Origin of the sequence: Mesorhizobium sp. M0037, from assembly GCF_040323635.1 — a bacterium.
Lineage (GTDB): Bacteria > Pseudomonadota > Alphaproteobacteria > Rhizobiales > Rhizobiaceae > Mesorhizobium.
Genome location: NZ_JAMYVB010000029.1, coordinates 1 through 50,027 on the forward strand (window position 1 = coordinate 1; position 50,027 = coordinate 50,027).

The 50,027-nt window shown below is 63.7% G+C and carries 41 protein-coding genes; 26 read left to right on the forward strand and 15 right to left on the reverse strand.

The annotated features are described in order from the left end of the window. Nucleotides 1–201: 201 nt before the first annotated feature. Complete coding sequence (locus NKJ78_RS28930) at nucleotides 202–1,392, reverse strand: M24 family metallopeptidase (protein ID WP_286440122.1); 1,191 nt, start codon at nucleotides 1,390–1,392, stop codon at nucleotides 202–204. A gap of 362 nt (nucleotides 1,393–1,754) precedes the next feature. Between NKJ78_RS28930 and NKJ78_RS28935 the strand changes: the two genes are divergently transcribed. The 6 genes from NKJ78_RS28935 (at nucleotide 1,755) to NKJ78_RS28960 (ending at nucleotide 7,729) form a co-directional block, all read left to right on the forward strand. Further along, entirely contained in the window at nucleotides 1,755–3,359 is a 1,605-nt protein-coding gene (locus tag NKJ78_RS28935; RefSeq protein ID WP_502901635.1) for an ABC transporter substrate-binding protein, read from the forward strand. A gap of 270 nt (nucleotides 3,360–3,629) precedes the next feature. Beyond that, nucleotides 3,630–4,616 (forward strand): ABC transporter permease, encoded by a 987-nt coding sequence (locus tag NKJ78_RS28940; RefSeq protein ID WP_352459788.1) that lies wholly within the window; start codon nucleotides 3,630–3,632, stop codon nucleotides 4,614–4,616. Continuing rightward, entirely contained in the window at nucleotides 4,613–5,443 is an 831-nt protein-coding gene (locus NKJ78_RS28945) for an ABC transporter permease (protein ID WP_023735154.1), read from the forward strand. Before NKJ78_RS28940 ends, NKJ78_RS28945 begins: the two co-directional genes overlap by 4 nt. Further along, nucleotides 5,440–6,441: an ABC transporter ATP-binding protein gene (locus tag NKJ78_RS28950; protein WP_023804580.1), complete on the forward strand. Its 1,002-nt coding sequence runs from the start codon at nucleotides 5,440–5,442 to the stop codon at nucleotides 6,439–6,441. The genes NKJ78_RS28945 and NKJ78_RS28950 overlap by 4 nt, the downstream gene beginning before the upstream one ends. Beyond that, a complete protein-coding gene (locus tag NKJ78_RS28955) occupies nucleotides 6,438–7,223 on the forward strand; it encodes an ATP-binding cassette domain-containing protein (protein WP_023704256.1) in 786 nt (261 codons plus the stop codon). The genes NKJ78_RS28950 and NKJ78_RS28955 overlap by 4 nt, the downstream gene beginning before the upstream one ends. After that, nucleotides 7,220–7,729 carry an L-2-amino-thiazoline-4-carboxylic acid hydrolase gene (locus tag NKJ78_RS28960; RefSeq protein ID WP_023704257.1) on the forward strand — a complete coding sequence of 170 codons (510 nt, stop codon included), beginning with the start codon at nucleotides 7,220–7,222 and terminating at the stop codon, nucleotides 7,727–7,729. The genes NKJ78_RS28955 and NKJ78_RS28960 overlap by 4 nt, the downstream gene beginning before the upstream one ends. 10 nt (nucleotides 7,730–7,739) lie before the next feature. Here the strand turns inward: NKJ78_RS28960 and NKJ78_RS28965 are convergent, their stop codons facing one another. Genes NKJ78_RS28965 through NKJ78_RS28985 form a run of 5 tightly spaced genes read right to left on the reverse strand, consistent with a single transcriptional unit; the run spans nucleotide 7,740 to nucleotide 12,777 of the window. Beyond that, nucleotides 7,740–8,522 carry a DeoR/GlpR family DNA-binding transcription regulator gene (locus NKJ78_RS28965; RefSeq protein WP_023686645.1) on the reverse strand — a complete coding sequence of 261 codons (783 nt, stop codon included), beginning with the start codon at nucleotides 8,520–8,522 and terminating at the stop codon, nucleotides 7,740–7,742. A gap of 2 nt (nucleotides 8,523–8,524) precedes the next feature. Then, on the reverse strand, nucleotides 8,525–9,328 hold the full coding sequence (locus NKJ78_RS28970; RefSeq protein ID WP_023692036.1) for an HAD-IIB family hydrolase: 804 nt from the start codon (nucleotides 9,326–9,328) through the stop codon (nucleotides 8,525–8,527). A gap of 7 nt (nucleotides 9,329–9,335) precedes the next feature. Beyond that, entirely contained in the window at nucleotides 9,336–10,628 is a 1,293-nt protein-coding gene (locus tag NKJ78_RS28975; protein ID WP_352459787.1) for an iron-containing alcohol dehydrogenase, read from the reverse strand. A 14-nt stretch (nucleotides 10,629–10,642) separates the two neighbouring features. Beyond that, entirely contained in the window at nucleotides 10,643–12,100 is a 1,458-nt protein-coding gene (locus NKJ78_RS28980) for a xylulokinase (protein WP_352459786.1), read from the reverse strand. Next, on the reverse strand, nucleotides 12,100–12,777 hold the full coding sequence (locus tag NKJ78_RS28985; protein WP_023737496.1) for a beta/alpha barrel domain-containing protein: 678 nt from the start codon (nucleotides 12,775–12,777) through the stop codon (nucleotides 12,100–12,102). Before NKJ78_RS28985 ends, NKJ78_RS28980 begins: the two co-directional genes overlap by 1 nt. A 237-nt stretch (nucleotides 12,778–13,014) precedes the next feature. Here NKJ78_RS28985 and NKJ78_RS28990 point away from each other — a divergent pair, with 237 nt between their 5' ends. The 5 genes from NKJ78_RS28990 to NKJ78_RS29010 all read left to right on the forward strand — a co-directional run bounded on the left by NKJ78_RS28990 (nucleotide 13,015) and on the right by NKJ78_RS29010 (nucleotide 17,397). Beyond that, nucleotides 13,015–14,328: an ABC transporter substrate-binding protein gene (locus tag NKJ78_RS28990; protein WP_023746998.1), complete on the forward strand. Its 1,314-nt coding sequence runs from the start codon at nucleotides 13,015–13,017 to the stop codon at nucleotides 14,326–14,328. Nucleotides 14,329–14,395: 67 nt separating this feature from the next. Continuing rightward, on the forward strand, nucleotides 14,396–15,325 hold the full coding sequence (locus NKJ78_RS28995; RefSeq protein ID WP_156932370.1) for a carbohydrate ABC transporter permease: 930 nt from the start codon (nucleotides 14,396–14,398) through the stop codon (nucleotides 15,323–15,325). A gap of 10 nt (nucleotides 15,326–15,335) precedes the next feature. Continuing rightward, entirely contained in the window at nucleotides 15,336–16,169 is an 834-nt protein-coding gene (locus tag NKJ78_RS29000; RefSeq protein WP_023737493.1) for a carbohydrate ABC transporter permease, read from the forward strand. Between the two features lie 11 nt (nucleotides 16,170–16,180). Continuing rightward, entirely contained in the window at nucleotides 16,181–17,236 is a 1,056-nt protein-coding gene (locus NKJ78_RS29005; protein ID WP_352459785.1) for an ABC transporter ATP-binding protein, read from the forward strand. Continuing rightward, nucleotides 17,233–17,397: a hypothetical protein gene (locus NKJ78_RS29010; protein WP_023685717.1), complete on the forward strand. Its 165-nt coding sequence runs from the start codon at nucleotides 17,233–17,235 to the stop codon at nucleotides 17,395–17,397. The genes NKJ78_RS29005 and NKJ78_RS29010 overlap by 4 nt, the downstream gene beginning before the upstream one ends. A 22-nt stretch (nucleotides 17,398–17,419) precedes the next feature. On the opposite strand, the gene ggt is transcribed toward NKJ78_RS29010, so the two are convergent. The 5 genes from ggt to NKJ78_RS29035 are packed head-to-tail and all read right to left on the reverse strand — an operon-like array spanning nucleotide 17,420 to nucleotide 23,972. After that, nucleotides 17,420–19,006 (reverse strand): gamma-glutamyltransferase, encoded by a 1,587-nt coding sequence (gene ggt / locus NKJ78_RS29015; RefSeq protein WP_352459784.1) that lies wholly within the window; start codon nucleotides 19,004–19,006, stop codon nucleotides 17,420–17,422. 40 nt (nucleotides 19,007–19,046) lie between these two features. Then, on the reverse strand, nucleotides 19,047–20,348 hold the full coding sequence (locus NKJ78_RS29020; RefSeq protein WP_352459783.1) for an NAD(P)/FAD-dependent oxidoreductase: 1,302 nt from the start codon (nucleotides 20,346–20,348) through the stop codon (nucleotides 19,047–19,049). Between the two features lie 2 nt (nucleotides 20,349–20,350). Then, nucleotides 20,351–21,733, reverse strand: a complete 1,383-nt coding sequence (locus NKJ78_RS29025; RefSeq protein ID WP_352459782.1) for a glutamine synthetase family protein — start codon at nucleotides 21,731–21,733, stop codon at nucleotides 20,351–20,353. 6 nt (nucleotides 21,734–21,739) lie between these two features. Further along, nucleotides 21,740–23,023: a glycosyltransferase gene (locus NKJ78_RS29030; RefSeq protein ID WP_352459781.1), complete on the reverse strand. Its 1,284-nt coding sequence runs from the start codon at nucleotides 23,021–23,023 to the stop codon at nucleotides 21,740–21,742. 10 nt (nucleotides 23,024–23,033) lie between these two features. Continuing rightward, entirely contained in the window at nucleotides 23,034–23,972 is a 939-nt protein-coding gene (locus tag NKJ78_RS29035; RefSeq protein WP_023685712.1) for a GntR family transcriptional regulator, read from the reverse strand. 235 nt (nucleotides 23,973–24,207) lie between these two features. Between NKJ78_RS29035 and NKJ78_RS29040 the strand changes: the two genes are divergently transcribed. The 9 genes from NKJ78_RS29040 (at nucleotide 24,208) to NKJ78_RS29080 (ending at nucleotide 32,289) form a co-directional block, all read left to right on the forward strand. Beyond that, nucleotides 24,208–25,272 carry a polyamine ABC transporter substrate-binding protein gene (locus tag NKJ78_RS29040; RefSeq protein WP_352459780.1) on the forward strand — a complete coding sequence of 355 codons (1,065 nt, stop codon included), beginning with the start codon at nucleotides 24,208–24,210 and terminating at the stop codon, nucleotides 25,270–25,272. 235 nt (nucleotides 25,273–25,507) lie between these two features. Further along, nucleotides 25,508–26,350: an ABC transporter permease gene (locus NKJ78_RS29045; RefSeq protein ID WP_352459794.1), complete on the forward strand. Its 843-nt coding sequence runs from the start codon at nucleotides 25,508–25,510 to the stop codon at nucleotides 26,348–26,350. 186 nt (nucleotides 26,351–26,536) lie between these two features. Beyond that, nucleotides 26,537–27,328, forward strand: a complete 792-nt coding sequence (locus NKJ78_RS29050; RefSeq protein ID WP_352459779.1) for an ABC transporter permease — start codon at nucleotides 26,537–26,539, stop codon at nucleotides 27,326–27,328. Next, nucleotides 27,325–28,398 carry an ABC transporter ATP-binding protein gene (locus NKJ78_RS29055; RefSeq protein WP_352459778.1) on the forward strand — a complete coding sequence of 358 codons (1,074 nt, stop codon included), beginning with the start codon at nucleotides 27,325–27,327 and terminating at the stop codon, nucleotides 28,396–28,398. The genes NKJ78_RS29050 and NKJ78_RS29055 overlap by 4 nt, the downstream gene beginning before the upstream one ends. Nucleotides 28,399–28,407: 9 nt before the next feature. After that, nucleotides 28,408–29,682: a glycosyltransferase gene (locus NKJ78_RS29060; RefSeq protein WP_352459777.1), complete on the forward strand. Its 1,275-nt coding sequence runs from the start codon at nucleotides 28,408–28,410 to the stop codon at nucleotides 29,680–29,682. Then, on the forward strand, nucleotides 29,679–30,029 hold the full coding sequence (locus tag NKJ78_RS29065) for a cupin domain-containing protein (RefSeq protein ID WP_352459776.1): 351 nt from the start codon (nucleotides 29,679–29,681) through the stop codon (nucleotides 30,027–30,029). Before NKJ78_RS29060 ends, NKJ78_RS29065 begins: the two co-directional genes overlap by 4 nt. A gap of 21 nt (nucleotides 30,030–30,050) precedes the next feature. Beyond that, on the forward strand, nucleotides 30,051–30,392 hold the full coding sequence (locus tag NKJ78_RS29070; RefSeq protein WP_352459775.1) for a cupin domain-containing protein: 342 nt from the start codon (nucleotides 30,051–30,053) through the stop codon (nucleotides 30,390–30,392). Between the two features lie 23 nt (nucleotides 30,393–30,415). After that, a complete protein-coding gene (locus tag NKJ78_RS29075; RefSeq protein ID WP_027059488.1) occupies nucleotides 30,416–30,760 on the forward strand; it encodes a cupin domain-containing protein in 345 nt (114 codons plus the stop codon). A gap of 20 nt (nucleotides 30,761–30,780) precedes the next feature. Then, a complete protein-coding gene (locus NKJ78_RS29080) occupies nucleotides 30,781–32,289 on the forward strand; it encodes an aldehyde dehydrogenase family protein (protein WP_352562764.1) in 1,509 nt (502 codons plus the stop codon). 55 nt (nucleotides 32,290–32,344) lie between these two features. Here the strand turns inward: NKJ78_RS29080 and NKJ78_RS29085 are convergent, their stop codons facing one another. Next, a complete protein-coding gene (locus tag NKJ78_RS29085) occupies nucleotides 32,345–32,884 on the reverse strand; it encodes an invasion associated locus B family protein (RefSeq protein WP_502901636.1) in 540 nt (179 codons plus the stop codon). Nucleotides 32,885–33,154: 270 nt separating this feature from the next. Between NKJ78_RS29085 and NKJ78_RS29090 the strand changes: the two genes are divergently transcribed. The 5 genes from NKJ78_RS29090 (at nucleotide 33,155) to NKJ78_RS29110 (ending at nucleotide 47,709) form a co-directional block, all read left to right on the forward strand. Continuing rightward, nucleotides 33,155–45,475 carry an inverse autotransporter beta domain-containing protein gene (locus tag NKJ78_RS29090; RefSeq protein ID WP_352459772.1) on the forward strand — a complete coding sequence of 4,107 codons (12,321 nt, stop codon included), beginning with the start codon at nucleotides 33,155–33,157 and terminating at the stop codon, nucleotides 45,473–45,475. A 118-nt stretch (nucleotides 45,476–45,593) separates the two neighbouring features. After that, on the forward strand, nucleotides 45,594–46,100 hold the full coding sequence (locus NKJ78_RS29095) for a phage tail protein (protein ID WP_023672955.1): 507 nt from the start codon (nucleotides 45,594–45,596) through the stop codon (nucleotides 46,098–46,100). Between the two features lie 12 nt (nucleotides 46,101–46,112). After that, on the forward strand, nucleotides 46,113–46,634 hold the full coding sequence (locus NKJ78_RS29100; protein WP_023672956.1) for a phage tail protein: 522 nt from the start codon (nucleotides 46,113–46,115) through the stop codon (nucleotides 46,632–46,634). A 9-nt stretch (nucleotides 46,635–46,643) separates the two neighbouring features. Next, nucleotides 46,644–47,171, forward strand: coding sequence for a phage tail protein (locus tag NKJ78_RS29105; protein ID WP_023672957.1), 528 nt, complete (start codon nucleotides 46,644–46,646; stop codon nucleotides 47,169–47,171). 10 nt (nucleotides 47,172–47,181) lie between these two features. Beyond that, complete coding sequence (locus tag NKJ78_RS29110; RefSeq protein ID WP_352459771.1) at nucleotides 47,182–47,709, forward strand: GNAT family N-acetyltransferase; 528 nt, start codon at nucleotides 47,182–47,184, stop codon at nucleotides 47,707–47,709. Nucleotides 47,710–47,724: 15 nt separating this feature from the next. Here NKJ78_RS29110 and NKJ78_RS29115 read toward each other — a convergent pair whose 3' ends face one another. Beyond that, nucleotides 47,725–48,303: a 2OG-Fe(II) oxygenase gene (locus NKJ78_RS29115; RefSeq protein ID WP_352459770.1), complete on the reverse strand. Its 579-nt coding sequence runs from the start codon at nucleotides 48,301–48,303 to the stop codon at nucleotides 47,725–47,727. A 72-nt stretch (nucleotides 48,304–48,375) separates the two neighbouring features. Beyond that, nucleotides 48,376–48,645 (reverse strand): DUF6916 family protein, encoded by a 270-nt coding sequence (locus NKJ78_RS29120; protein ID WP_023672960.1) that lies wholly within the window; start codon nucleotides 48,643–48,645, stop codon nucleotides 48,376–48,378. 237 nt (nucleotides 48,646–48,882) lie between these two features. Here NKJ78_RS29120 and NKJ78_RS29125 point away from each other — a divergent pair, with 237 nt between their 5' ends. After that, nucleotides 48,883–49,677 carry a SapC family protein gene (locus NKJ78_RS29125; RefSeq protein WP_352459769.1) on the forward strand — a complete coding sequence of 265 codons (795 nt, stop codon included), beginning with the start codon at nucleotides 48,883–48,885 and terminating at the stop codon, nucleotides 49,675–49,677. 72 nt (nucleotides 49,678–49,749) lie between these two features. Here the strand turns inward: NKJ78_RS29125 and NKJ78_RS29130 are convergent. Next, on the reverse strand, nucleotides 49,750–50,027 hold a 278-nt coding region (locus NKJ78_RS29130), incomplete at its 5' end, for a hypothetical protein (RefSeq protein WP_352562766.1).

Here is a 50,027-nt window from a genome sequence, read left to right on the forward strand (position 1 = left end):
GCGCCAACCAATCCGCTTGGCGCTGCGGCGGACGCATAGGGGGAGAGAAGTGTCACCTATGTATCCGGTTCAAAGTGTTACCCATGTATCGGCTGGACACTTTCATCGGCGATTTCGCCAATCGCCCGAGCTGCCTTCTTCTCCCCGTTCTACGGGGAGAAGGTGCCGGCAGGCGGATGAGGGGCGGCGCCGGCCTTCGTTCTATAAAGCCCCACCTCTATTCCAGCCCCGCGCCCGATCCCCAAACATCACATATCCCGTATCCGTCACCGCCAACGTGTCCTCCAACTTGATGAACCCCCGCGTCGGGTGAAGCATGGTCGTCTCCACCGACAGCACCATGTTTGTCTCGAGCGGCTTGGCGGCATAGGTGCCTTCATAGGTCACCGGATGGTTGGTCATCAGGAACGGAGCCTCATGCGTGATCAGCCCCATGCCGTGGGCGAAGAAATCCGTGTAGGGCGCGACCTTGGAGGCCTTCAGCACGCCCTCGGCATGCGAAATCATATCGCCGCCGACGGTGCCTGCGCTCACCTTCGAGAACGCCGCCTGCTGCACTGTCTCGACCTCGGCCAACAGATCTTCCAGTTCGGCATCCGGTTCGCCCAGAATGCCCATGCGGCAGAGATCGCCAATATAGCCGTGATAATTGCCGCCGGAATCGATCGACAGCACTTCGCCCTTTTTCCAAGCCTGCAGTGACGCCGCGCGGTTGTGGCTGGCGCCCAACGTCAGCAGGCAATATTCGAAATGCGCGCCGCGATTGGTTTCCTCACGCCGCAGCTGCTCGATGATCTCCGCCTTGGTCGTGCCTTCATGCGCCCACTGGATGGTCGCCAGCATGGAATCCGTGATTAGCTCGGAGGCAATACGCAGCTTTTCCAGCTCGGCGTCCGTCTTGATGGCGCGCATGCTCTCCAGCATGCCGGTCGCGTCGATCAGCCTGGCATCCGGTAACGCCCTGCGGATCAGCGCATAGGCGTCCGACGGCAGGAAGGCCGGCTCGATGCCGATGCGGGCGCCTGCCTTGCCGATCTTGCTGATGTGCTCAACCGCAAGATTGGCAGCATCGAGCGTGCCCCAGCAGGCGGCATGCAGCGTCGGCGTCCAGAATGGGTTGTTCTGGTGCTCGGCGCCTTCCATGCGGTTGCCGATATAGGCGGCATGATCGGGCCCGCCCTTTTCATAGAGGACGATAGGCAGGTAACGGCTATGGCCGATCGCATCCATGGCGGCAAAGAAGATGAACTTGTAGCCGCCAAGCAGATACTGCGTGTTGTGCTTGGACGTCGCGAGCAGAACATCGATGCCGGCCTCTTCCATCAGCCGGTCGACCCTCGCCTGGTCGAACGGGATATTGCTGACGGCGCTCTTGCCCGGGGCAATGTTCATCTTTCTCTCCCTGATATCAGTGGGATCGCCGGCCGTACTGCGTCCAATCCCTTGGCTTCGATCAAATCTGCACCATTTCGTCCACTCTGGTCTAGCCAGAAACAGGTTAGATGGTTCGGCAGGCTGTCACCAAGTCGTCATTGCTGCACATTTAGGCAATCTGGTCCTACCAGAATATCAGAATGAAAGGGCTACCTCTAAACTGGTCCAGCGGACGAAAATTTCAAAGCCAAGCAAGGATGCGCCAATTCCGTCTCTGGCGAAACCCTTGGCAAGGGCCATAATCGCCGTGAGGATGCTGGCGGGTGCCGCCAGCTCCGAGGGGTGCGCCCATCTGGTCGCGGAGAGGACGGAGTTTGATCATGTCGGATATTTCCAGACGCACGCTGCTAGGCGGCTCAGCTTTGCTGCTGGCCTCCACCGCCATGCCCACATTCAGCTGGGCGCAGACGCCGAAGAAGGGCGGGCGGCTGGTGCTCGCCGCCGATTCCGAACCGCGCAATCTCAATCCTGCGATCGTCGCCTCCAACGGCGTCTTCTTCATCTCCAGCAAGATCGTCGAAACGCTGGCCGAGGCCTCCTTCGACGGCAAGGACGGGCTCCAGCCGCGGCTGGCACTCAGCTGGGAGGGCGCGGCCGACGGCCTGTCGGTGACGTTCAAACTACGCGAGGGCGTCAAATGGCATGACGGCAAGCCGTTCACCTCGGCCGACGTCGCCTTCTCGGCGCTGCAGATCTGGAAACCGCTGCAAAATCTCGGCCGCACCGTGTTCAAGGATCTGGCCAGCGTCGACACCCCTGACGATCTGACCGCCGTGTTCAAATTCGCCAAGCCGACGCCGTTCCAGCTGATCCGCAACGCCTTGCCGGCGCTGTCAAGCGTGGTTCCGAAGCACATCTACGAGGTCGGCAAGATCGAGGAAAACCCGGCCAACAATGCACCCATCGGCACCGGGCCGTTCAAGTTCGGCGAATACAAGGCCGGCCAGTATTACAAGCTGACCAGGAATGCGGATTACTGGGCCAAGGACGAGCCGTATCTCGACGAGATCATCTACCAGGTGCTACCCGACCGCACGTCGGCTGCAGCGGCGCTCGAGGCGGAAGAGATCCAGCTCGCCGCCTTCTCCGCCGTGCCGCTGGCCGACCTCGACCGCATCTCCAAGGTGCCGGGCCTGAAGGTGATCTCCAAGGGCTATGAGGGGCTGACCTATCAGCTCGTCGTCGAGATCAACCATCGCCGCAAGGAACTGGCCGACGTGAAGGTCCGCCAGGCGATCGCGCATGCCATCGACAAGGACTTCGTCGTCAAGACGGTGTTCCTCGGCTATGCCGCCACCGCCACCGGCCCGGTGCCGAAGAACGATCCGCAATTCTACACTGCCGACGTGCCGATCTATCCATTCGACGTCGCCAAGGCCAACACCTTGCTCGACGACGCGGGGTACAAGCGCGCCGATGACGGCAAGCGTTTTGCGCTGAAACTCCTGCCGGCACCCTATTTCAACGAGACCAAGCAGTTCGGCGACTATCTGCGCCAGGCGCTGGCGGCAATCGGCATCGACGCCGTGATCATCAACAACGACTCGGCCGCGCACATCAAGGCCGTCTACACCGACCACGCCTTCGACCTCGCCGTCGGCCCGCCGGTGTTCCGCGGCGACCCGGCGATCTCGACCACCATCCTGGTCCAGAGCGGCATTCCCGACGGCGTGCCGTTCTCCAACCAGGGCGGCTACAAGAACGCCGCGCTCGACGCGCTGATCGCCAAGGCTTCGGAGACGCTGGATACGTCAGCGCGCACCGACCTCTACAAGGAATTCCAGAAACAGGTCGCGGCGGACCTGCCGCTGATCAACGTCGCCGAATGGAGCTTCATCAGCGTCGCGCGCGATACCGTGGGCAACATCGCCAACAACCCGCGATGGGCGGTGTCGAACTGGGCGGACACCTATCTGGAATCGTGACACATTTGCGCGGATGAAAGTTCGCAAAGAAATTGGTGTGAAGGCATGGCGTAGGGCCTCGTTTCGTCACACCCCCCTCTGTCCTGCCGGACATCTCCCCCGCAAGGGGGGAGATCAGCAGCTTCGCTGTCGCGTACATTCGGCATCGAAGATTGGCGAAGGCAGAGGCGACATCCAATCTCCCCCCTTGCGGGGGAGATGTCCGGCAGGACAGAGGGGGGTGCCTAGACACCGCACCTCTCCCGACTGGCGCGCCGCCATGCGTCCCCCATGACCCGCGCCCTCACCCTCACCCGCCGTCGCCTCGCCGGCAGCATCTTCGTGCTGCTGATCGTCATCATCGGCACATTCCTCCTCCTGGAAGCCGCCCCCGGTGACGCGGTCGACGCCTACATCGTCTCGACCGGCGGCGACGCCGGCATGATCGAATTGCTGCGTCATCGCTGGGGCCTCGACCAGTCCGAGCTGACACGGCTCGCGAACTATCTCTGGGCGCTACTGCATTTCGACCTCGGCCAGTCCGTTACCTTCTCGCGGCCAACTCGCGATGTCATCCTGGAACGCCTGCCGACGACACTGCTCCTGATGGTGACCGCCACCGCGCTCTCCTTCGGTTTGGGCTCGGCGCTCGGCATCTACGCCGGCGCCAGACCCGGCAGCTTTCGCGACCGCTTCCTGTCGATCGGCTCGCTGGCGCTTTATGCCGTGCCGGGTTTCTGGCTTGGCCTGGTGCTGATCGTCGTCTTTGCCGTTGACCTGCGCTGGCTGCCGATCGGCGGCATCGAGAGCCTGGCCTCGGACAAGACCGGTTTTGACCGCGCCACCGACATCGCCGTCCACCTCGTCCTGCCGGTTTCCGCGCTCGGCTTCATCTATCTCGCGCTCTATCTGCGCATGATGCGCGCCGGCATGGCCGAGGCGTGGCGACAGGATTTTGTACTCGCCGCCCGCGCCAGGGGGCTGTCACGCCGCCGCATCGTGCTCGCCCATGTCGCCCGCAACGCGCTCTTGCCGCTGGTCACCATGCTCGGCCTGCAATCGGCGCAGATGCTGGGCGGCAGCGTCGTCATCGAAAGCGTCTTTGCCGTGCCCGGGCTCGGCCGGCTGGCGCAGGAAGCGGTCGCTTCGCGCGACACGCCGCTGCTGCTCGGCATCATCCTCACCAGCGCCGTCCTCGTCATTGCCATCAACCTTGCAGTCGACATCGCCTACGCCTTCCTCGACCCGCGCGTCGGCGCCGGCGAGGCCAGCGCGTGAGCGCGCTGCCGCGGTTCCTGCGCCGGCCGGAAGCGGTCGCCGGCGCGATCATCCTGGCGCTTCTGTTCGCCATGGCGCTGTTTGCGTCGCTGCTCTTCCCCGGCGACCCGCAGGCCATTGCCGGACCAGCACTGCTGCCGCCCTTCCAGGACTGGTCGCTGCCGCTCGGCACCGACCGGCTCGGCCGTGACGTGCTGGCCGAACTGTTCCACGGCGCCCGCACCTCGCTGGCGGTCGGCCTGGCGGCGGCAGCGGCGGCACTCTTCATCGGCGCGGTCGTCGGCACGCTGGCCGGCTTTGCCGGCGGCCTTGTGGACGAGGGGCTGATGCGCATCACCGATGCCTTCCAGACGGTGCCGAGTTTTCTCCTGGCGCTGGCCTTCGTCAGCGTCGTCGGGCCGTCGCTCGGCGTCGTCGTCACGGCAATAGCGCTTGGCGCCTGGACCGGACCGGCGCGTGTAGCGCGCGCCGAAGTGCTGTCGATCCGCGAGCGCGATTACGTCGCCGGCGCTCGCGTCATCGGCATGCATCCGCTTGAGATCGCTTTTCGCGAGGTGTTGCCCAACGCGTTGCCGCCGGTGCTGGCCTTGTCCTCGGTGATCGTGGCCGCCGCGATCCTCACCGAGGCAGCGCTGTCCTTCCTCGGTCTCGGCGACCCCAATCGCGTCACTTGGGGCGGCATGATCGCCGAGGGCCGCACTGTGCTGCGCACCGCGCCCTTTCTGTCGATCGTTCCGGGCATCGCCTTGGTGCTGACCGTGCTTGGCGTCTATCTCACCGGCGAAGGCGTGGTCGAAACGACGGCGGTGCGGAGGAGCCTGTCGTGACCGCACTGGCTGAGATACGCGATCTGTCAGTGCGCTATCGGCGAGATGGCAGCGAGGTGACGGCGCTGAAGGGGGTCAGCCTGGATGTTATTGCCGGCGAGCGGCTGGCGATCATTGGCGAAAGCGGTTCGGGCAAGAGCACGCTGGCGCTGGCGGTGGCTGGACTGCTGCCGGCGAGCGCCAAGATTGAAGGGCATGTCAAGTGGCAATTTCAGGCGCCGCGATCCTTCCCACCCCCCTCTGTCCTGCCGGACATCTCCCCCGCAAGGGGGGAGATCAGCAGCTTTGCCGACGGCTTCCCTTCTGCAACGTTCGTGGTTGGCGAAGGCGGAGATGAGAGAGCAATCTCCCCCCTTGCGGGGGAGATGTCCGGCAGGACAGAGGGGGGTGTGACGGAACGCCGACCTCTCAAATTAACCGAGCCCAGCACGCTCCCCCTTCCCGGTCGCGACATTGGTTTCGTCTTCCAGGACCCCTCCGCCAGCCTCGACCCCGTCATGACCGTCGGCAAACAGATCGCCGAAGTCGCCCGCACCCACCTCGGCCTCGACTGGCCACAAGCTTACGCCAAAGCCAAAACCCTGCTCCAACGTGTCCGGCTGCCCGACCCACAAACCGCCATGCGTGCTTTCCCGCACCAGCTCTCCGGCGGCCAGAAGCAGCGCGTTGCTGTTGCCGCGGCCATTGCAGCCGGTCCGAAACTGCTGATCGCCGATGAGGCGACCAGCGCGCTGGACACCATTGTGCAAGCCGAAATCGTCAGCCTCATTCGGCAACTGGTGGCGGAGGACGGCATGACGCTGCTGTTCATCAGCCACGACATCGCGCTGGCCGCCGAACTCGCAGAGCGTATCGCTGTATTCCGGAACGCCGAACTGATCGAACTCGGCCCGACGGAGCAAATCATAAACGCCCCGCGCCATGCCTATACGCGAACGCTGCTCAACGCCCATCTCGGCCTCGACGCCGATCCGCTGCTACGACGGGCGCCGGCATGAACTTGCTCACCGTCTCCGGTCTTACCAAGCGATACCGTCGTGGCGGCAAGGCCATCGCGGCCGTCGACGGTGTCTCCTTCGCCATCGAACCCGGCGAGACGCTGGCGCTGGCCGGGCCCTCCGGCAGCGGCAAGTCGACGATCGCGCGGCTGGTGCTTAGGTTGATCGAGCCCGACGCCGGCACCGTCCAATTCGAAGGCGATGACTTTCTGCTCTTGAAGGGTGCGGCCCTGCGCACCAAGCGCGCGCGCCTGCAAATGGTGTTCCAGGATCCGCTCGCCGCGTTCAACCCGCGCGCCACGGTGGCTCGCGTGCTTGACGATCCCTTGCGCATCCATGCCATCGCTTCCCGCGCCGAGAGGCCGGCCCGCATTGCTGCCTTGCTGGATCGCGTCGGGCTGGCAGCCGATCTCGCCCCGCGCGCCATTCACGAAATCTCCGGCGGCCAGCGCCAGCGCGTCGCCATCGCCCGAGCCATCGCGACCAAACCGTCGCTGATCGTGCTCGACGAGGCGGTGTCGGCGCTCGACGTTTCGGTCCGCGGACAGATCCTTGAGTTGCTGCTCGACCTGCAAGCCAGGGAACGGATCGCCTATCTCTTCATTTCGCATGATCTCGGCGTCGTACGGGCCATCGCCCACCGCGTCGTTCTTCTCAACGCCGGGCGGATCGCCGAGAGCGGCGACCCCCGCAACGTAGTCGACGCGCCGCAATCGGCAATCGGCAAGGCGCTGGTTGCGGCGGCGCCAAGATTGGACAGAAGCAGCAGGCAAGTACCATGACCGAACCAGAAGCCAGAGCCGAAAAACTCTCGCGCGAACTCGATTCCGCCTTCCGCAACCGCGCCGATCTCTACCGTCTGTTTCTCGACGAGCTGACCGGCGAACTCGGCGCGGAAAAGGCCGAGGCGATCATGATCCGCACCATCGAGCAGCGCGGCAAGGAGGTGGCGGCGGCCGCCTTCGCCCGTTTCGGACCTAACGACGCGCCGGCCATCGGCGAGGCATTTTTGGCCGTCAGCCCGGATGGCGGCCTGATGTATCCGACCGATGTCGAGCGCGGGCCGGACCACATCGCCTTCAAGGTGAAGCGTTGTCCGCTGAAGGACGCCTGGGTCGAGGCCGGTGTCGGTGATGAAAAACTCGCCACGCTCTGCCGCATCGCCGGCGCTTTCGACCGTGGTCTGTTCGAGGCAACGGGCGTGCGCTTCGACAATGTCACCTGGACGCCGGGCCACGGCCCCGGCTGCTGCCACATCGCGCTGACCAACAGGGATGCCGCCGGATAGCCAATGCTGATCAGTCGGCGGCAAACACATGCAGCTCCGTGCCCGCCTGTTCGGCAGCAGTGCGCAGGTCGGCCTTCGGTTCGCTGTCGGTGACGATATCGGCAATGTCATCGAGCCCGCAGATGCGTTCCAGACTGCTGCGGCCAAACTTGTCGTGGGTCACCACCAGCACCGTCGACAGTGAACGCGATATCATTGCGCGTTTAACGGCTGCGGCGCCCGAGATCATGTCGCTCGGACCATCGGCGCTTATCCCCGATGCCCCGATAATGGCGACGTCGGCATTGTAGCGGCGCAGGAACTCGACGGTGTCTTCGCCAAGCACGCTGCCTTCGCGGCTGTCATAGGTCCCGGGGCAAAGCAGCACGCGGAAGGTCGGATTGGCGCCGGCCACCGAGGCCACGCCGGTGGAATTGGTGATGATGGTCAGGTCGCGCTTCAGCTGCGAAAGGTTGCGCGCCACCTCATAAGTGGTCGAACCGCCATCGATCATCACGATCTGGCCCTTCTGGACCAGGCCCGCTGCGCCGCGGCCGATGCGGGCGCGCTCCTCGACCAGGGTCAGGCCGCGCTCCGAAATCACCGGCTCTGATGTCACCAGCGAGATCGTCGCACCGCCATAGGTGCGGTTGATCAGCCCGGCATCGCCGAGTTCGATGAGATCGCGGCGGATGGTCTCGCCGGCGACGCCGATGCGCCGTGCAAGTTTGGAGATGCGGATGGACGCCGACCGGCGCACTTCCGAAAGGATAAGCGCGTGCCGCTCCTTCTTCGTCAGTCGGCCCTGATCCATGATTATTCCATTCCCTTTGCAGCAATCAGTGCGTCGGCAAGCTCGGCAAACCCTTGCGCGCCGCGCCCGCTTGTGACGAAGGCAGGAGATGCCGGAAGTTCGCCGGCGAAGTCCAGCACATTAGCGACACCGACGCTGTTGGGGAAGAAGCCGAACATTGGCGCATCGTTTGGACTATCGCCGACGAAGACAATGCTGTCCTTGTCGTGGTCTATGTCTATACCAAAACAGTCGCGCAAGAATAGCCGGCTTGTTGACAGTTTGTCGTATTTGCCGAACCAGCCATTGACATGGATGGACGAGATTTTCGCCGCCGCTCCATAGCGCTGAAAGATAGCGACGATCTTCAGCACTTCAGATTTGGGCAGCGGCGCGACATCCTCGCGAAAATCGATCGCCAAATCGGCTTCGCGATAGGCCTGGTCAGCGGCGACCGCCGCACCCGGAATTTCCGCGAGCACGGCGCGTTCGATCTCGCGCAGGCGCGCCGCGTCAGCCTGCCTTTCCCCGGCACTCCTGGCATAGTGACGAACGATGCGCTTGGCAGTGCCGTCATAGCGGAAATAGAAAGCGCCGTTCTCGCCGATCACGCCATCGACCGGCCATTGCCGCGCGATCAGGTCGCACCAGCCGGCAGGGCGGCCGGTCACCGGCGCGACAAGGAAGCCGGCCTGCTTCAGCCGCTCGAGCGCCGCATAGGCTTTTGCCGGCAGCCGTCCCTTGTCGGTCAAGGTGTCGTCGATATCGGTCAGAACGACGGCGATGTTGCGCCGGTCTAGCGCGGTGAAGTCGGCAAGCGGACGCAGCACCCGCTCAGGCTCCCGCCGCAACCGTTTCGAGCGAGGCAGCCGCGACGTCGAGCATGGTGAACCTGTCGCGGATCAGCCGCGCATTGGCGACCGCCTCGTCGTAGAAGCCAGCCGGTATGGCAACCTCCTGCGGCGTGGTCGGCGCGCCGGCGGCGCGCAGTGCTGCCGCGATCTCGCGCGCCGGGCGTGCCACCCGCACCAGCCTTTCACGATGCGAGCGCCATTGCCTGGCCAGCATGGTGTTGATGGCGTTTGCCCGTTCGCGGTCCAGCAGCTTGGGCTTGAATGCCGCCCAGCAGGAACGTCCGAGCGTTTCGCCGAAGATCTCGATGAAGCGTTCTGGCGTATCCGCGGACGGCGCGAGCTGCAGCTCCGGCAGTGCCAGCACGCGCTCCTGCAGCCGCGCCATCGTCAACGTCGTCACCGCTACGTGTTCGCCGTGATGCGCCTCAGGCAATCCCTGGCCCCGCATGTCGATATAGTGGGCGATCAGATGTTCGCCCTGGCTGGCCGGATAAGAGCCGCCGCACAGTGTCATGCCGAGACCGGACATGACCAGCGTGCGCACCAGCACTTCCATCGCCTCAAGGTCGCCGGTCCCGAGTTCGCCGGCCTTGGCGATGAGCGCCTTCTCGTCCTCGGCCAGAAGCATGAACGGCGCCTGCCTGTAGGGCGTGCCGAGCAACAGATGCGCCATCAGCCAATCGGTCTGCGCGGTCGGCCGCGCCATCGAATCGCCGAAGCCGGCAGCGATCAGCCGGTGCGGCGCCCGCGCCATGACATCGAGATCGAGGAAGACGCCGACCGGCAGGCTGGCCGTCAGCGATTTCTTCAGGCCGTCCTCGGTGATTGCCGCCGACACCGAGGTGTAGCCGTTCATCGATGGCGCGGTGCCGAACACCGCATAAGGTTTTTGGGTGAGATGGGCAGCATATTTGGTGATGTCGTTGATCGAGCCAGATCCGACCGCGACCAGGCCGCTGGCGTCTTTCGTGCGTGCGATCACCGATCGCACCGCGTCCATGTCCGGATGCGGATGGCGCGGCAGGATGATCTTGTCGACATCGCTGCTGCCACGCAGTCCGATCGACACCCTCTCACCCAGCGCCAGCCTTGTGTCGGGATCCATGACCACGGCGAGCTTGCGGCCGAGCGGCAGCGGCTTGACCAGCGCATCGGCCTCGTCGCCGAGACCGCGCCCTATGACGATGGTCTTCAGCGGCACCGACAGCATTCCCTGGCTATCCGGGTCAGGCAGCGTGCCGGCAATAAGGCGATCGAGCATTTGTCTGGACATAGGATGCAGTCCGGTCAGTCAGCATGAAGCGGGGTCAGGGCATCGAATAAGGTGCGATACCGGCGGTAACTTCTGTCGTAGGCGGCCTTGGCGGAAGGATCAGGGTCGATCGTCTCGATGTGGCCGGCCAGCCTTTCAGCCGCCTGCTGCACTGAGGAGGTAAGGCCGATGGCCGCGGCGGCAAGGATTGCCGCACCGATCGGCGAGGCATCGGCCGCACCTGCGATCTCGACCGGCCTGCCGCTGACATCGGCACGGATTTGCGCCCATACCCGGCTGCGCGCGCCACCGCCTGAGAGCCGGATGCGATCCGTCGCGATATCGAGATCGTCCAGCCGGTCGACCACGTCGCGCATGGCAAAGGCACAGCCCTCCAGCACGGCACGGGCACAAGCGGCTTTGCCGTGGAAGGATGTCAGGCCGTAGAAAGCGGCACGCGCTTCGGCGATCCAGCGCGGCGCCATGGCACCGGACAACGCGGGCAAGAACAGCAAATCGTCGCTGCCGGCAACCACCGTCGCCGCCAGTTCCGACATCGCCGCCGGCGAATCGACGCCGAAGGTTGTTAGAAACCACGTCACCGCCCCGCCCGAGAGCCATCCGGGATTGGAGATGAAATAGCCGTCGCCGAGAAAGCCATGGGTCTCGACCAGGCCGCCGGGGTCGAGGCGAAGCGTGCCGGACACCGCGCCGACCACTTCGGCCGTGCCGAGATTGCAGGCGACGACACCGGGCACGACAACCCCGGCGCCTATGGCGGCCGAAAAATCATCGCCGGTGCCGACCGCCAGCGGCGTGCCCACAGGAAGACCGGTGAGCTCGGCGCCGGCGTGGGTCAAGGCGCCGGCGATCTCAGATGCATCGTCGATGCCGGGCAATTTATCTGCATCGATGTCGAAGGCCGCCAGCAGATCGCCGGCATAATTGTGCTCCTTCAGCCCATAGAGCATGGTCGTCGAGGCCAGCGCGTGATCGATGACGGCACGACCGCACAACGCTGCGACCACGAATGATACAGGTTGATGCCAGAGCGCCACTCGGCGCGCTTCGGGCAGGTTGCGCGCGGCCCAGCGGATTTTCGCCGCCATATGGGTGGCGTCCAGAACGAGACCGGTGCGCTCACGGATGAAGTCCGGGTCGATGCCGGCGATCTCTCCTGCCGCCCGCCGGTCCATCCAGATGATGCACGAAGCCAGCGCCTCACCATTGCGATCGACCGCGACGCAGCCGTCGAGCTGGCCGGCAATGGCAATACCCTTGATGTCGGACGGCGCAAGCCCAGCCTTGTCGAGCGCGCCGGCAATGGCCGGCTTGAGCGCCGCCAGCCACAGCGCCGGGTTCTGTTCGGCCCAGCCGGGCGCCGGGAAGGCCGGCTGGTACAACACAGCGGCCTCGCCACGCAGCCGCAATTCGTCATCGACAACGATCGCCTTTAGGCTTTGTGTGCCGAGATCGATGCCGATGACTGGCATTAGACACGCTCGCAATCCGCGAGGACATCCCGCAGTTGCGAGAGGATAGAACCTTTCGTCGGCGAATAGGAGCCATCGAAAACCGCTGTGCCAATGGTAAAAGCGTTGGCGCCGGCCAGCTTGATTGCCTTGATGCGATCGGCTGATGCCACAGCGCCGGCGACGATCAGATGCCGCGACGGACCAAGCCCGCGCCGGGCTGCGCGCACCAGTTCGGCCGGGTCGGCCTCGGTGGCGCGATAGGCGAGGATGTCGCATCCCGCACAACCCTTCTCGGCAAAGGCGCGGCAGTCGGCCTCGACATCCTCAGCCGAACCGCCGAGCTTGGTCGGATGGCCGACCGGCCGCCCGGGAAAAGGGTAGTATTCGGTGCCGCTCCCCTCCAGCAACGCCATGATCTCGTCGACCTGGGTACCACCGAGCAGGCGCTGGATGCCGAGATCCCTGGCGATGCGCGCGGAATTAAGGCAGGCCTCAGCCGTCGTCGAGACAACTTCCATGTAAGTGGTGGCGCCTGTCCGGCCAATGGCGACAGCGAGCTTGCGCAGCACATCCGGCGCGACGCCAATATCCTTGAAGCCGACATGCTTCAGGCCGACCGGCTCAATCAAACCGACCAGGTCGAGACAGTCCTCGACCGTGCGATCGTTGCGCGTCAGCATGAAGATGAAGTCCATCCGAAAGGTCCCTCGCCTGGTCGGGAAAGCCGGTTTGCTGCCGTTCTGTTAACACCTCCCAACCATTTGTTGCAAGGTGCCACATTTTGATTTGCAGTACCACACATTTTATGACAAAACGGGCGCCGGCCCGCCAGGCACGACTTCTAGGGAGAGGGAAGAATGCTCAAGCCGCTGAGACGTACCGCGTCCAGACTGCTCGTCGCAGTCGTATTTGTGTGGCCCCTGACGTGGCAAGTGACACAAGCGGCCGCGTGGGATCTGAAAGAGGCGTCGAAACGCTATAGCGGCCAGACCATCCGCATGGTCGGCGAGGCGCTGCCGCCGCTCGAAGCGCTGAAGAAGATGGCGCCGGAGTTTGAAAAACAGACCGGCATCCATGTCGAAGTCGAGATGTACGAGCACTCGGAAGCCGTCAACAAGGTGCAGCTCGATCTCAACTCGCACCGCGGCCGCTACGACGTCATCATCCAGCCGCATCGCGAACTCGGCAAGTTCGCCACCAACAACCATCTGGTCGAAATCGCCAAGATGATGGCCGACCCGGCTTTGCGCGATCCGAGCTTCGAGCCGGAGAAGCAGCTCTACCAGACCGCCTGGCACGAAATCTCCTGGTATGACGGCAAGGAGTACGGCTTCCCCTTCACAGTGCTCAACATGTTCATGTGGTATCGCTCGGACCTGCTCGCCGATCCCAAGGAGCAGGCAGGCTTCAAGGCCAAGTATGGCTACGACCTCGCTCCCGCCAAGGACTGGAAGCAATACCGCGATATCGCCGAATGGTTCTATCGCCCCGACCAGGGTTTTTACGGCACCGCCCTGCAGGGCAAGCGCCATGAGGCACTGTGGTATGAGTGGCTCAATTTCCTTTATTCCTTCGGCGGCGACGTGCTCGACGTGAAGAGCGGCTCGGCCTGCGGCCCGGTCATCGTCAACAGCCCCAAGGCCGTCGCCTCGCTCGAATATTACAAGAGCCTGCTGCAATTCTCGCCGCCGGACAGCCTCAACTATTTCTGGGATGATGTCATGGCGCTGATGCAGCAAGCCAAGGTCGCCGAGCTGATCATGTGGAACGACGCAACCTATGCCGTGTCGGTCGACACCACGGCCTCCACCGTGGTCGGCAAGGTTGGCTTCGATCTCGTGCCGCAAGGCGACGGCGGGAAGATCGGCCAGGTCGAGGGCTGGACCTATCTGATCCCGGTCTATTCGAAGAACCAGCAGGCCGCCTTCCTCTTCGTCCAGTGGATGATGGGCTATGACCGCCAGCTCGAACAGCATCTCAATGGCGGCGCTTCAGGTCGGCCGGATGTCTATGCCTCCGCCGAGGTGCAGAAGCTGCCCTATGCCAAGGCTTCGATGGAGGCCAACGAGCATGCGGTGCCGAAGGCGACGCTGCCGCAATCGGCCGAGATGACCGACATACTAGTGCGCGAACTGTCATCCTACCTCGCCGGCGAAAAGGAGGCGCAGGCCGCCCTTGACACCGCCGCCACTGACATCTCGACACTGCTCGGTTCTTGCGCACCCATGACCTATCCGGCACGATAGGCCTTGAGATGTCGCGCAGAGGCTACCCGCACAAGCGGGTAGCCGTTCTTGTCCGCAGGAAACGCCCGTGACGAACCGCACTCCATCGCCGCGCGGAATGCCGCTTCTCGACCGTGGGGTGGGGCCGCTCTTGATGCTGCCGGCGACCCTGCTCGTCGTCGTCTTCCTGGTCGGCCCGTTCTACTACATGGTCTACACCGCGCTGACCGACCTCAGCTTCGCCGACGCCAGCCATGCCGGCGCCTTCGTCGGTTTCGACAATTTCCGCAAGCTGATGCGCAACGACCCATTCTTCTGGGCATCGTTCCTGTTGACGCTGAAATTCGTCGTCATCGCCGTCGGCCTTGAGTTCCTGCTCGGCTTTGCGCTGGCCTTCCTGATCTTCCGCTTCGTCGCCAGCCAGCGGCTTCTCACCACACTGCTGCTCATCCCGATGATGATCGCGCCGGTCGCCGTCGGGCTGATCTGGCGGCTGCTGTTGCAGGGCGATTTCGGCATGCTCACCTTCTACATGCGCAAGGTCGGTCTGCTGGCGCAGAATTCGGCGGTGCTTTCGGCACCCGACCTGGTGTTTCCGACCATCGTCGCCATCGATGTCTGGCAGTGGACGCCTTTCGTCACCCTGATCATGCTCGCCGGCATGATGAGCCTGCCGCGCGCGCCGTTCGAGGCGGCAATGATGGATGGCGCCAAACCGTTCCAGATTTTCCGAGACGTCATGCTGCCGCTGCTGCGGCCGGTCATCGCGCTCGTGCTGCTGCTGCGCGGCATCGACGCCTTCAAGGAGTTCGACAAGGTTTTCCTGATGACCGGCGGCGGTCCGGGAACGCTGACCGAGCTGGTCTCGATCTACGCCTACCGCGTCAATTTCCGTAACTGGGACCTCGGCTACGGCGCCGCGGTCGCCTTCATGATCTACCTCGTCGTGCTGATCCTGTGCTCGGTCTTCTACAAGGCCGTCTACTGGTCGAGCCGCAAGCAGGCGGCGGCGTTTTGAGGGCGCGGCGATGATCGATCAATCCACCAACCGCGCCTGGAAAAGCTTTGCCTGGGCGGTGTTGCTCGTCGCCGTCGTGGTGTCGCTGACGCCTTATGTCTGGATGGTGCTGGCGTCGTTCAAGAACCGCGTCGATCTTCTGTCTTCTGTGCCGAAATGGATTTTTTCGCCGACGCTTGCCAACTATCCCGCCGTCTTCATCGACAAGGGATACTGGCCGCTGGCGATCAATTCGGTGCTGATCTCGGTGTCGTCGACCATACTCTGCATCGTCATCGGCGCGCCAGCGGCCTATGGCTTTGCCCGCTCGGATTTTCCCGGCAAGGAAGACCTGTTCTTCTTCTTCCTGACCACGCGCATGGCGCCGCCGATCTCAATCGCCGTCCCGCTGTTCCTGTTCTTCACCTCGCTGGGCCTGATCGACACCATCTACGCCGTTGTGATCGCCCACACCTCCTTCAACCTGTCGCTCGTCGTCTGGATGATGCGCGGCTTCTTCGCCGAAATCCCCAGGGAGATCGACGAGGCCGCGATGATGGACGGCCGCTCGCGGCTCGGCGCATTCTTTTTCGTCGTCGCGCCGCTGGCCGCGCCCGGCATCGGCGCAACGGCCGTGCTCTGCTTCATCCTGTCGTGGAACGAGTTCCTCTATGCCTTCATCCTCGTCGCTTTCGACGGGCGGCCGCTGACCGTCGGCATACCGGGGCTGGTGACGCCGCATGGCACGCTCTGGGGACAGGTCGCGGCAGTCGCGATCGTGGCAACGCTGCCGATCGTGCTTTTCACGTTCCTTGTCCAGAAACAGCTCGTCCGCGGCCTCACCTTCGGCGCGGTCAAGGGTTGAAGGGATCTTGTATGGCAATTGTTTTCGACGGCGTCACCAAGGCCTTCCCGGACGGGACGGTGGCGCTGCAGGCGCTCGATCTTGCTTTCGAGCCCGGCGAATTCCTGGTTCTGCTCGGCCCGTCCGGTTCCGGCAAGACGACAGCCTGCCGGCTGCTCGCCGGGCTGGAGCGGCCGACCGCCGGGCGCATCATGGTCGAGGGCCTCAATGTCACCGACCTGCCGCCGCGCCTGCGCGGCATGGGCATGGTGTTCCAGAACTATGCGCTCTACAGCCATAAGAGCGTCTACGAGAACATCGCCTATCCCTTGCGCATCCGAAAGATGCCGGCCGCCGAGCTTGACCGCTGCGTCCGCGCCATGGCCGAGCTGCTCGAAATCACCCGTTACCTCGACCGCCGCCCTTCGCAATTGTCGGGCGGCCAAGCGCAGCGCGTGGCTGTGGCCCGCGCACTCGTCTGGCAGCCGAGCCTCTGTCTGATGGACGAGCCGCTGTCCAATCTCGACGCCTTGTTGCGGCTCCACATGCGCACCGAGCTGAAGCGTCTGCATCGCGAGCTGAAAAAGACCTTCGTCTTCGTCACCCACGACCAGGAAGAGGCGATGACGCTGGCGACCAGGGTCGCGGTGTTGCGCGAAGGCGCACTGATCCAGTACGACGACCCGCGCGAGATCTATCGGCGGCCTGCCAATCGCTTCATCGCCGAATTCATCGGCCGTCCAGCGATGAACACGTTCGATGGCGATGTCCGCGCCGGCGTCTTCCACGCCAGCGGTTTCACTTGCCCGCTTCCGGGAAAGCCTGATGGTCCCATCGTGCTCGGCATTCGCCCGGAACAGATCCAGCTTGTCGACGCGACTGCCGGCGACGCCATCCTGTTTGCCGTCGACGTCGTCGAACCGGTCGAGCCGGACGTGCTGATCTTCGCCAATAGCGAGGCCAACGCGCTGATCGTCAGGACTGTGAATGACGATCGCGCTTTCGATCCCGGCCAGCCGCTTTATCTACGCTTTCCGCCGGCAGCGCTGCACACATTCGATGCTGTGTCGGGAGCGCGGCTGCCGTGAGCACGCTGCTCGCTTTGGTGCCGCTGGCCGCCGCAGCCTTGGTCTGGTGGCTGTTCTACAGCTTCAACCGGTCGCGGCGCTGGTTCTCGACAGGCGAACTCATCTTCTGGGACGCCATTGCACTGGTAATCCTGCAGCTTGTCTGGCTGATCTGGTTCTGAATGCGCATTCCAGCAACGCAGATCAGTAGCCCAGCGCACAACCGTCCTTGCGCGGATCGGAGGCACCGGTGAGCGTGCCCTTTTCCCAATCGATCAGCACCAACTGGCCGCCGCCATGCGGCTCCTCGGCGATCGAAACCTGATGGCCGCGCTGACGCAGGCCGGCGATCGCCTCAGCCGGAATCCCGCGCTCGGCCAGCACGGCATTGTCCTTGTAGAACACCCGTGGCGCATCCAGTGCCTGCTGCGGGTCCATCCCGAAATCGATCATGTTGGTCAGCAGATGGACATGGCCGAACGGCTGGTAGCCGCCGCCCATCACCCCGAACGGCATCACCACCTTACCCCCTCGCGTCGCCATGCCAGGCATGATGGTGTGCATCGGTCGCTTTCGCGGCGCGATACGATTTGGATGGCCTTCCGTGAGGCGAAAACTGCTGCCGCGATTCTGCAGCACGACGCCTGTCTTGGGACCGACGACGCCGCTGCCGAAGGAACCGAAGGTCGAGTTGATGAAGCTGACTGCATTGCGGTCGCGGTCGACCACGGAGATATAGACGGTGTCGCTGCGCGGCAGCTCAAGCCGCGGCAGATGCGTCATGGCGAGGGCCGGATCGATGGCGGCGCGCAGCCGCTCCGCATAGGCTGCCGACAGCAGTTGTTCGACGGGGACCTGGACGAAATCCTGGTCGCCGATGAAAGTATCGCGATCCTGGTAGGCAAGCCGGCCGGCTTCGATCTCGAGATGCAGCCGCTCGGCGCTGTTCGGCTCCAATGACCCGAGCGCAACGCCGGAAAGCACGTTCAGCATGATCAACGCCGTCACGCCCTGATTGTTTGGCGGCATCTGACGGATGTCGTAGCCGCGATAGGACGTGTTCACCGCCTTGACGTAGTCGCCCTTGGTTGCAGCGAAATCGTCCAGCGCATGCAGCCCGCCCAGCGCGCCGAGACGCGCCACCAGATCGCCGGCGACCTCGCCCTCATAGAAGCCGGCGCGACCTTGCTTCGAGATTATGCGCAAGGTTTCCGCGAGTTCCGGCTGCCGATGCACATCACCGGCCTGTGGTGCCCGGCCGTTCGGCAGGAAGATCCGCGCCGCATGTTCGTCGGCGGCGAGCAGGGCGACCTCGTCAGCCCAATCGAAGGCGACGCGATCATGAACGACATAGCCTTGTTCGGCATAGCGAATGGCCGGAGCCAGCGCGGCGTCGATGCCCTTCCTGCCGTGATCTTCAAGCAGCCGGCACCACGCGTCGATGGCGCCCGGAACGGTGACGGCATGCGGTCCGGTTCCAGGCAGTTCGCCATGGCCCCGCTCCAGAAACCAATCGGCATTTGCAGCAGCAGGCGATCGCCCCGAGCCGTTGAAGGCCAGCACCTCGCCCTCGCCTTTGGGGCTGTAGAGCACAAAACAGTCGCCGCCGATGCCGGTCGATTGCGGCTCGACGACGCCTTGCACCGCCGCAGCGCACACAGCGGCATCCATGGCATTGCCGCCGGCGCGCAGCATGTCGATGGCGGCCAGCGTCGCCAGCGGATGCGATGTCGCCGCCATCGCTTCTGTCGCGCGAACTGGCGAGCGTCCGGGGAACTGAAAATCACGCATGCAATCGCCTCCAATGATTTCGCGCCCGCCGGCCGCAGCCTCAATGCTTGATGCGGTCGCGCATGGCGTACCACAACATCCCCAGCACATAGAGCGGGGCCCGCAGCGCCGTACCGCCCGGGAACGGCATCGGCGTCAGCGTCGAGAACAGGTCCAGCCGCGAGGCGTCGCCCGTAATCGCTTCGGCCAAGAGCTTGCCCGACAGCGTTGACAGGATGACGCCCTTGCCGGAATAGCCATGCGCGAAATAGACCTCGCCATAGTGCCCGACATGCGGCAGCCGCGACGTGGTCACCGACACCAGGCCGCCCCAGGCATGATCGATGCGGCAGCCCTTCAGTTGCGGGAAGGTGGCCTCCATGTGCGGCCGCACGAAGCCGGCGATGTCGGCCGGCGGCGATGGCGTGTAGCGCTCGCCGCCGCCGAACAGCAGCCGACCGTCCGCCGACATGCGGTAGTAGTTGACGACGAAGCGTGTATCGGACACCGCCACATTGGCCGGGATCACATTGCGCTTGCCCTCCAGCGGCTCGGTGGCGACGATATAGTTGCCGACCGGCATGATGCGGCTGTTGACGCGCGGCTCCAGCCCATGCAGCAGCGCGTCGCCGGCCAGCACGACATGTTTGGCCCTTACCGACCCCTTCGCCGTCGAGACCCGGATCGAAGGCTCGCGCTCCAGCTTTACCGCGACGGAAGTTTCATGGATGACGACACCGGCCGCCACGGCGGCACGGGCAAGGCCGAGCGTGTAGTTCAGCGGATGCATATGGCCGCCAAGCGGCTCATACATCGCGCCATGATAGGGCGTGTCCACCTTGCCGCGTGCCCGCGCCGCAGACAGGATCTCGACGTCGCGGAACTTCATCACGCTCTCGAGGCATTTGGCCTCGTCTTCGAGATCCCTGAGGTCGGAGCCATTAACGGCACCGACGAGATGGCCGGTCAGCCGCAGATCGCAGTCGATGGCGTGGCGCTCGATGATGTCGAGCACCAGGCCCCGCGCCTCGAAGGCTAGGTCGAACAGCGCCTTCGCCCGCTCGGGGCCGTAGAGCTTGACCAGCCCCTTGGCGCCTTTGCGTAGGCCGGGGATCATCTGGCCGCCATTGCGGCCCGACGCGCCCCAGCCGATCTTGCCGCCTTCGAGCAGCACCACCTTCAGGCCGCGCTCGGCGGCATGAAGGGCGGCCGACAGGCCGGTGCAGCCGCCACCGACCACCACCAGGTCGGCGTCCACATCGCCCACCAGCGCCGGATGGTCCGGCGCCGGATTGGCGGTGGCGACATAATAGGATTTGCCGATATCGAGACCGGAATTGAAACCCGTTGAACTGGCGGCCATGATCACACCTTCAGCAGCAGGTGATCGCGTTCCCAGCTCGTCACCACGCTCTGGAACAGGTCGAGCTCGACGCTCTTGACGCGCAGATAGGTCTGGAAGAAATCCTCGCCGAGCAATGCCCGCACCGGCTCGCAAGCGGTGAAACGATCAAGCGCCTCCTCCATGGTTTTCGGCAGCGTGCTTTTGATCTTGTAGGCATTGCCTGAGGCCTCGGCCGAGCGCGCGAGTTTCTGCTCGACGCCGAGATAGCCGGCAAGCAGCGAACCGGCGATCGCCAGATAGGGATTGCAATCCGCTCCCGGCAAGCGGTTCTCTACCCGCCGGGCGGCGCGGCCACCTGCCGGCACGCGCAGGCCACAAGAGCGGTTGTCATGCGACCATTCGATGTTGGCCGGTGCGCTGTGGTTCGGCCGGATGCGGCGGAACGAGTTCACGTTGGGTGCGAACAGCGGCATGATCTCGGGCACATATCTCTGCAGGCCGCCGATGAAATGGCCGAACATTTCGGTGTCTGCATCATCTCTGTCGGCAAACAGCGCGGCGCCTGTCGTTTCATCGACGACAGACATGTGCAGATGCATCGAACTGCCGGCCTGCGCGGCGATCGGCTTGGCCATGAAGGTGGCGTGCATGCCGCTCTGCTGCGCCGCTTGGCGAGTCAGCCGCTTGAACAGCAGCACCTGATCGGCGAGTGGCACCGCGTCGCCGTGCAGCAGATTGATCTCCAGCTGCGCGGTGCCCGATTCATGGATCAGCGTGTCGAGCGGCAGGCCGGCGGCTGCGGCATAATCATAGACGCGCCTTATCACCGGCTCGAATTCTTCCAGCGCCACCATGTCGTAGGGATGCTGCGAGCCCTCGGCGCGGCCATTGGCGCCAACCGGTGCCGTCAGCGGCTGGTCGGGATTCGGATTGGGCGCGGTCAGGTAGAATTCGACTTCCGGCGCCACCACCGCGCGCCAACCGCGCTTCCGGTAGAGATCGAGCACGGCGCGCAGCACATGTCGTGGCGAGGCCATCCAGGGCTTGCCTTCCATGTGGAAGGCGTCGGCGAAGACATAGGCTTTGCCAGCGCCACCGCCCGACGCCAGGCACAGCGTCGACATATCAGGCACCATGCGCATATCCGGGTCTTGATAGGCAAAGCCTTCGTCGATCGAACCGGAGTAGCGACCATCGATGCTGACCAGGAAAGCGCTGCTCGGCAGGTAGAGTGCGCGGTCTTCCAGCGCCTTGAGGAATTTTGCTGTCGGCAGCGCCTTGCCGCGCAGCACGCCATTCATGTCGGGCACCAGGCACTCGACCTCCGTGATGCCATGCTGGGCGAGCCAGACCTTGGGATCGTTGCCGGTGAAGAGAGCGGTGTTGGTATCTTTGTCCTGCATTTTGGTTCACGTACCTATGAGAGAGAGTATGGCTTGCGCGGCCACATCCGTTCCAGGGGTCAGCGCCATCTTGGCAGCATTGTCCCTGAGGCGGGCGCGCATCGCATCGTCGGCCAGCAGGCCGAGAATGGCTCTCTCCAATCCCCCTTCCGTCCAGGCGTCGCGGCCGATATGGTCGCCGACACCCGTCTCTCCCGCGCGTTGCGCATTGTCATGTCCGTCCCAGCAATAGGGCATGATCAGCGACGGCACGCCGAAGCGCAGCGCCTCGCAAAAACTGTTGTTTCCTCCGTGATGAATAAACAGGTCCGACTTCGCCACCACCGAAGGCTGCGGAAACCAGGCGTCGAGATAGACATTGTCCGGCACCGCGCGGTAGGCGTCGCGCAGGCCGCCGGCATTGACGATGAAGCGCGCCGGCAGCCGGTCGAAGACGGCGAACATGCGTTCGATCAGCCCGACATCCATCGCGCCGAGACTGCCGAAGCTGACATAGACCAGCGGGCCGCCATTGCGCGGAAACACCGGCACCTCGAATGGCCCTTCCGAACGCACGCAGCCTTCGAGATAGACAAAGCGTTTGGGGTCGAGCGGCTCGGCCCGCTCACGCCGTACGATCGCTGGCGTCAGCAGCAGATTGAGGTCGGGTGATGTCTCGAGGAACAGGCCCTTGGGCAACGGCGCCAAGCCGGCATCCGCACGAAAACGGTTGAAGCGCTCATGCGCGGGTGCGGAGGCCGCGAGATAGCGCGCTTCGAACGCCGCACGTTGCGGGTCGTCGGCACCCATCCCCGAGAGATAGGGCGGCACCTCGGCATCCGGCAGTTCCGTCTCGGCACAGGAGACGACGCGCACCCACGGGCAGCCGGCGGCGGCGATCGCCGGGAACATGATGACGTTGTCGAGCACCACCGCGTCCGGCTTCAGCCGCGCCAGCAATTGGCGCAGCGGCGCCTCGGCGTTGACGGCGGTGTCGACGATCGCTTGCCAGGTCGGCGCGACATAGGTCTCGAGCTGGTCGATCGGGCTCAGCCGGAAATGCGGCAGGTGCCGGCGCACGAAGGCCTGCCAATAGCTCTGGCGGTCGCTGTCGCTCAGCGGCTCATCTGTCGGCAGATGGTATTCCTGGAAGCCATAGTCGGTAAAGACGCCGGAGAAGCCGGCATGGCAGATGAAGACGGGGCGAGCGCCCCGTGCGCGCAATGCCTGTGCGATACCGACGCAATTCAACGCGGCGCCGAAACTGGCTTCGGGAAACAGCGCGATGGTCGGGCTGGCTTTACGCGTCAATTATTCCTCTTCAATCCGGCCGGCTGATCATGCCGAACAGTGCGGGAGCTCCGCGGCTGGCTGCTTGCGGTCGCTGGCTGCGGGAGAGCCGCAGGTGGATGCGAAGCAGATCGGCAGCCACCTCATACTGCCGGCTTTCAAGATAGTCGAGTATGCCCGAGTGTTCGCGCAACGATTGCCGCAGCCGAAACACGTTGACGCCGGAATAGATGCCCGGCAGCCGGCGCAGGCGGAGATGATCGGCCAATGCATCCGACACAAAACGGTTGGCGCAGCCCTCGGCGATCATGCCATGAAAATCCATGTCCAGCCGCTGGAACTCGCGCGTGTCGAATGTCTCGTCCGGCAGCGCTGCAAGCGCTTCCATGCCTTGCCGCAACATTGCTGCCCGCGCCCCGTCCAGCCGAAAGCCTGGCGTCAGGATGGCCGCCGGCTCCAGCACCAGGCGGAACTCGTAGCTTTCGCCTTGCGCCTCCGGATCGTCCGGCGCGCGGCGAAACAACCAGGATTGCCCAGGCGCACGATCCAGAAGATTCTCGTCGGTCAGTTTGTTAAGTGCTTTTAGTACCGTCTTGCGATCAGCGTCGTAGCGTCGCATCAGCCCCGCGATGGTCACCGTCTGGTCCAACCGTCGCGCCGAGCGGTCGCGCAGGATGGCTTCGGCGAGCTCGTCTTCCTCCGCACTGGGTAGTTCGGCGGCAATGGCGGGCTGGGCGGCGAGGTCGACCGTCAGATGATAACCGCTGTCGGCCTCCCAGCGCACCACGCCCCGTTCCGCGAGCAGGCCGAGTGCCGCGCGTACGGGCGTGCGCGAGACATTGCACAGCGAGGCGATCTGCTGTTCGGGCAGGCGGGCGCCAGGCTCGAAGCCACGCTGCCGCGCCACATCCAGGATGCGTTGCGCCAGATCGAGATGGTTGGTGCGAGGTCGTCTGGCTACGGCTTGCATGACTTTTCTCGAATGCGAATGTGGCGCATTGGTCTGGCTGATCGCCGGAACAGGGACAATCGGCCAAATTCGTCCGTCGGTTGACAGATTATGGATTGACGTACTTTTTTCTGCAATAGTACTGTCGGCACAATCGGCGAGAAAAGACCGAGGGAACAGGATCGAGGCAGGCGCGCGCGTCGCCGGCCCTGGTCCGGCAAATGATTTCGACGATCAAACCGAATGGGAGACTGCCATGACCGCTACCAGCCTGCGGCGCCGTGCGCTCAATACATCCTCAATCGCTCTCGGTCTCGCCCTGACGCTCTCGGTGCCGGCCGCCGCAGCCGACCTCGTTATTTCGAACTGGGATGGGTACATGGCACCCGACGCCATGGCCGCTTTCAAGACCGCCACCGGCGTTGCCGGCGAAGTGGTGGTGCACGCCACCAATGAAGAGATCATGGGCAAGCTGATTGCCGCCGGCGGCAAGGGCTATGACGTGGTCTTCGTCTCCTCGCCCTTCGCCGAAGTATTAAACAAGCTTGGCCTGACCGAGCCGATCGATCATGCCAATATCCCCAACCTCGCCAACCTCTATCCCGAAGCGACCAAGCTGCCGCACGATGTCGGCAACGCTTTCTCCGTGCCTTACACCTGGGGCACGACGGGCCTCTGCTACCGCTCTGACCTGGTCAAGACGGCGCCCACGAGCTGGAGCGACCTGCTCGCCCCTTCCGACGAGATGAAGGGCAAGACCACCATGCTGGCGACCGACCGCTGGCTGCTGGCCGCCGGGCAGCTGGACAAGGGCTATTCGGTCAACGAGACCGATCCGGCCAAGATGGCCGAGGTCAAGGACCTGCTGATCTCGGCCAAGAAGACCCTGCTCGCCTATGACGACACCACCTTCTATTCCAAGCTGGTGTCCGGCGAGGCCCTGATGGTGCAGGCATGGGACGGCTGGTGCAATTACGGCATCGCCGACAAGCCCGAGATCAAATACGTCATCCCAAAAGAGGGCTCGGATCTCTGGGTCGACACGATGGTGGTGATGAAGGCGTCCGAGCACAAGGACGACGCCTTCAAGTTCATCAACTTCATGCTCGACGCCAAGAACCACGCCTGGGCGGCGCAGAACATCGACTACAAGGTGCCGAACAAGCCGGCGATGGAAAGCCTGCCGGCCGACTTCCTGGCCAAATTCCCCAACATGGCGATGCCGGTGGCCGATCTCGTCAAGTTCGAGCAGTTGCGTGACGTCGGCGAAGCCCAGCGCGACTATTCCAAGATCGTCAGCGAGATCAAGGCCGCGCAGTAAGCGGCCTGCCACTTCGATTGCTGGAAGCAAGCTTGCGTTCCTTCACGCCCCCCTCTGGCCTGCCGGTCATCTCCCCCTCAAGGGGGGAGATCGGCTGTGGCGTCGCTTTCGCCGATCTTCGACGTTTGAAAGCAAGCGAGAGGTTGGAACTGCTAATCTCCCCCCTTGAGGGGGAGATGCCCGGCAGGGCAGAGGGGGGTGCGGCGTGACGCGGACCTCCCGTTCCTTTCTGCTGATGGCCCCGGCGCTGGTCTGGCTGACCGCGCTGATGGTGGTGCCATGCGCGCTGGTGCTGGCGCTCGCCTTCTTCCGGCGCGGCGTCTATGGCGGCATCGACTACACCTTCACGCTGGGGAATTTCGGGCTGGTCTTCGACCCACTCTATGCCGGCATCTTCCTCAACTCAGCACGTATCGCCGGTACCGCGACGCTCATCGCAGTCGTGATCGGCTATGCCGCGGCCTATGCAATTGCCGCCGCACCACGCCGGTGGCAGCCGGTGTTCCTGTTTTTCGCCGTGCTGCCGTTCTGGTCCAACTACCTGATCCGCACCTATGCCTGGATCGTGCTGCTGAACCGCGAAGGGCTGATCACCCAGCTCTTGCGCTGGTTCGGCTACACCGGCGAACCGCCCTCGATGCTCTATACCGAAGGCTCGGTCATCGCAGGCCTCGTCTACAACTATCTGCCCTTCGTCATCCTCGCCTGCTACGCGCCGCTGTCGCGCCTCAACCCGGAACTGGCCGAAGCATCGCGCGATCTCGGCGCTTCGGCCGCCACCACCTTCCGACGTGTCATCCTGCCGCTGACCGTGCCCGGCATCGCTGCGGGCGCCGTCTTCGTCTTCGTGCTGTCGATTGGCAATTTCGTCACCCCGGCGCTGCTTGGCGGCGGCCGCTTCCAGATGATCGGCAACCTCGTCTACGACCAGTTCCTGACCGCCAATGACTGGCCGTTTGGCGCGGCATTGGCGATGGCGCTGATCGCCATCATGCTTCTGGTGCTGATGGCGCAGGCGCTCGCCGCCGACCGCGCCGCGGGGCGTGCGGCTGAGGCAAAGGGTGACGCCGATGGCTGAGCGCTGCGCAATTCTTGCCTTCTCCCCGTTCACCGGGAGAAGGTGCCCCGAAGGGGCGGATGAGGGGCGGCGTCAACCTTTGCGACGCTCAGCGCTGCCCCTCATCTGCCTGCCGGTATCTTCTCCCCGTGAACGGGGAGAAGGACTCTGGTCGTTCGCTTGCCTTCCAATTGTCGGAGGCCGGCGATGACCCATTCCTTCACCCGTACGCTCGGCATGCGGACGATTCTCACCCTCGTCTTCGCCTTCCTCTACATCCCGATCGCCGTGCTGGTGGCGCTGTCCTTCAACGAAGGCGGATTGCCGACGGCATGGTCGGGCTTCTCGCTGAAATGGTACATTTCGCTAGCTTCGAACAGCGCCATCCTGTCTGCAGCGCTCAACACGCTGATCGTGGCGCTGGTCTCGACCGCAATCGCCACATTGCTCGGCACGCTGCTGGCGATCGGCGTCGAGATGCGCCGGCAATATGGCAGAGGCCTCGAAGCCCTGATCTTCGCGCCGATGATCATCCCCGACATCGTGCTGGCGATTGCGCTTCTCTCGTTCTTTTCGATGCTCAACCTCACCATGGGCCTGCACACCATCATCCTCGCCCATGTCGTCTTCAACCTCGCTTTCGTCTGCTCGGTGGTGCGCGCAAGGCTGAAGAGTTTCGACTGGTCGATCGTCGAGGCCTCCGCCGACCTCGGCGCCTCGGCTCTGACCACCTTCCGGCGTGTGACATTGCCGGTCATCGCGCCGGCAGTGATTGCCGGCGCTCTGCTTGCCTTCACGCTCTCGGTCGACGAGTTCATCATCGCCTTCTTCACCGCCGGTGCCGGCCGCGCCTCGACGACGCTGCCGATGCAGATCTATGCCATGATCCGCTTCGGCATCACGCCGGAGATCAACGCGCTGGCGACCATCGTCATGGCGGTATCGATCACCGCGCTGACCCTGTCGCAGCGGATCAACCGTGGGATCATCGGCCAATGAGCGAACCGCGCACGCTGCTGGCCATTGATAACGTTTCGAAGAAGTTCGGCCGGGTCACCGCCGTCGACGGCATCTCGCTCGACATCCGCGAAAACGAGTTCTTCGCGCTGCTTGGACCCTCCGGCTGCGGCAAGACCACGCTGCTGCGCATGCTGGCCGGCTTCGAGACGCCAACCGACGGCCGCATACTGCTCGATGGCAAGGACATCGCCCGGACCCCGCCCAACAAGCGGCCGGTCAATCTGATGTTCCAGTCCTACGCGCTGTTCCCGCATATGAGCGTGCGCGCCAATGTCTCCTACGGGCTGGAGATGGAGCGCTTGCCGAAAGCTGAAATCCGTTCCCGCGTCGACGCCATTCTGGCCACCACCGAGCTTGTCCCCTTCGCCGACCGTAAGCCTGAGCAATTGTCGGGTGGCCAGAAGCAGCGCGTCGCGCTCGCCCGCGCGCTGGTCAAACGGCCTCGGTTGCTGCTGCTCGACGAACCGCTCGGGGCGCTCGACAAGAAACTGCGCGGCGCCATGCAGTTGGAGCTGAAGCGCCTGCAGCACGAAGTCGGCATCACCTTCGTCATCGTCACCCACGACCAGGAAGAGTCACTCGTCATGGCCGACCGCATGGCGGTGCTCAAGGACGGCCAGTTGCTGCAATGCGACGCGCCGCATGCGATCTACGAGCATCCCGCCGACCGTTTCGTCGCCGACTTCATCGGCGTGATGAATTTCGTACCGGGCAAGGTGTCTGCGGATGGCGTGATCGCCGCGAACGGCGCGCGCATTGCCGGCAAGGTTCCCGCCGCGCTTTCACCCGGCGCTTCCGCCGTGGCCTCGGTGCGACCCGAACGCATCCGGCTGTTCCCGTCACCCGAGACCGCCAACCGCACCGCCGGCATGGTCGAGGCGCTGGCCTATCACGGGCTGGACCTGCAGTTGCATATCCGCACGCCTCTGTCGCCAAAACCATTTCTGGTGCGCGTCACCGCCGATGCCGCCGACCGCCGGCCGGTCTCGTCGGGCGATCAGGTCGAACTCGGCTGGGACGCCGCCGATGTCAGAATTTTTCAGGAATAGGAGAGCTTGATGGCGCAGAAGACGATCGCGTTTTTTCCCGAAGCGGCCTACGGCCCGGCGCTCAATTCGGTCGGCATCGCGCAAGCCGTCGAGGCGCGCGGCCATAAGGCAGTGTTCCTGTCCGACCCCGGCTTTGTCGATGTCTACAAGGGTTACGGCTTCGAAGCGCATCCGGTGAACCTGTCGGAGCCGATGCCGCCCGAGCAGATGGCGAAATTCTGGGAAGACTTCATCAACGGCCACATCCCGAACTTCCGCAAATCGCCCTACGATCAGGTCGACAATTACGTGAAGGATTGCTGGACCGCGATTGTCGACAGCGCCAAATGGGCGCAGAAGGATTTGCCGCGAGTCCTGGCCGCCATCAAGCCTGATGTCATTTGCGTCGACAATGTCATCCTGTTTCCGGCCATCAAACAGTTCGGCAAGCCTTGGGTGCGCGTCATCTCCTGCTCGGAAAACGAGATCGAGGATGAGGACATCCCGCCGCATCTCTCGGGCTGCGGCGAGAACGACGATGTCGGCCACCAGCGCTACCGCGATCATTTCAACGCGGTGATCAAGCCGATCCACGACGACTTCAACGCCTTCCTCACCGCAAACAATGAAGCGCCCTACCCGGTCGGCCAGTTCTTCGAGGCCTCGCCCTATCTCAATCTGCTGCTCTATCCCGAAGCGGCAAAGTTCAAGCGCCGCCATCCGCTCGACCCGGCAAAGTTCCAGTATCTGGAAGGCTGCGTGCGGCAGGAAAAGCCCTATACCGTGCCGACCTTCGCCGAGAACAATGACGGGCCGCTGCTCTATGTCTCCTTCGGCAGCCTCGGCGCCGGCGATGTCGATTTGTTGAAGCGCATCATCACAACACTGGGCAAGACCCGTTACCGCGCGCTGGTCAATGTCGGCGGCTACAAGGAACTGTACACGGATGTGCCGGACAACGTCATCGTCGAGAGCTGGTTCCCGCAGCCTTCAGTCATCCCGCAGGTCGATGCCGTAATCCACCATGGCGGCAACAACTCGTTCACCGAGTGCCTCTATTTCGGCAAGCCGGCCATCATCATGCCCTATGTCTGGGACGGTCACGACAACGCCACCCGCGTCCAGGAAACCGGCCACGGCTTCGGCATGCCGCGCTACGACTGGAGCGACGCCCAGCTGGTCAGCAGGATCGAGGCTTGCCTGACCGACCCGAAGATGAAGGGCAAGCTGGCGAAGACCTCGTCGCAGATGCGGGCACAGAACGGGCCGGAAAAGGCCGCAGGGTTGCTGGAGAAGTTGCTGTGACCTCCTCCGCCCCGCACCTTTACCAAGCCTCCACCCGCACCGACTTCGTCGACTGGGGCGCCCAGTCCGACGCGCTGGACGGCGCGTCGCACTCGACCGGCAGGCTTGTCCACAAAGGACCCAACAACCAGCCGGAATCCGGCATCTGGGTGTGCACGCCCGGCCGCTGGCGGCTCTCGATTCCGCGCGACGAATTGTGCCATTTCGTCACCGGCCGCGCGACGTACCGGTCGGATGTCGGTGAGGTGATAGAAGTCGCAGCCGGGACCGTGGTCATGTTCCCTGCCGGCTGGACAGGCGAATGCACCGTGCATGAGACCATGCGCAACGTCTACATGCTGGCTTGAACAGCAACGGAGCTTCGCAATATGCCGACACCGCCCTGGCCAAAGGCCTCGACCGTGAAACTGGAGGGCTGGGGCGCCGGCAGCAACACGCTTGCCGGTGCACCGCGTGCCTCGGGCAGGATCCTGTCACAGAACCTGGACGGATCGAGCGAATGCGGCCTGTGGTCGTGCACGCCGGGTAGCCGCAAGGTCACCTTTGCCGCCGACGAGTTCTGCCATTTCCTGTCGGGCCGCGGGACCTATGTCCGCGAGAATGGCGAAGAGATCCCGGTCGAGGCCGGCATGCTGGTGTTCTTCCCCGCCGGCTGGGCCGGCACCTCCACCATCACGCAAACACTGACCAAGGCCTTCATGTGCCGCTGAGCACTTTTTTAAAGGAAATCGCCATGACCACGCCCATCATGCAATCCCCGCTTGCCATCACCGACCTCGTCGACTGGGGCGTCATCCCGACCATGATCGAGGGCGAGTCCCACACCTCGGGCAAGCTGCTCTACAAGGGGCCGGAGGGCCGTTCGGAATGCGGCCTGTGGGTCTGCACTCCCGGCAAATGGCACTGCCATGTCACCCGCGACGAGTTCTGCCACTTCCTCGAGGGCCGCTGCACCTATGTGCACGAATCGGGCGAGGTCATCGAGATCGAGCCGGACACGGCGGCGTTCTTCCCGCAGGACTGGAAAGGCGTCTGCACCGTCCATGAGACCATCAAGAAGGTCTACATGATCCGCTGAGCGGACCTGAAAGGACGACCATGCAATTCTCCGCTGACCGGCCGGCTTTCTTCGTCAATCCGGACTACCGGCCGATGACCGGCACGGCAAAACCGGTGATCGATCCGGCGACGCTGGAGACCGTCGGCTCGATCTCCGCCGCAACGGACGGTGAGATCGATGCGGTGCTGTGTGCCGCAACCACGGCACAAGCCGCCTGGAAGAAGCTCGATGCCAAGAGCAGGGCCAAACACCTGCACGCCGTCGCCAACGCTATCGAGGCGGCAGACTTCACCCGCTGCGCAGAGCTGATGGTGCGCGAGATGGGCAAGCCTTATCCCGAAGCGATCGGCGAGATCGCCAATTGCGCACCGATCTTCCGCTACTACGCCGAGATGGCGCGCGACGATGCCGGCAAGATCGCCGGCACGACCCAGGCCGGTTCGTTCCAGTATGCGCGCTACGAGCCGTATGGCGTCTCCGTCCACATCATGCCCTACAACTTCCCGATCCTGCTGATGTGCTGGACCGTTGCGGCCTCGCTTGCCGCCGGCAATGGCTGCATCATGAAGCCGGCCGAAGCCACGACGCTGCCGACACTCGATTACATGACCGTGTTCCGCTCGCTGCCCGAAGGGCTGGTCTCCTGCCTGCCCGGCACGGCCGCCACCGCGCAGGCGCTGATCGCCTCCGAGCGCACCCACGCTGTCGCCTTCACCGGCTCGTTCGCCGCCGGCAAAGCCGTGGCAGTCGCCTGCGCCGAGCGCATGAAGCCTTGCGTCATCGAAGCCGGCGGCAGCGATCCGCTGATCATCAGCGAGCACGCGCCGCTCGACGTGGCGGCAGCCGGCAGCGTCACCGCCGCCTTCCACCTGACCGGCCAGGTCTGCACCTCGGCCGAGCGCTTCTTTGTCGTCGACTCGGTTCACGATCGCTTCGTCGAGCTGTTCGCCGAGAAGACGCGGGCGCTGCGCATCGGCAATGGCATGGACAAGACCGAGATCGGCCCGCTGGTCAGCGAAGCCGCCCGGGCGAAAGTGATGCGGCTGGTCGATGATGCTATCAGCAACGGCGCTATAGCCGTTGCCGGCGGGCGCATTCCGCCGGCGCACAACACTGGCTGGTTCTACGAGCCAACGATCCTGACCGGGGTTACACCCAATATGGCGATCGTGCGCGAAGAGTGTTTCGGGCCGGTCGCAGCGATCTGCCGCGTAAAGGATTTCGACGAAGCGATCCGGCTTGCAAATGACAGCCCGTTCGGGCTCGGCGCCTCGGTCTTCACCACCGACCTCGCCGAGGCGCATGAGGCGGCCGAGCGGCTCGAGGCCGGCATGGTCTGGGTCAACAACCCGCTGATCGACAATGACGCCCTGCCCTTCGGCGGCTGGAAGGCATCAGGCCTTGGCCGCGAGTTGGGACGCCAGGGACTCGACGCCTTCCGACGCTCCAAGATGGTCATCATCGACCACAGACCGGCGATCCAGGACTGGTGGTACCCCTACCCCGACAGCTGGTTCCGCGAGACAGGTGGCCGCAAGCACGTGTGAGCCCGGCCAGTCCATAACGTAAGCTGACGTTTACGCATCTGCCGAGATAGGCCGGCTATTTCAACGCTTGAAGCTTGTCGATCGCGGCAGTGAATCCGGCAAGCGAGACCGGAATGGTCACCGGCTTGCGCGTCACCGACTCCATGCCGATGTTCAGGTTGGTTCCCGATTTCATCGCCTTGACGAGGTCCGCCGACAAAGGGGTCGCGGCATAGGCGCCGTTCTGGTCGCTGGTCTGGATGACAATGGTCGTCTTCTGCCCCTGGTCGATCTGGTACGAGGCGCCGGAAGGCAGGAACAGCCCGTGTGGCAAGGCCAGCAGCATCGCGAGGTTGCCATTGCCATTGTCGCGGCGAACCGTGACGGTAAGAACGCGCTGCCCGGTCTTGGCCTCGGTGAGGTTTTGCGAAACCTGGCATTGAAGCTCGGTTCCGGTTGATCCGCTAGAGCAGTTTAGCGCCCACGGATTGCCTTCTGCAGGCTTTGTCTCGGCAGATTTGGTTGACTTCGGCTCTTCGGCAAGCGCCGACCGTGCCGACACGACCAGCCATAGCGCGCCGACCCAGGCGGCCCGCCCACAAACGGTTCTCAGCAATGAAGCCACCCGATCCTCGTCGTGTCAGGGTTTCGCCGAGCGCGTTGATACAACAGCCGAGCCTGGCGGGGAAGCCAATACGGTACATGAGCGCCGGCTAAATTACTGTTGCTGGATTACCACAATAAACAACTTTGAAATCTTGTATGTGTAAAGCAAACAATCATGCTCGCTATACACTGGGATTCGGATAGTATTATCGACGGAACGTGTACTCGTTGAGGTTCGCAAGGGATGGAGACGACCGAGAAAACTCGGCAGATCAATGACATGGCGACGCACGGAAGAAGGTTCCGGGCGAATACCAAGTATCGCCGGTCAGGTTTTTCCAGGCATCTCTGGAAGACGACCGCGCTGTCCACTCTGGCACTTGCCCTTTCCGGCATAGCCGCCCATGCCGGCGACACCGGACTGTGGCAGCCGCAGGTCCGCGCCATCATCGGCGCCAACAACAATGGCGGCAACACGGCGATCGAGGGTTTCCTGCCGCTGAAGCAGAACCTCGAATCCGTTCTCTTTCTCGATGTGCGCTCGAAATACGATTTCGACGACGGCTTCGGCCAGGACGTCGGCCTCGGCGTTCGCCGCATCGTCAATCCGGATCTGATGATCGGCGGCTACGCCTATCTCAACATCCAGAACCAGGACAGTCACCAGTTCGTCGCCTCGACGCTCGGCCTCGAGGCGATCACCTCAAAATACGATGCGCACGTAAACGTCTATCTGCCGATCAGCGGCGACCGCAGCACGGCCGGGCAAGAGTCGAGCCTGTCGCTGGTCGGGCATCAGCTGATCGAGCAGATATCGGCCATCGCCCACCGCGATTACGCGGCCTGGGGCATCGAGGGCGAGGTCGGCGTTCAGGTGCCGCTCAACCTGCCCGAGAACCATTCACTGCGTTTCGATGTCGGCGCCTACCATTTCGGCGATCCCGACGGCGACGACGGCAGCATCACCGGCGCCAAGGCCGGCCTGGAATATTCGATCGGCGACGTCATCGGCAAAGGCACGTCGCTGGCCTTCACCGGCGAGGTGCGCAACGACAACCGCGATGACACCCAGTTCGCCGGCAGCATCCGGCTGACAGTGCCGCTCAACGCTTTCGACAAGGGCTCGTCTTCGGCCGATGACGGCGCCGAGCTGGTCTATCCGGTCAGCCCCGGCCTGCGCAAACGCGTCAACGAGCGCGTACGCGGCGACATCGGCGTTCGCATCGAGAGCCAGGACAAAGTTACCGGCACGTCGACGCGGGTGGCGATCAATGCCGCCACCAACACGGCATTCGGCCAGTTCTTCTTCGCCGATGGTGACAACGACGCGCTCGGCCTCGGCACGATCGGCGACCCGACCACGCTCGACAATGCAGTCGCCGGCGCCGGCGCTAACGGCGTCGTCGTCGCGCTAGGCGGCAAGGGCAACATTACGACAGCCGGCGTGACGCTCGCCAACGGGCAGACCGTTATCGGCGGTGGCGGCGGTGTCCAGGCGCGGCTCGCCGACGGCAGCATCGGCACCTACAATTTCGGCGGCTCCAACGGCACCATCCAGGGCACCAACCCTGCCAACAACGTCCTGACGCTCGCCAATGGCAACACGCTGAGCGGTATCACCATCACCGGCGGCAAGGACGGCATCTTCGGCAACAACATTACCGGCGCCACGTTGACCAACGTCACGGTCACCGGCGCCGGCGGCCACGGCGCCGACTTCACCGGTACATCGACCGGCGTCAATGGCTCGAACTTCACCGCGACCGGCAACGGCCTCGACGGACTGCACATCGAAGGCGACGGCACCTATAACTTCACCGGCACGACTCTGCTGCAGGGCAATGGCGACGACGGCCTGGATATAACCGGCCACGGCACCTACACTTTCGCCACCCTCAACGCGCTCGACAACAACGATGCCGGCATTACCGTGAAGGGCACCGGGGTCGCCGGCTCGATCACCATCACCGGCGGCCAGGTGTCGGGCAACAAGGCGCTCGGCGACGACGGCGTCGGTGTCTTCATCGATCCGATCACCGCCCATATCGTGCTGGATTCGATCACCCAGACCGGCGGCACATCGGGCGTCGTGCTCGAGAATCTTTCGGGCAGCCTCACCGTCAACGGCGCGACGACGATCTCGAACACGACCGGGCCGGCCATCGCGATCACGGATTCGCCGGCCGCGATCCGCTTCGGCGACATCAACATCACCAATCCCGGCACCGACGGCATGGTGTTTGCGGGCGCCAACACATCGATAATTGCCGGCAACATCGTCATTGCTGGCCTCGGCTCCGGCGTCGGCCTCGATTTCTCCGGCAGCCAGACCAATTTCAGGGCGCAGTCGCTCAACATCACTGGCACAGGCGCCGCCGGCTCGATCGGCATCGATCTGTCTTCGCCGAGCGCGGGCGGGGCGACGATCGTCATCACCGATGGCGGCGCGATCGCCAATGTCGATACCGGCGTGCGCTTCGGCATTTCCGGCTCGCTGGCCAATTCGGCCAATGCCCAATTCAGTTTCGGCGGCGGCTCGATTGCCGGCATCACCGCCTCGCTCGACGCGCGGGGGCTCAACCAGACGCTCGGGCTCTATGCTTTCGGCTCGACGACCTTCAGCGGTCCGCAGCTGTTCGACCAGCAGAATGTGATTTTCGTCGGCGGCGTCGGATCATTGGGTGACGGCTCTTCCACGTCTAGTCTGCTTGCGATTAACCAGGCTGACCTTATCACCAACGGCACCGCGATCTTCGTGCTGGTCAATGACGGGACGCCCATCGACGCCTCTGGCGGCTTCTCGCTGAGTGCCGGACAGACAATGGCTTCGTTCGGCAATGGGCGTACTTTCTCGCTCGGCGGCATTCCCGTCAACGTCACCGGTGACAACGTCAAGCATGACCAGGTCGTCTCGGATCCAGGCGGCGCAGCCACGCTGACCAATACCGGCACCGGCGACGCCGTGACGCTGGCCAACAACACGTCGCTGCTCGACTTCAACATCGCCGGTGTGGCGAACGGCAATGGCGTGCATGGCAGCGGAGTCAGCAATGTCACGATGTCGGGGCTGAATGTTTCAGGCGCCAGCCTGAACGGCGTGCTGTTCGATGGCGCCATCAACAATGTTTCCGCCGACAATTTGAACTCAAGCGGCAATACCGGCAGCGGCCTGCTCATCGACAATGGTGGCGGAACTTACAGTTTCACCGGCACGACGACACTCTCGAACAATACCGGCCACGGCCTGTTCATCGTCAGCGGCGGAAACTATGGATTCGAGACGCTCGATGCAAAGGACAATGGCGGCTTAGGCATCTTCGTCAACTCGACGGGCGGCGGAAGCCTGACGACGACCGGCGGCACGGTTTCGGGCAACGGCCTCCAGGCCGTCTATGTCGTCACTTTCGGGCTAATCAACCCGATGGCGCTCAATGTCACGCTGGACACGGTGAGCCAGTCCGGCGGACAGAGTGGAATCGGCCTGGGCAACGTCGGCGGCAATTTCTCCGTTACCGGCACCACGACGACCTCCAACACCCTTTTCGACGGCATTTTCATCACAAACAGCGCCGCCACGGTTGATTTCGGCGGCGCGGCCACCATCACCCAGCCATCGCGCGACGGCATCTCGATCAACAACAGTTCCGGCGCCACCACGTTCGGCACGGTGACGATCAACCAGGCCGGCGTGAACGGGATCCTCCTCAATGGCAATTCCGGCGCGGTAACGTTCGGCGACGCCAGCATCGGCCAGCCGACCCAGAGCGGCATCGACGTCCAGGGCGCCAACGGCACGATCAGCTTCGCCAACATCGACATCACCGGCCTGCCCACAGGCAAGACCGGGCTCGACCTGTCGGGCAGCCAGTCGACCTTCACCGCCACGTCGCTCGACATTGCCGGAGCTGGCACTTCCACGGGCATCGACCTTTCCGGCGCCACCGGCGGCTCGGTGACGATCGGCACCGGTGTGATCTCCGCCGGCACCGGCGTCCAGATGGGCACCAACGGCGCGGCAGGCACCAGCGCAAACACGACCTTCTCGTTCGGCGCCGGTGTCGGCACCAGTTCGATCACCGGGACGACCGCCTCGCTCGACATGCGCGGCCTGCTAGCCGGCAACGGCACCTATGCTTTCAACGCCACCCATTTGGTCGGCCCGCAGCTGTTCGACACTGCCAACGTCATCTTCGTCGGCGCAGCAAACACCGGGACCGGCTCCGGCGCGAGCGTTGGCGACCTTATCAACGCCGACGCCGCCGACGGTCTGACGACCGACGCCAACACCATCTTCGTCCTTGTCAACAGCGGCGCTGGAACCATCAACACCGATGCCGACGGCTTCACGCTTGCCGACGGCCAGCAGATCGTCTCCTTCGCCAACGGCAACACCGTCGCTCTCGGCGGGCCGCCGGCCAACGTCACCGGCGCCGAGGTGGTTACTTCGGGCACCCAGGTCGATCCGTTCGGCAATGGCGCCGCCACCCTCAACAACTCGGCCGGCAGCACCATCGATCTCGCCAACGGCAACCGCGTCGCCGACCTCAGCGTCAGCAATGCGGGTTTGGGCTCGGCGATCAACGGATCGAATGTAAACGCGGCCACCATCACCGGGGTGACGATCAGCAGCGCCGTAACCGGCATCGACCTGACCGGCGCAACGGGTGCGATCAACATCACCAACACGACGATGGGCGGCGTCAGCGGCACTGGCCTGCTGGCCAGCAACTTCGGCGGCACCGGCACCTTCAACAATTTGGACATCACCGGCGCCGGTATCGGCGTCAGCGTCACGGGCGGTTCCACGGGCACGCTGACCTTCGACAATGCGAGTTCGATCGCCGGCACGACGGGCACGGCGCTCAGCATTCTTGGAGCAACGCCTAACCTCACCTACAACGGCACCATCAATCAGACGAGTGCCGCGAGCGCGGTCATGATCAGCGGCATGACCGGCGGCTCGGCCACCTTCGACGGCCAAATCACCGCCAGCACCGGCGCGGCCAACGCCATCGACCTGACCGGCAATGCCGGCGGCACGATCAATTTCACCGGCGGGCTCGACCTCACCACCGATGGCGGCCTTGCCTTCAGCGCAATCAATGGCGGCACGCTCACCGTCACCGGCACTAACACGACCGCATCTGGGCTCGGCCCTGTCGAAAACGGCATCCATCTCGGTGGCGCCGGCGGTTTGACCATCGGCGCAGGCGGCGTCATTTTCGACAGCGTCACCGTCGACGGCTCAGGCGGCGCCGTGCAGACCGGCATCCTCATCGAAAACACCAGCGGCGGCAGCGTCACCTTCGGCGCTGTCGACATCAATCGCGTCAATGGCGACGCCATCCGCCTCACCAACGTGGCCAACGCCGTTACCTTCAATGGCACGACGACGATCGACACGGTTGTTGGCGGTGGCCCCGGCTTCGTGGTGCAAGGCAGCGCCGCGACGGTCAATGTCAACAATCTGGTGACGACGCTGGTTTCGGGCGACGACGTCAGCCTGACCAACAACACCGGCACGATCAACATCGGCGGCACCATCACCAATTCCGGCACCGGCAACGGCGTAGTGGTTTTTGGCGGCAGCGCCGCGATCACGGTCTCGGCCAACGTCTCCAGCTCGGCAACAGCACCAGGCACGGCGGTCAAGATCGACGGCACTATCGGCGGCTCGGCCCAGTTCAGCGGCAGCGTCACGTCGACCGGCACCGGAAATCTGTTCGCCATCGGCTCGACATTGCCCCCGGCAGGCGGTGCGTTCAGCTTCACCGGCCCGACCCTGTCGGCGAGCGGTGGCGGCGGCGCGGTGGTCGGTGGCCTGATCGGCACCGCAACGTTGAATGTTACCACCCCGCTATCGATCACCAATGCCTTGGGCACCGGCCTGTCCGTCTCCGGTGTCGCGAGCACCGCATCGGCAACCTTCGGGGCGGTGACCGTGACGGGCGCCGGCGGCATCGGCATCAACATTGTCGGCAATGCCGGCCCGGTGACCTTCGGCACGACCCAGGTCACGCTGGGCACCACGAGCGGCACTGCCGGCATCAACTTCGCCGGCACCAACAACGATGTCAGCTTCGGCACGACCACCATCGACGATGTCGGCGCCAATCAGAACGGCATCGACTTCAGCGGCTCCTCAACGACGGCCGATTTCGGCCTGACGACGATCACCGGCCTGGGCGACCTGACCTCGCGCGGCATCGACCTGTCGTCGACCACCGGCAACAAGGTCATCACCTTCCTGCAGGGTTCCAAGATCGACAATGTCGGCATCGGCGTCGAATTGTCGTCCGGCCAGACCACGGCGACCTCCGCCAATGCCAACTTCACCTTCGGCGACGGCGATTCGACCGACGGGCTGGAATCCTTCATCGTCGCCGCCGCCGGCGGCTTCACCGTCAACACGGTCGGTCTCGATCCGACGCTCGGCAACTACGATTTCGACGACGTGTTCTTCACCGGCAGCGCCAACCTCGCCACCGCGCCCGGTTCGATCACGCTGGTCTCGCAGTCGGGCGGCTTCATCGCCGCCGGCACGACCGGCAATCTCAGCATGGGCGTCAACACCATTTCGCTCGCCGCCGCCGATGCGCTGACCGGCATGCAGAACTTCGCCTTCGTCGGCACGATCAATCTCGGCGCCACCGCCTTCACGCTCGATTCCGGCCAGACGATCACCGGCTTCGGCAACAGCAATGTGGTTTCGACCGGCACGATCCAGCCGGCCAACGTCCAGGGCAATCTCGGCGCCACCGGCGGCAACATCACCGGCGACGAGGCCGTCGTCAGCGGAACGACGAACCTGATGCAGCTGCTCGGCGACAATGCCGTGCGCCACACCGCATTCGACTTCAGCAGCGCGGCCGGTGCTGCCTTCCTGATCGACCAGAGCGCGGTCGGCTTCAGCAATGCCAGCGGCATCACCATCGAAGGCGTGACGATCTCGAATGTCGCGGCGGGCCAGACCGCCATCCAGGTTACCGGCCTCAATGGCAATCTGTCGGTCATCAACAACAACATCAACGTTGCCGGCTCACTGCTCAATGCAATCGGCGGCACCGGCACCATCTCGGTGTCGCGCGGCTTCCTGCCCAATGGCGGGCCGGCCGGAACGCTGACCGGTGGCGGCATCAACATCGCCAACCGCACCGGCGGCGCGGTGACCTTCACCGACCAGGTGGCCATCACCGGCGGCAATGGCGTCTCGATTTCGGGCGGCACCGCCGGCGGCGCCGTCAATTTCAATGGCGGCCTCGACATCACGACGTCCCTCGCCACTGGCCTCAGCCTCTCGGGGCTGAATGTCCTGACCGTCGCGAATGCCGGCTCGACGACGATCAACGCCACGGGCCAGACCGCGCTGTCGCTGCAAGGCACACTCGGCGCCGGCGGCGTCAATTTCGACAGCATCACCTCGAGCGGCGGCACAAGCGGCATCATCCTCAACGGCGTCACCGGGGCGGTGAATGTCTCCGGCGCGACCAGCATCACCGGCACCAGCAGCTTCGGCATAGACGGCACCGGCGCCAACACCGGCACGTTCACCTTCGGCGCGGTGACGGTCAACAACACCGCCACGGCCGGCGGCGGCATCCATGTGGTATCAGGCACGGTCAACGTCACCGGCCTCGCCAACATCGATACGACGAGCGGCGTCGGCCTGTCGCAGAGCGGCGGCACGACAAGCTTCACCGGCGGTGTGACCATCGACACCACGACCGGCACGGCCATCGTGGGCACCGGCGGCACGATGGGCATCACCGCCACCGGCGGTGCCGAGACGGTAAACTCGACCCTCGGCCAGGCGATCAGCCTCTCCGGCGTCGCCGCCAGCATTGCGCTCGACTCGACCTCGTCGGGCGGCGGCACCAACAATGTTGGCCTGGCCAATGTCACCGGAACAGTCAGCCTCGGATCCGGCGCATTGAGCGGCGCTTCGGGCGTCGCATTCCTGGTCACCGGCGGTGCTGCGACCGTCAGCTATGGCGGCACGGTCACCAAGACCACCGCCGGCAAGATCGTCGACATCTCCGGCGTCACCGGCGGCACGGTCACGCTGTCCGGCGCGCTCAGCGCCACCGGCGGTTTCGACAATGGTGTTTATGTCCACGGCAACTCCGGCGGGACCATCACTCTCAGCGGTGGCACAAAGACGCTGACCACTGGCGCCAATACGGCGGTCGACTTGACGACCAACACCGGCGCGACGATCAACTTCGATACGGGTGGCCTGGTGATCACCACCACCTCCGGCACGGGCTTCAACGCCAGCGGCGGTGGCACGGTCAGCGTCGGCGCGCTCCTCAGCGACAACAGCATCACCACGACGGCCGGCGGCACCGCGTTGAACCTCAATGGCGTTACGATTGGCGCTGCGGGCATGAATTTCGACAGTGTCTCGGCCACTGCCGCCGCAACCGGCATCTCGCTGACCAATATCGCCTCGTCCGGCGGCGGCGCCATCATTCTCGGCACGGTCAACCTGCAAGGCATCACCACGCGTGGTGTCGATGTTTCCGGCACGCTTGGCGCGGCGCTGTCCTTCAACGATCTCGACATCGGCCTGAACAGCACCACGGGCGTGGCCTTCGACCTCAACGGTGCCACCATCAATGCGGCGGTGACGGCCAATGACTTCGATGTCACCAATGCCGCCGCCGCCGGCACCTCGATAGGCGTCGACCTGCGCGGCGCCATCGGCGGCCAGACGGTGCGCCTCGGTGATGCCGTGGTCGGCGGCGCCAGTTCGAGCATAGCCGGGGTCAACACCGGCGTGTTCCTCAACAGCGCCACCAACCTCGCTTTCACCTATGGCGACGGCGAATCGGCGACCGACCAGCTTTCGACCATCGGCGCCAATGTAGGCATCGACGCCTCCAGTGCGCCGGTTGCTGGCACCTACAACTTCCAGGACGTGAACTTCCAGTCGACCCCGGGCTTGGGCTTCGGTGTCGGCAAGGTCTATTTCGTCGGCGCTTCCGCGACCGGCGACGGCAGCGGCCGCGACCAGAACAATCTGGCGACGCTGACCACCGCCGAAGCGGCAGCAGTCTCGACGGACATTCTCGTCCTCGTCAACGATGGCGGCGTCATCACCGCGGCAGGCAGCAATGGCAACGATACGCTGGCGCTCGCCATCGGCGAGCAGGTGCGCGGCTTCGGCAACGGCAACATCAACCTGGCGCTGACGGTGCCCTCCACCATCCAGCTCGCCAGCAACAACATCTCGATCATCGACCAGACGCCCAACGGCGCCGCGACGCTGACCACGAGTGCCGGCAACAATGTCATCACGCTCGGCGCCGGCGGCAACATCATCGACGGCTTCATCCTGAATGGCAGCCCGGCGGGTGCCGCGCGCGGCATCAAGGACAATGGCGCTGGCGCTGCGAATACCGTCATCAGCAACATGACTATCAGCAATTTTGCCACGCAGGGTATCGAGATCACGCCGTCAAACAGCACGACGATCAACAACGTTACCTTCTCCGGCAACGCCAGCGATGTGTGGCTGAACGCGTCCAACACCACCATCACCAACGTCACCAGCACCGGCGCCACCGGCATTGCCTTCAGGCTCGACAACACCGTCGGCACGACGACGCTGACCAACGTCAACATCACCACCGCGGCGACCGGAACCGGCATCGCCTTCGGCGGCGCGTCGGGTCCGCAAGGCACGATCAGCGGCACCAATGTCCAAATATCGGGCGGCAGCGGCCTTTCGGTGACCGGCGGCAACGCGGTGATCAGCTTCGACGGCGCCAGCTCCATCATCAGCACGTCGGGCGCGGCGGCGACGATCTCGACCCGCGCTGGCGGCAGCTTCACCTTCGCCGGCTCGGTGATCGCCAACGGCGCTGCGAGCGGCATCAGCATTTCCGGCGCGACGGCGGCCAATACGGTGAGCTTCACCGGTACGGTCGATCTCGGCACCACGACGCCGATGACCGGCACCGCAGTCGCAATCAACAACGGCGCCACGGCCTCGACCGTCAGCTTCGCAAACCTCGATATCGTCACCAACGGCACCACCGGATTCAGCGCCATCAATGGCGGCACGGTCAATGTGACGACCGGCACGGTGAGCTCCACTTCCGCGCAGGCGGTCAACCTCAACGGCATCGCCACCACCACCGGCATCAATTTCACCTCGACCAATTCGACCGGCGGCACCAACAACGTGTCGCTGACCAATGTCGCCGGCGCCGGCACTGTCAGCCTCGGCTCCGGTGCGCTCGGCGGCGCGACCGGCGCCGCCTTCCTGGTCACCGGCGGTTCGGCCAACATCAGCTATGCCGGCTCGGTCACCAAGACCACGGCCGGAAACGTCGTCAGCATCTCCACCCGCACCGCCGGCACCATGACGCTGTCGGGAACTCTCAGCGCCACCGGCGGCGTGGCCAACGGCATCCTCGTCAACGCCAACACCGGCGGCACGATCAACTTCTCCGGAGCCACCAAGACACTGACCACGGGCGCCAGCAACGCCGTCGATTTGACGGCGAATGCCGGCACGGCGATCAACTTCACCGGCGGCGGCCTGGCCATTACCACCACCTCCGGGACCGGCTTCAACGCCACGAGCAACGGCACTGGCACCGTGACCGTTATCGGCTCGGGCAACACGATTTCGACCGGCAGCGGCGTCGCGGTCAACCTTGACAGCGTTGCCATCGCGGCGGGCGGCGTGACCTTCGCTTCCACAAACAAGGGCGCCGGCGGCACCAGCGCGGTCATCCTCGATACCGTCACCGGTCCCGGAGCGATCGATCTCGGCACCGGCGCGCTGGTGGGCGGAACAAGCGCCGTGATCCGTATCGGCGATGGCCTAGGCACCGCCAACAGCGGCGGCACGGCGGCCTTCACCTATGCCGGCGCGATCACCAGCGGCAGCACCGGCCAGGCAGTCAACATCCAGGATCGCGCCCTGACCGCCGGCAACATCACCCTGTCGGGCAACATCACGCATAATGCGGCGGGCCAGATCGGCATCCTGCTGGACGACAATGTCGCCGGCATCATCACCTTCTCCGGCGCGTTGAAGTCGATCACCTCGGCCACGGCGGCTGGCGTCAGCCTGAGCGACAATACCGGTGCGACGATCAACTTCACCAATGGCGGGCTGGTCATCGCCACCACCAGCGGCGCCGGTTTCAATGCCACCGGCGGCGGCACGGTGACGGTGCAGGGCACCGGCAACACCATCGCGTCCGGCACGGGCACGGCGCTTAATGTCGCCAACACGACGATCGGCGCCGGCGACGTGACGTTCAGGAGCATTGCGTCCAATGGTGCAGCCAACGGCATCGTGCTCAACAACACCGGCACCAGCGGCAATCTGGTGGTGACCGGCACCGGCGCGACGGGGGGCAGCGGCGGCACGATCCAGAACTCGACCGGCGATGGCGTCAGCCTGACCGACACTCAGGATGTCAGCTTGAGCAACATGATCATCAGCGACAATGCGGGCAACGGCATAAAGGGCCTGCGCGTCAACGGTGTGGTGCTCAACGGTCTGACCCTGAACAGCAATGCCGATGCCAACACCGAGTCCGGAATCCTGTTCAACGAACTTACCGGCAACGCCTCGCACGTCACCGCGTTCACCAACCTTACTGTCTCGAACTCTTTCACCCACAATGTGCAAGTCATCAATTCCGGCGGCACGTTGACGAACCTTGTGGTGAGCGGCGGTACGTTCTCTAACAACGGCGCCTCAAACAATGCCGGCAGCGACTTCATCTTCGAGGCGGACGGCGCCGGTGTCGCCGGCGCGCCGACGATGACGCTGACCGTCGACGGCGCAACCTTCACCGGCAACAACGCCTATCCCGGACCGGGAGTCATCCCTGGAACCGGTCTGTTCGTCATTGCCAATGACGGCACCGTCAACGCTCACATCGGCGAGACCACGGGAAATCTATTCAACAATCTGAACAACGGCATCAACCTCACCCAGAGCAGCAATTCCGGCGCCGGCACGGGCGGCAATCTGAATTTCACCGTCCGGAACAACACCGTCACCAACAGCGACTCGACGGCCATCAACGTGTTCAGCAGCGGCGACCTCGCACGGACGCTTGACGGCACAATCGCCAACAACGTCATCGGTACGCAAGGCGTAGCAACCTCGGGATCGCGAACCGGCAACGGCATCAGGGTTGGGCATGAAAGCCTCGGCGTCGCCAAGGTGCTGATCGACAACAACATTATCCAGAGCATCGGCGTCAACGGCATAAGCGGTGGCGACAGCGTCTCGATCACGCAGCTCGTGCAGCCGGGCACCGTGCACGCGACGGTCACCAACAACACCATTCGCGACAATGCCGACAGCCGCGGCATCACGGTCACCGCCACATTTGCCGGCGCTATCATCAATGCCGACGTTCATGCCAACACCATCACCAACGTCAACAACGCCAATGCCATCCGCTTCCTCGCGGACGGCCTCGGCGGCGCCGACGGCACGATCAACGTACCGCAGGCGAGCGAGGCCGGTATCGAAACCGTCAATGGCGGGGCAACGGCACTGACGGACACCCGGACGTTCTTCAACCAGCCGCTGCCACTGCTGCCTGCCGCGACACCTTAGTCAGCAACCTTGGATTTCGTCCTAGGAAATATATTTTATGAATTTGATATCGACTTGTTGTCTTACTTAGGCATAATACAAGAATTCAGACAGTAAGCCGCCAACGGAGGGAACGGGGATGAGTGAGCCTTATTTAGGTGAAGTCAAGATCATTTCCTGGAACTATGCACCGCGCGGCTGGGCATTTTGTAACGGCCAGTTGTTGCCGCTTAACCAGAACCAGCCATTGTTCTCACTTCTTGGCACCAGGTACGGCGGCAACGGCCAGACAAATTTTGCCCTTCCGGATATGAGGGGACGTGCGCCGGTTCATACGGGCGGCCCTATTGGTGCAATTGTCGGCGGCCAGGGCGGCGAAGAGTTTCACACGCTCACGCTCGGCGAAATGCCGACACACAACCATTTCGTCAACGCATCGAACACTGCCGGCAACGTCAACAATCCATCCGGCGCGCTGTTGGGGGCGAACGCCAGCCCGATCTATCAGCCGCCTGGCAGCGCGGTGGCTATGGCGAAGGAAAACATCACTTTCGTCGGTGGCGGCCAGCCGCATGAGAACAGATCGCCCTATCTCGTCTTGAATTTCATCATTGCCCTGCAAGGCATATTCCCGTCGCGAAATTAAGAGGACGCTTCGATGAGCCAACCTTTTGTCGGCGAGATCAGGATGTTCGGTGGCAATTTCCCTCCGAATGGCTGGGCGTTCTGCCAAGGCCAGTTGATGCCGATCTCCGAGAACGAAACCTTGTTCAATCTGATCGGTACGACCTATGGCGGCGACGGGGAGGAAACATTCGCCCTGCCCAACCTCGCATCCCGCATCCCCGTCCATGCTGGCAAGGGCCCGCTGGTCAGCCAGACCTATATCATCGGAGAACTGGGCGGGGTCGAATCCGTCACTGTTTCAACCCAACAAATGCCGAACCATTCCCATACCTGGACCGGTTCGTCGAATATCGCCAAGAATCCGGGTCCGTCCGGCGGTGTCCTGGCGACATCGAGCCTGCTGACGCCCTATGTGGGTATCGCACCTGATGGCAACATGGCCGCCGGAGCCATTTCGCCGGCCGGCGGCAGCCAGCCTCACGACAATATGGTGCCGTTCCTCGCCGTCAGTTTCATCATCTCGCTATTTGGCATCTTCCCCCAGCAAAGCTAGAGACTTGCCATGACCAATCCGTTCGTCGCCGAAATTCGAATTTTTGCCGGAGATTTCGCCCCGACGGGGTGGGCGACCTGCGATGGCCAGCTCCTGCCAATCTCGCAGAATACGGCGCTGTTTTCGCTGCTGGGCACAGTTTACGGCGGCGACGGCAAGTCGACCTTCGCGTTGCCGAATATGGCTGGCTCCGCGCCCATGGGGCAAGGACAGGGCAATGGCTTGTCGGAGCGGTTTCTCGGCGAGACGGGTGGCGAAACGTCCATCACCCTTCTGCAAACGGAAATGCCGCAACATAATCATTTTGTCGCGATATCCACCGAGAGTGGCGCCCAGGGAACTCTTACCGATGCGGTTGTTCTGGGGAAGTCGGGGGGCGGAACGCTGTATCAGAACAACACTTCGCAAAATCTGGTCCAGATGGACCCCCAGGCACTGAGCATGACGGGCAGTACGTTGCCTCACAACAACCTGCCTCCCTATCTGGCGATGACGTTCATCATTGCCATGCAAGGCGTTTATCCGGCGCGTCCGTAAGCGCCACTCCATGATCCAGCTTCCGATTGTGGACAACGGGCCTGTTATATTTTGCTGGGTGCGCGCGGCGCGGATTGATCTGACGTTCCGCCCGATGGCGGACGCCGATCTGCCGTTCATGTCGGCGCTCTACGCCTCGACCCGCGCCGAAGAACTTGCCGTCACGCCGTGGAGCGACGCGCAGAAAACGGCGTTCCTCGACATGCAGTTTCAAGCGCAGCACGCGCATTACCAGAAATACTATCCCAACGCCGACTGGCTGGTGATCGAGCAGGCAAGGCAAGATATCGGTCGCCTGTATATCGAGCGCTCGGCGAGCGAGCATTGCATCATAGATATCGCCTTCCTGCCGGCGCATCGCGGCAAGGGGTCTGGCGGTGCGTTGCTCGCCGATCTCATCGATGAGGCCGCCGCCGTCGGCAAGTTGGTCTCGATCCATGTCGAGAAGAACAATCCAGCGCGGCGGCTCTACAAACGCCTCGGCTTCACCGTTGCCGAGGACAAGGGCGTCTACGACCTGATGATCCGTTCGCCGTAAGGGCCGTGCCGGTCGTCACGTGCCGCGATACCAGGAGACGATGGTGAAACGTTCGTTGCGCGTGACCGGGGTGACTTCATGCGTCGTTTCCGAACGAAAGGCGACGAGAGAGCCCGGCAACGCGGGCATGGCAACGCGCAGGCCCGGGCCGCTGTAAGGCCCATGCAGGACCAGCGAGCCGCCTGCATAGCTTTTTGGCGAAGGGTTGTCCGATTGACGGTTGAGAAAGATCACCGCCGAGATCTTTCGGAACCGCGACTCGTCGTGAATGAGCGGCGTGTTGCCATCCTGGTGCGGCACAAAGAAATCGCCTTGCCGATAGTGAAGGAACTGAGGTTTCTCGACCTGGCCGAGCAGCAGCCCGAAATGCCGCTCCAGAGCCGCCTTCTGCTGCGCCAACAGGGCACTCACTCGCTCTTCAGTGGCCTCCGAAACATCGGCGCGCACGGTCTTTCGGATCTCCGGCCATGCCATCTTCTGGTCGGCACGCCCCAGCAGGCCGGCCGGACGGCCCACGGCCGCCCGAATTTCCGCGCACAGTGCGCTACACGCCGCTCCGTCAAATACGTCCGCAATCTCGATATAGTCGATCATATGTCGAGCCGCCGCGCTGCCAAATCGCCCTGATGGCCGGAGCGTCCCCGTGGCCGATCCGGTCGAAAAAAATCAGTTGAATACCGCCTCGTAAAGCCGCCCTGCCTCATCGGCAGCGATCGGCACGATGAAGATCTCATGGGCGCCGCTTTTGCCGTTGAACCGATAGATAGCCTGCGGCAGCGCCGCGTCGCGCGGCCCCCTGAACAGCAGCGTGAAGCCACCGCCGTCGCGCGGGCTGTTGGCAATGGGCTGCACCGCGCTCAGTTCCATCGTGAGCGTCTGACCGCCGGCTTCGACGGAAAAGCTCTGCCCCTGCTCGAAATCCGAAAGCGATGCCATGCGCCTGCCCTGGTTCGTCTGTCTTTCAGACGGCTCTCTTGAGATGTCTATCCCGTCAGCCAATCTCGCCTCTTCATGGCGTGCTGTCTATAGAGCTCGATACCCGAAGTACAAAAGAGCACGATCAAACAAACAGATAGATTTATCTTGGCCACGTAGGGTGAAGCAGCCGTCAACGCGTTGCGCACCGGCAGCCACTGGCCTAAACCGGAATGGTATAAGAGGAGAACACTAGGGATGACTGACGCGAAAACAGACACGGCCCCGGCCGGAAGCACCGCGACCAACGCGCTGCCGCTGTTCTACAAAAAACCCGAGGCGCTCAATCCGCTGCGGCACGGCTCACTCGGCCTTACGGCGCGGGCCGATTTCTCCTTTGCCCGCACCGCGCACGCCATCCCCGTCGTCGCATCGGAAATGCCCGCGGCGATGCGCTCCTATCCGATCGTTTTCATTGGCGACGCCAAGGCGCCTGTCATCATCACCGGTCTGCGCCAGGACCAGAACCTGTTCGTAGGCGCCGACGGCAAATGGGCGGAGCCGCATTACATTCCCGCCTATGTCCGCCGTTACCCCTTCATCCTCGCCGATGAATCGAAAACGACCGGCCGCCTGACGTTGTGCATCGACCGTGCCAGCGAACGCGTCGTCGAGCAGATGCCTTCGTCCAAGGACAGCGACGAGATCGCGCCCTTCTTCGACGGCAACGAGCCGGCCGAGGCCTCGAAGCAGGCGCTCGCCTTCTGCAGCCAGTTCCAGACCGACTTCAATGCGACTCGCGCCATGATCGACAAGATCGACACGCACGGCCTGTTCGCGCCGCGGCAGAGCAAGGTGACGCTGGAGGGCGGCGAGACCCTCAACCTCACCGACTTTCAGGTGATCGACGAGCCGGCCTTCAACAAATTGAGCGACGAGGCGTTTCTCGATCTCAGGAAATCCGGCGCGCTTGCGCTGCTCTATTGCCATCTCGCCTCGAGCAACAGCTGGACCTCGCTGGTCTTCCAGGCGTCATTGCGGCGAGTTGGCTGAGGCGGCCCGCGACGAAAAGCTTCGGCAAGGCGCGGGTTGTTTAAATCAACGGTTCGCGCCTTCGTACGACGATCAATCCGCCGCTCGAATCATGCTGTTGTCGTGCAGATCGCTTGCCATGACGGGCTGGCGAACTCCCAATGCTCGACGTGCAGCTCTCGCCGAAATGCGCCGAGGCGGCATCACCCCCCGGTTCGCGGACCTGTCAATAAAGTCGAGCACGACAGCCTTGCTGCCCTCCTCGATCGTTGAATAGCCGGTCGCGGCCATCGAGCACGGTCCGAACGCAAAAAGCCCGCGTGAAGCGGGCTTTTTTTGTTGGTTGCGGGGACAGGATTTGAACCTGTGAC

Bases quoted from the DNA above. Each gene is read 5' to 3' on its own strand.
- NKJ78_RS29025 (WP_352459782.1), bottom strand. From the start codon at position 21,733: ATGCAGGACAAAGATACCAACACCGCTCTCTTCACCGGCAACGATCCC.
- NKJ78_RS29125 (WP_352459769.1), top strand. From the start codon at position 48,883: ATGACTGACGCGAAAACAGACACGGCCCCGGCCGGAAGCACCGCGACC.
- NKJ78_RS29105 (WP_023672957.1), top strand. From the start codon at position 46,644: ATGACCAATCCGTTCGTCGCCGAAATTCGAATTTTTGCCGGAGATTTC.
- NKJ78_RS29000 (WP_023737493.1), top strand. From the start codon at position 15,336: ATGATCGATCAATCCACCAACCGCGCCTGGAAAAGCTTTGCCTGGGCG.
- NKJ78_RS28965 (WP_023686645.1), bottom strand. From the start codon at position 8,522: ATGGATCAGGGCCGACTGACGAAGAAGGAGCGGCACGCGCTTATCCTT.
- NKJ78_RS29005 (WP_352459785.1), top strand. From the start codon at position 16,181: ATGGCAATTGTTTTCGACGGCGTCACCAAGGCCTTCCCGGACGGGACG.
- NKJ78_RS29075 (WP_027059488.1), top strand. From the start codon at position 30,416: ATGACCACGCCCATCATGCAATCCCCGCTTGCCATCACCGACCTCGTC.
- NKJ78_RS29080 (WP_352562764.1), top strand. From the start codon at position 30,781: ATGCAATTCTCCGCTGACCGGCCGGCTTTCTTCGTCAATCCGGACTAC.
- NKJ78_RS28955 (WP_023704256.1), top strand. From the start codon at position 6,438: ATGAACTTGCTCACCGTCTCCGGTCTTACCAAGCGATACCGTCGTGGC.
- NKJ78_RS29055 (WP_352459778.1), top strand. From the start codon at position 27,325: ATGAGCGAACCGCGCACGCTGCTGGCCATTGATAACGTTTCGAAGAAG.
- NKJ78_RS29045 (WP_352459794.1), top strand. From the start codon at position 25,508: ATGGCCCCGGCGCTGGTCTGGCTGACCGCGCTGATGGTGGTGCCATGC.
- NKJ78_RS28935 (WP_502901635.1), top strand. From the start codon at position 1,755: ATGTCGGATATTTCCAGACGCACGCTGCTAGGCGGCTCAGCTTTGCTG.
- NKJ78_RS29100 (WP_023672956.1), top strand. From the start codon at position 46,113: ATGAGCCAACCTTTTGTCGGCGAGATCAGGATGTTCGGTGGCAATTTC.
- NKJ78_RS29115 (WP_352459770.1), bottom strand. From the start codon at position 48,303: ATGATCGACTATATCGAGATTGCGGACGTATTTGACGGAGCGGCGTGT.
- NKJ78_RS28960 (WP_023704257.1), top strand. From the start codon at position 7,220: ATGACCGAACCAGAAGCCAGAGCCGAAAAACTCTCGCGCGAACTCGAT.
- NKJ78_RS29040 (WP_352459780.1), top strand. From the start codon at position 24,208: ATGACCGCTACCAGCCTGCGGCGCCGTGCGCTCAATACATCCTCAATC.
- NKJ78_RS29060 (WP_352459777.1), top strand. From the start codon at position 28,408: ATGGCGCAGAAGACGATCGCGTTTTTTCCCGAAGCGGCCTACGGCCCG.
- NKJ78_RS29095 (WP_023672955.1), top strand. From the start codon at position 45,594: ATGAGTGAGCCTTATTTAGGTGAAGTCAAGATCATTTCCTGGAACTAT.
- ggt (WP_352459784.1), bottom strand. From the start codon at position 19,006: ATGCGTGATTTTCAGTTCCCCGGACGCTCGCCAGTTCGCGCGACAGAA.
- NKJ78_RS29035 (WP_023685712.1), bottom strand. From the start codon at position 23,972: ATGCAAGCCGTAGCCAGACGACCTCGCACCAACCATCTCGATCTGGCG.
- NKJ78_RS29050 (WP_352459779.1), top strand. From the start codon at position 26,537: ATGACCCATTCCTTCACCCGTACGCTCGGCATGCGGACGATTCTCACC.
- NKJ78_RS29070 (WP_352459775.1), top strand. From the start codon at position 30,051: ATGCCGACACCGCCCTGGCCAAAGGCCTCGACCGTGAAACTGGAGGGC.
- NKJ78_RS29120 (WP_023672960.1), bottom strand. From the start codon at position 48,645: ATGGCATCGCTTTCGGATTTCGAGCAGGGGCAGAGCTTTTCCGTCGAA.
- NKJ78_RS28980 (WP_352459786.1), bottom strand. From the start codon at position 12,100: ATGCCAGTCATCGGCATCGATCTCGGCACACAAAGCCTAAAGGCGATC.
- NKJ78_RS28985 (WP_023737496.1), bottom strand. From the start codon at position 12,777: ATGGACTTCATCTTCATGCTGACGCGCAACGATCGCACGGTCGAGGAC.
- NKJ78_RS29090 (WP_352459772.1), top strand. From the start codon at position 33,155: ATGGCGACGCACGGAAGAAGGTTCCGGGCGAATACCAAGTATCGCCGG.
- NKJ78_RS29020 (WP_352459783.1), bottom strand. From the start codon at position 20,348: ATGGCCGCCAGTTCAACGGGTTTCAATTCCGGTCTCGATATCGGCAAA.
- NKJ78_RS28930 (WP_286440122.1), bottom strand. From the start codon at position 1,392: ATGAACATTGCCCCGGGCAAGAGCGCCGTCAGCAATATCCCGTTCGAC.
- NKJ78_RS28940 (WP_352459788.1), top strand. From the start codon at position 3,630: ATGACCCGCGCCCTCACCCTCACCCGCCGTCGCCTCGCCGGCAGCATC.
- NKJ78_RS28975 (WP_352459787.1), bottom strand. From the start codon at position 10,628: ATGTCCAGACAAATGCTCGATCGCCTTATTGCCGGCACGCTGCCTGAC.
- NKJ78_RS29110 (WP_352459771.1), top strand. From the start codon at position 47,182: ATGATCCAGCTTCCGATTGTGGACAACGGGCCTGTTATATTTTGCTGG.